The 55,990-nt window shown below is 71.7% G+C and carries 56 protein-coding genes and 1 tRNA gene (1 of these 57 running past the window's edge); 23 read left to right on the plus strand and 34 right to left on the minus strand.

What is annotated here, in order from left to right:
* Positions 1 to 99 precede the first annotated feature (99 nt).
* The 3 genes from U5640_RS29225 (at position 100) to U5640_RS29235 (ending at position 2,114) form a co-directional block, all read left to right on the plus strand.
* Positions 100 to 618 carry a hypothetical protein gene (locus U5640_RS29225; protein ID WP_340379012.1) on the plus strand — a complete coding sequence of 173 codons (519 nt, stop codon included), beginning with the start codon at positions 100 to 102 and terminating at the stop codon, positions 616 to 618.
* Positions 619 to 763: 145 nt separating this feature from the next.
* Positions 764 to 1,264: a tyrosinase cofactor gene (locus U5640_RS29230; protein WP_340379014.1), complete on the plus strand. Its 501-nt coding sequence runs from the start codon at positions 764 to 766 to the stop codon at positions 1,262 to 1,264.
* Complete coding sequence (locus tag U5640_RS29235) at positions 1,248 to 2,114, plus strand: tyrosinase family protein (protein ID WP_340379016.1); 867 nt, start codon at positions 1,248 to 1,250, stop codon at positions 2,112 to 2,114. Before U5640_RS29230 ends, U5640_RS29235 begins: the two co-directional genes overlap by 17 nt.
* Before the next feature lie 102 nt (positions 2,115 to 2,216).
* Here the strand turns inward: U5640_RS29235 and U5640_RS29240 are convergent, their stop codons facing one another.
* The 4 genes from U5640_RS29240 to U5640_RS29255 form a co-directional block, all read right to left on the minus strand.
* Positions 2,217 to 2,567 (minus strand): chaplin, encoded by a 351-nt coding sequence (locus U5640_RS29240; protein WP_340379018.1) that lies wholly within the window; start codon positions 2,565 to 2,567, stop codon positions 2,217 to 2,219.
* 141 nt (positions 2,568 to 2,708) lie between these two features.
* Positions 2,709 to 2,987, minus strand: coding sequence for a phosphopantetheine-binding protein (locus U5640_RS29245; protein WP_340379020.1), 279 nt, complete (start codon positions 2,985 to 2,987; stop codon positions 2,709 to 2,711).
* Positions 2,984 to 4,069, minus strand: a complete 1,086-nt coding sequence (locus U5640_RS29250) for an HAD-IIIC family phosphatase (protein ID WP_340379022.1) — start codon at positions 4,067 to 4,069, stop codon at positions 2,984 to 2,986. The genes U5640_RS29245 and U5640_RS29250 overlap by 4 nt, the downstream gene beginning before the upstream one ends.
* The gene (locus U5640_RS29255) at positions 4,066 to 5,931 is read right to left on the minus strand and encodes a GNAT family N-acetyltransferase (RefSeq protein ID WP_340379024.1); all 1,866 of its coding nucleotides are present in this window, start codon (positions 5,929 to 5,931) and stop codon (positions 4,066 to 4,068) included. The genes U5640_RS29250 and U5640_RS29255 overlap by 4 nt, the downstream gene beginning before the upstream one ends.
* Positions 5,932 to 6,453: 522 nt before the next feature.
* Here U5640_RS29255 and U5640_RS29260 point away from each other — a divergent pair.
* Positions 6,454 to 6,834: an S-adenosylmethionine decarboxylase gene (locus U5640_RS29260; protein WP_055639048.1), complete on the plus strand. Its 381-nt coding sequence runs from the start codon at positions 6,454 to 6,456 to the stop codon at positions 6,832 to 6,834.
* A 35-nt stretch (positions 6,835 to 6,869) separates the two neighbouring features.
* Entirely contained in the window at positions 6,870 to 7,589 is a 720-nt protein-coding gene (locus tag U5640_RS29265) for a 4'-phosphopantetheinyl transferase superfamily protein (protein ID WP_340379027.1), read from the plus strand.
* An 81-nt stretch (positions 7,590 to 7,670) separates the two neighbouring features.
* Here the strand turns inward: U5640_RS29265 and U5640_RS29270 are convergent, their stop codons facing one another.
* A complete protein-coding gene (locus tag U5640_RS29270) occupies positions 7,671 to 7,871 on the minus strand; it encodes a dehydrogenase (protein ID WP_340379029.1) in 201 nt (66 codons plus the stop codon).
* Positions 7,872 to 7,938: 67 nt separating this feature from the next.
* On the opposite strand from U5640_RS29270, the gene U5640_RS29275 reads away from it, so the two are divergent.
* Positions 7,939 to 8,253, plus strand: a complete 315-nt coding sequence (locus tag U5640_RS29275; protein WP_340379031.1) for a hypothetical protein — start codon at positions 7,939 to 7,941, stop codon at positions 8,251 to 8,253.
* Positions 8,254 to 8,499: 246 nt separating this feature from the next.
* Positions 8,500 to 9,018 (plus strand): hypothetical protein, encoded by a 519-nt coding sequence (locus U5640_RS29280; RefSeq protein WP_340379033.1) that lies wholly within the window; start codon positions 8,500 to 8,502, stop codon positions 9,016 to 9,018.
* Between the two features lie 175 nt (positions 9,019 to 9,193).
* Here the strand turns inward: U5640_RS29280 and U5640_RS29285 are convergent, their stop codons facing one another.
* Positions 9,194 to 9,391 (minus strand): hypothetical protein, encoded by a 198-nt coding sequence (locus tag U5640_RS29285; RefSeq protein WP_340379035.1) that lies wholly within the window; start codon positions 9,389 to 9,391, stop codon positions 9,194 to 9,196.
* Between U5640_RS29285 and U5640_RS29290 the strand changes: the two genes are divergently transcribed.
* Positions 9,374 to 9,694: a hypothetical protein gene (locus tag U5640_RS29290; protein WP_340379037.1), complete on the plus strand. Its 321-nt coding sequence runs from the start codon at positions 9,374 to 9,376 to the stop codon at positions 9,692 to 9,694. The genes U5640_RS29285 and U5640_RS29290 overlap by 18 nt on opposite strands.
* A 717-nt stretch (positions 9,695 to 10,411) precedes the next feature.
* On the opposite strand, the gene U5640_RS29295 is transcribed toward U5640_RS29290, so the two are convergent.
* Positions 10,412 to 10,936, minus strand: a complete 525-nt coding sequence (locus U5640_RS29295; protein ID WP_340379039.1) for a hypothetical protein — start codon at positions 10,934 to 10,936, stop codon at positions 10,412 to 10,414.
* A 371-nt stretch (positions 10,937 to 11,307) separates the two neighbouring features.
* Here U5640_RS29295 and U5640_RS29300 point away from each other — a divergent pair, with 371 nt between their 5' ends.
* Positions 11,308 to 11,622 carry a PadR family transcriptional regulator gene (locus U5640_RS29300; RefSeq protein ID WP_340379040.1) on the plus strand — a complete coding sequence of 105 codons (315 nt, stop codon included), beginning with the start codon at positions 11,308 to 11,310 and terminating at the stop codon, positions 11,620 to 11,622.
* A 23-nt stretch (positions 11,623 to 11,645) separates the two neighbouring features.
* Positions 11,646 to 12,392, plus strand: coding sequence for a hypothetical protein (locus tag U5640_RS29305; protein ID WP_340379042.1), 747 nt, complete (start codon positions 11,646 to 11,648; stop codon positions 12,390 to 12,392).
* A 255-nt stretch (positions 12,393 to 12,647) separates the two neighbouring features.
* Here U5640_RS29305 and U5640_RS29310 read toward each other — a convergent pair whose 3' ends face one another.
* Positions 12,648 to 13,061: an Imm10 family immunity protein gene (locus U5640_RS29310; RefSeq protein WP_340379044.1), complete on the minus strand. Its 414-nt coding sequence runs from the start codon at positions 13,059 to 13,061 to the stop codon at positions 12,648 to 12,650.
* Positions 13,062 to 13,450: 389 nt separating this feature from the next.
* On the opposite strand from U5640_RS29310, the gene U5640_RS29315 reads away from it, so the two are divergent.
* A complete protein-coding gene (locus U5640_RS29315) occupies positions 13,451 to 13,759 on the plus strand; it encodes a transposase (protein WP_340379046.1) in 309 nt (102 codons plus the stop codon).
* Positions 13,756 to 14,676, plus strand: coding sequence for an IS3 family transposase (locus U5640_RS29320; RefSeq protein WP_340379048.1), 921 nt, complete (start codon positions 13,756 to 13,758; stop codon positions 14,674 to 14,676). Before U5640_RS29315 ends, U5640_RS29320 begins: the two co-directional genes overlap by 4 nt.
* Before the next feature lie 84 nt (positions 14,677 to 14,760).
* On the opposite strand, the gene U5640_RS29325 is transcribed toward U5640_RS29320, so the two are convergent.
* Complete coding sequence (locus U5640_RS29325; RefSeq protein ID WP_340379050.1) at positions 14,761 to 15,363, minus strand: hypothetical protein; 603 nt, start codon at positions 15,361 to 15,363, stop codon at positions 14,761 to 14,763.
* A gap of 314 nt (positions 15,364 to 15,677) precedes the next feature.
* On the opposite strand from U5640_RS29325, the gene U5640_RS29330 reads away from it, so the two are divergent.
* Positions 15,678 to 16,193, plus strand: a complete 516-nt coding sequence (locus tag U5640_RS29330; protein WP_340379051.1) for a hypothetical protein — start codon at positions 15,678 to 15,680, stop codon at positions 16,191 to 16,193.
* A gap of 530 nt (positions 16,194 to 16,723) precedes the next feature.
* Here the strand turns inward: U5640_RS29330 and U5640_RS29335 are convergent.
* Positions 16,724 to 16,796 (minus strand) — tRNA-Arg (locus U5640_RS29335).
* Between the two features lie 321 nt (positions 16,797 to 17,117).
* Here U5640_RS29335 and U5640_RS29340 point away from each other — a divergent pair.
* The 4 genes from U5640_RS29340 to U5640_RS29355 all read left to right on the plus strand — a co-directional run bounded on the left by U5640_RS29340 (position 17,118) and on the right by U5640_RS29355 (position 23,148).
* Positions 17,118 to 18,725 carry a dynamin family protein gene (locus U5640_RS29340; protein WP_340379053.1) on the plus strand — a complete coding sequence of 536 codons (1,608 nt, stop codon included), beginning with the start codon at positions 17,118 to 17,120 and terminating at the stop codon, positions 18,723 to 18,725.
* A 3-nt stretch (positions 18,726 to 18,728) separates the two neighbouring features.
* Positions 18,729 to 20,657 (plus strand): YfjP family GTPase, encoded by a 1,929-nt coding sequence (locus tag U5640_RS29345; RefSeq protein ID WP_340379055.1) that lies wholly within the window; start codon positions 18,729 to 18,731, stop codon positions 20,655 to 20,657.
* Between the two features lie 305 nt (positions 20,658 to 20,962).
* A complete protein-coding gene (locus U5640_RS29350) occupies positions 20,963 to 21,445 on the plus strand; it encodes a single-stranded DNA-binding protein (protein ID WP_340379057.1) in 483 nt (160 codons plus the stop codon).
* 287 nt (positions 21,446 to 21,732) lie between these two features.
* Positions 21,733 to 23,148 carry a thioester domain-containing protein gene (locus U5640_RS29355; protein WP_340379059.1) on the plus strand — a complete coding sequence of 472 codons (1,416 nt, stop codon included), beginning with the start codon at positions 21,733 to 21,735 and terminating at the stop codon, positions 23,146 to 23,148.
* Between the two features lie 37 nt (positions 23,149 to 23,185).
* Here U5640_RS29355 and U5640_RS29360 read toward each other — a convergent pair whose 3' ends face one another.
* Entirely contained in the window at positions 23,186 to 23,797 is a 612-nt protein-coding gene (locus U5640_RS29360) for a DJ-1/PfpI family protein (protein ID WP_340379062.1), read from the minus strand.
* Positions 23,798 to 23,936: 139 nt separating this feature from the next.
* On the opposite strand from U5640_RS29360, the gene U5640_RS29365 reads away from it, so the two are divergent.
* Entirely contained in the window at positions 23,937 to 24,521 is a 585-nt protein-coding gene (locus U5640_RS29365) for a hypothetical protein (RefSeq protein WP_340379064.1), read from the plus strand.
* A 30-nt stretch (positions 24,522 to 24,551) separates the two neighbouring features.
* Here the strand turns inward: U5640_RS29365 and U5640_RS29370 are convergent, their stop codons facing one another.
* A complete protein-coding gene (locus tag U5640_RS29370) occupies positions 24,552 to 25,193 on the minus strand; it encodes a hypothetical protein (protein WP_340379066.1) in 642 nt (213 codons plus the stop codon).
* Between the two features lie 467 nt (positions 25,194 to 25,660).
* Here U5640_RS29370 and ettA point away from each other — a divergent pair, with 467 nt between their 5' ends.
* From ettA to U5640_RS29385, 3 genes are read left to right on the plus strand one after another with little or no spacing between them, the layout of a single operon-like run.
* Positions 25,661 to 27,325, plus strand: a complete 1,665-nt coding sequence (ettA, locus tag U5640_RS29375) for an energy-dependent translational throttle protein EttA (protein WP_067244117.1) — start codon at positions 25,661 to 25,663, stop codon at positions 27,323 to 27,325.
* Between the two features lie 6 nt (positions 27,326 to 27,331).
* Entirely contained in the window at positions 27,332 to 27,742 is a 411-nt protein-coding gene (locus U5640_RS29380) for a thioesterase family protein (RefSeq protein WP_340379069.1), read from the plus strand.
* The gene (locus U5640_RS29385; RefSeq protein ID WP_340379071.1) at positions 27,739 to 28,416 is read left to right on the plus strand and encodes a hypothetical protein; all 678 of its coding nucleotides are present in this window, start codon (positions 27,739 to 27,741) and stop codon (positions 28,414 to 28,416) included. The genes U5640_RS29380 and U5640_RS29385 overlap by 4 nt, the downstream gene beginning before the upstream one ends.
* Positions 28,417 to 28,480: 64 nt before the next feature.
* Here the strand turns inward: U5640_RS29385 and U5640_RS29390 are convergent, their stop codons facing one another.
* The gene (locus U5640_RS29390; RefSeq protein WP_340379072.1) at positions 28,481 to 28,885 is read right to left on the minus strand and encodes a globin; all 405 of its coding nucleotides are present in this window, start codon (positions 28,883 to 28,885) and stop codon (positions 28,481 to 28,483) included.
* Positions 28,886 to 29,034: 149 nt separating this feature from the next.
* On the opposite strand from U5640_RS29390, the gene U5640_RS29395 reads away from it, so the two are divergent.
* Positions 29,035 to 30,072: a methyltransferase domain-containing protein gene (locus tag U5640_RS29395; RefSeq protein WP_340379074.1), complete on the plus strand. Its 1,038-nt coding sequence runs from the start codon at positions 29,035 to 29,037 to the stop codon at positions 30,070 to 30,072.
* A 21-nt stretch (positions 30,073 to 30,093) separates the two neighbouring features.
* Here U5640_RS29395 and U5640_RS29400 read toward each other — a convergent pair whose 3' ends face one another.
* From U5640_RS29400 to U5640_RS29475, 16 genes are all read right to left on the minus strand, one after another.
* Entirely contained in the window at positions 30,094 to 31,848 is a 1,755-nt protein-coding gene (locus U5640_RS29400; RefSeq protein ID WP_340379076.1) for an FHA domain-containing protein, read from the minus strand.
* Between the two features lie 60 nt (positions 31,849 to 31,908).
* Positions 31,909 to 33,255, minus strand: a complete 1,347-nt coding sequence (locus U5640_RS29405) for a VWA domain-containing protein (RefSeq protein ID WP_340379078.1) — start codon at positions 33,253 to 33,255, stop codon at positions 31,909 to 31,911.
* An 85-nt stretch (positions 33,256 to 33,340) separates the two neighbouring features.
* Complete coding sequence (locus U5640_RS29410) at positions 33,341 to 34,576, minus strand: protein phosphatase 2C domain-containing protein (protein ID WP_340379080.1); 1,236 nt, start codon at positions 34,574 to 34,576, stop codon at positions 33,341 to 33,343.
* A gap of 3 nt (positions 34,577 to 34,579) precedes the next feature.
* Positions 34,580 to 37,078 (minus strand): tetratricopeptide repeat protein, encoded by a 2,499-nt coding sequence (locus tag U5640_RS29415; protein WP_340379082.1) that lies wholly within the window; start codon positions 37,076 to 37,078, stop codon positions 34,580 to 34,582.
* Between the two features lie 2 nt (positions 37,079 to 37,080).
* Positions 37,081 to 38,406, minus strand: coding sequence for a hypothetical protein (locus U5640_RS29420; RefSeq protein ID WP_340379083.1), 1,326 nt, complete (start codon positions 38,404 to 38,406; stop codon positions 37,081 to 37,083).
* A 62-nt stretch (positions 38,407 to 38,468) separates the two neighbouring features.
* Positions 38,469 to 39,500, minus strand: coding sequence for a glutamate ABC transporter substrate-binding protein (locus U5640_RS29425; protein WP_340379085.1), 1,032 nt, complete (start codon positions 39,498 to 39,500; stop codon positions 38,469 to 38,471).
* 14 nt (positions 39,501 to 39,514) lie between these two features.
* Positions 39,515 to 40,876 carry a hypothetical protein gene (locus U5640_RS29430; protein WP_340379087.1) on the minus strand — a complete coding sequence of 454 codons (1,362 nt, stop codon included), beginning with the start codon at positions 40,874 to 40,876 and terminating at the stop codon, positions 39,515 to 39,517.
* Positions 40,877 to 41,027: 151 nt separating this feature from the next.
* A complete protein-coding gene (locus U5640_RS29435; protein WP_340379089.1) occupies positions 41,028 to 42,071 on the minus strand; it encodes a BadF/BadG/BcrA/BcrD ATPase family protein in 1,044 nt (347 codons plus the stop codon).
* A complete protein-coding gene (locus U5640_RS29440) occupies positions 42,062 to 43,327 on the minus strand; it encodes a 6-phospho-beta-glucosidase (RefSeq protein WP_340379091.1) in 1,266 nt (421 codons plus the stop codon). Before U5640_RS29440 ends, U5640_RS29435 begins: the two co-directional genes overlap by 10 nt.
* Before the next feature lie 6 nt (positions 43,328 to 43,333).
* Positions 43,334 to 44,227 (minus strand): carbohydrate ABC transporter permease, encoded by an 894-nt coding sequence (locus tag U5640_RS29445; protein ID WP_340379093.1) that lies wholly within the window; start codon positions 44,225 to 44,227, stop codon positions 43,334 to 43,336.
* Between the two features lies 1 nt (position 44,228).
* Positions 44,229 to 45,170, minus strand: coding sequence for a sugar ABC transporter permease (locus U5640_RS29450; protein ID WP_340379095.1), 942 nt, complete (start codon positions 45,168 to 45,170; stop codon positions 44,229 to 44,231).
* 2 nt (positions 45,171 to 45,172) lie between these two features.
* A complete protein-coding gene (locus U5640_RS29455) occupies positions 45,173 to 46,525 on the minus strand; it encodes an ABC transporter substrate-binding protein (protein ID WP_340379097.1) in 1,353 nt (450 codons plus the stop codon).
* A gap of 92 nt (positions 46,526 to 46,617) precedes the next feature.
* Positions 46,618 to 47,829: an ROK family transcriptional regulator gene (locus tag U5640_RS29460; RefSeq protein WP_340379099.1), complete on the minus strand. Its 1,212-nt coding sequence runs from the start codon at positions 47,827 to 47,829 to the stop codon at positions 46,618 to 46,620.
* 228 nt (positions 47,830 to 48,057) lie between these two features.
* Positions 48,058 to 48,891: a hypothetical protein gene (locus U5640_RS29465; RefSeq protein ID WP_340379101.1), complete on the minus strand. Its 834-nt coding sequence runs from the start codon at positions 48,889 to 48,891 to the stop codon at positions 48,058 to 48,060.
* A 117-nt stretch (positions 48,892 to 49,008) separates the two neighbouring features.
* Positions 49,009 to 49,635: a Uma2 family endonuclease gene (locus tag U5640_RS29470; protein ID WP_340379102.1), complete on the minus strand. Its 627-nt coding sequence runs from the start codon at positions 49,633 to 49,635 to the stop codon at positions 49,009 to 49,011.
* 159 nt (positions 49,636 to 49,794) lie between these two features.
* Positions 49,795 to 50,904 (minus strand): mechanosensitive ion channel family protein, encoded by a 1,110-nt coding sequence (locus tag U5640_RS29475; protein ID WP_340379104.1) that lies wholly within the window; start codon positions 50,902 to 50,904, stop codon positions 49,795 to 49,797.
* A gap of 322 nt (positions 50,905 to 51,226) precedes the next feature.
* On the opposite strand from U5640_RS29475, the gene U5640_RS29480 reads away from it, so the two are divergent.
* A complete protein-coding gene (locus tag U5640_RS29480) occupies positions 51,227 to 51,763 on the plus strand; it encodes an HNH endonuclease (RefSeq protein WP_067244152.1) in 537 nt (178 codons plus the stop codon).
* Between the two features lie 44 nt (positions 51,764 to 51,807).
* Here the strand turns inward: U5640_RS29480 and U5640_RS29485 are convergent, their stop codons facing one another.
* The 5 genes in view from U5640_RS29485 to U5640_RS29505 are tightly spaced (at most 44 nt apart) and all read right to left on the minus strand, a layout consistent with a single transcriptional unit that may run on beyond the window.
* Positions 51,808 to 52,395 (minus strand): hypothetical protein, encoded by a 588-nt coding sequence (locus tag U5640_RS29485; protein ID WP_340379112.1) that lies wholly within the window; start codon positions 52,393 to 52,395, stop codon positions 51,808 to 51,810.
* Positions 52,392 to 53,732: a hypothetical protein gene (locus U5640_RS29490; protein WP_340379114.1), complete on the minus strand. Its 1,341-nt coding sequence runs from the start codon at positions 53,730 to 53,732 to the stop codon at positions 52,392 to 52,394. Before U5640_RS29490 ends, U5640_RS29485 begins: the two co-directional genes overlap by 4 nt.
* Positions 53,729 to 54,493, minus strand: a complete 765-nt coding sequence (locus tag U5640_RS29495) for an ABC transporter ATP-binding protein (protein ID WP_340379116.1) — start codon at positions 54,491 to 54,493, stop codon at positions 53,729 to 53,731. The genes U5640_RS29490 and U5640_RS29495 overlap by 4 nt, the downstream gene beginning before the upstream one ends.
* Before the next feature lie 44 nt (positions 54,494 to 54,537).
* The gene (locus U5640_RS29500) at positions 54,538 to 55,452 is read right to left on the minus strand and encodes a zf-HC2 domain-containing protein (RefSeq protein ID WP_340379118.1); all 915 of its coding nucleotides are present in this window, start codon (positions 55,450 to 55,452) and stop codon (positions 54,538 to 54,540) included.
* On the minus strand, positions 55,449 to 55,990 hold the 3' portion of the coding sequence (locus tag U5640_RS29505) for an RNA polymerase sigma factor (RefSeq protein ID WP_340379120.1). It continues 46 nt past the right edge of the window; the window shows 542 of its 588 coding nt (coding positions 47–588); its start codon lies off the right edge, out of view; it ends in the stop codon at positions 55,449 to 55,451. The genes U5640_RS29500 and U5640_RS29505 overlap by 4 nt, the downstream gene beginning before the upstream one ends.

A 55,990-nucleotide genomic window follows, 5' to 3' on the forward strand; every position in this document is an offset into this window, starting at 1 on the left:
GATTTCAGGCTCGTTACCCGGTACGGACGCAGAGCCGTGCAGCCGTACCGCCGTACCGCCGCAGAGCCCCCGACCGTGACGAAAGGGCCCGTACCCGAGATGAAGCCGACCACCCGAGGAACCCTCGCCGCCGTGCTGACGTGTGTGGCCGCCGCTGCGGGAGCCGCCGCCGCGACCCCCGCCGCGGCGATCGGCACGGTCCCCGTCCCCGTCCCGCTGAACGGCCTGGAGAACTCCCTCGGCATGGAACTGCCCGAGGCCGGCGGCGAGATCCCGCTGCCGACGCCCGGCTCGCCCGAGGGCCCGCGCTACGCCGAGGGCCGGCTGATCCCCGAGCGGGCCGTCCCGCAGCTCCCCGTGAGCGCCGGTCTGCCCGGCGCCGACGTCCGGGCACCCCTGCCGGAGATCCTCGGCAACGGCTTCCAGCACCTCGGCCTCGACGCCCCGGCCACCGACCTGCGCACCCTCGGCCCCGGGCTGGCCCTCGACGCCCCGCTCACCCCGCCGAACCCGGACAACTTCGGGCTGCCGGAGCCGAAGCTGCCCCAGGCGGGTGTGCTCACCCCGATGGCGCAGGCCGTCCCGGTCGCCCACCTCGGACTGGGCCAGGGCCTGTAGCCCCGAGCGGACGACGACGCCACGCCCACGGGCCCGGACGGCCTCCCGTCCGGGCCCGTCCGTGTGCTTCGGGTGCCCCAAGGTGACCCGGAGGGCCGTCGGGCGGTTACCGCTACGGACAACCGCACACGAGAAGGAGCACCCCATGGTCGTCGACGTCGACGGAGTACCCGGATCCACGAGGCAGCCCGGGCCGGCCAGGGCCGGTACCCGGCGGGAGACGCTGCGCGCACTGCTCGGCGTCGCCGCCGGGCTCGCCCTCGTCCCGGTCGTCGCCGCCGCCTGGCCCGGCCCGGTGGGCGACACGGGCGCCGCCTCGGGCACGGACGACGCGGCCGGCACCGGCTTCGACGAGGTCTACCGCGGCCGCCGTATCCAGGGCGTCCTCACCCCTTCCGGCCGCTCGGCCGGCGGCGGCGCCCAGTGGGAGGTCACCGTCGACGGCCGCCCGCTGCACCTGATGCGCCGGGCCGACGGCACCTGGCTGAGCATGGTCGACCACTACCGTTCGTACCGCACCCCGCTGGAGGCCGCCCGCGCCGCCGTGGACGAACTCGGCCCCGGCGAGATGCTGCGCGGGGGCGACGACCCGGCGTACGGCGGCCACCCGCACGACATGGGGGGACGCCGTGGTCTATACGCGTAAGGACGTCAGCACCCTGACCGCCGCCGAACGCCGGCGGTTCGTGAAGGCACTGCTGGAGATCAAACGGCGCGGCGAGTACGACGAGTTCGTACGGATCCACATCGACTACTACGTCTCCGACGGCGAGGGCGGCCTGCGTACGGCGCACATGGCGCCCTCCTTCCTGGCGTGGCACCGGCGGTTCCTGCTGGAGCTGGAGAAGGCGCTGCGCCGGGTCGACCCCTCGGTGACCGTGCCGTACTGGGACTGGACGCGCGACCGCAGCGCGTCCGCCGTGCCCTGGACCGCGGACCTCCTCGGCGGCAACGGACGCCGCTCCGACCGCCAGGTCACCACCGGGCCGTTCGCCTACGCCACCGGGAACTGGACCCTCAAGGAGAACATCACCGACGGCGAGTTCCTCACCCGGGACCTCGGCCGCTCCGCCGGACCCATCGAACTTCCCACCGCGGCCGAACTGGAGTGGGCCCTGAAGGACCCGGTCTACGACACCGCGCCCTGGGACTCGACGGTCACCGAGGGCTTCCGCAACAAACTGGAGGGCTGGGGCACCGGCCGGGGCAGCGTCGCCTGGCGCAACCACAACCGGGTCCACCGGTGGGTCGGCGGGGAGATGCTGGGCGGTGCCTCCGTCAACGACCCCGTGTTCTGGCTCCACCACGCCTTCATCGACCTGGTGTGGACCCGCTGGCAGGCCCGCCACCGCGTCCACCGCTATCTGCCCGCCGTGCCGCCCGGACCGGAGAGCAGGCAGTACCGCCGGGTCGTCGCCCGCCATGCGAAGCTGCCGCCGTGGAACGTGACGCCTGATCAGCTGGAAGACGTGTCCCACATCTACCGGTACGCGTAGATCCGTTCCATCGGCGGACACGGACGCGGACGTGGACGCGCGAGAGCCCCGGCGCTCGAGGTGCCGGGGCTCTGCCGATGCGTGGCGTGCGGGACGCGTGCGTCAGTCGCCGTAGCCGGCGCCGCCGCGCTTGCCGCCGCCGTTGCTGGAGCTGCTGCCGTGGCGGTCGTGACCGTAGTCGCCGCCGTGCTGCTTGCCGCCCTTGTCGTGGTGGCTGACGTTGGCGCAGGTGTTGCCGAACGCCGGGTTCAGCGCACCGGGGATGTTGACGGTGTTGCCGCAGAGGTTGATCGGGATGTGGACCGGGACCTGGACGAGGTTGCCCGACAGGAAACCCGGCGAGCCCACGGCCGCACCCTGCGCACCCGCGTCCGCCATGGCCAGGCCGGCCCCACTGACCACCACGGCGCCGGTGCCGAGGGCGACGGCGGCCGCCTTCGCGATGCGAGACATCACGTTCTCCTTTAGTGATTCGGTTCGTGCGACCGCAGGACACGCCGTCGCACTTCCCGTTCAACGCGGCGGCCTGGGCAGGGTCACGGCGCGTCGGTCCGGATCACCCTTTTTGAACAGGAGAGACGTACAGACGGGTGATTAGACGGGCCGGAGCCGTGTCGCGACGAAGCCCGCGAGCGTGGCGATGGACTCCAGACTGTCCAGGCTCAGGTCCAGCGCGGCGACGTCCACCCCGAACCGGGCGTCGACCGCGCCCAGCAGGGTCACCCCCGCCAGTGAGGTGAGGGCGATCTCCGGGCCGAACAGCGCGGTGTCCGCGGGGAGTGCCGCCACCACGTCCGGGTCCAGCCGGGCGGCCTCGGCGATCATCGCGCGCAGTTCCCGCTCCACCGCGGGCGGGTCCTGGATGTCGGTCACGCCTCGGCGTCCTCTCGGTCGGTCACGTGCAGATAGGGGGGCGGCTTCGGGAGCTCGCCGTGCAGCGCGCGCCCGAGGACGGCCGAGTCGGGCGTCGCGCCCTCGGTGCCGTCCACCCGGCGCAGCCCCGCCTGGCGGAGCAGGATCCGCATCTCCAGGTTGGCGTCGGTGGGGCGCAGGGTCACCCGGAACTCCTCGGCACCGGCCTGCCGCGCCCGTCCCATCAGCCAGAACAGGAAGGCCGCCGCCGCGCCCCGGCCGGCGACCCGGCAGGAGAGGGCGAGCAGCGGGACGGACCAGGTGCTCGTGCTCGCGCCTGCGCCGCCGCGGTCGACGAGTGCGGCGCCGATGATGCCGTACGAGCCGAAACGGTCCGTCATCCGTGCCGTGTACAGCTCGTACCCCTCCGAGGCGGCCAGCTCGCGCAGCCGGTCCGGGGTGAGGCCGGAGGAGTTCAGCCGGTGGGTGCGGGCGGCGAGTTCCAGGGCGCGCGGGGTCTCCTCGGGCGTCGCCGCGCCGACCGTGAGCCGCATGGCGCACCAGCTCAGGAACTCCTCCCGGCTGCCGTGGAAGCGTTCGCCCTCGGCCCGGCGCGTCTCCTCGGTGCGGTAGCGGTCGACCCGGGCGCGTGACTCGGGGGTGACCTCGCGGCCCTCGAACGCGGCCAGCAGCGCGGGCACGTCCTCGGGGGCGAGGGTGCCCACCGCGGGCAGCAGGGCCTCGACCTCGGCGCGTTCGTAGGGCGAGTCGTCGACCAGGACGAGGGCGTCCACGGCGATCCCGAGGCTGTCGGCGATCCTGCGCAGCGACTCGCTCTTGTCCTGCCAGGACACCTGCGGGGCGAGGAACCGCTCGCGCACCTCGGGCCGGGTGGCCGCGAGCCGGTCGAGCACGGCGGGCGCGCTGCGGCTCGCGATGCTGCTGAGCACGCCGCGCGCCGCGAGCGCGTCGATCGCGTCCAGCATCTCGGGGCGCGGGAAGGGCAGTTCGTCGGTGGGGGACTCGACGGCGATGTCGTCCCACAGGGTGCCGTCGAGGTCCCAGACGACGCACTTGACGCGGTCGGCGTCGAAGGCGGTCATCGCTCGCCCCGGGGCAGGAACAGCTTCATGGAGAGACTGGTGGGGTCGAAGCCGAACTTGCGGTAGACCGTGCGCATCGGCACGTTGCCGACGTGGACCCGGCCGGTGACCTCGGTGATGCCGCCCGCCAGACAGAACTCCAGGCCCGCGGTGAGGAGGAGTTCGGCGACGTCGCTGCGGTTGTCCACCGGGGAGACCGCCAGGGAACGGAAGTTGGCGTAGCGGTCGCCGGTCATCGCGTTCTGGTTGATGCTCACCCAGCACCAGCCGACGGGCTCCTCGCCCGGGCGCCCGGCGACGATCATGCCCTGCTTCGACTTCTCCATCGCCTTGCCGAGGCGGGCCGCCCAGCGGACCGGGTCGTCGATGGCGTCCTCGCCGAAGGAGACCCGGGCGATCTCCGCCTCGAACGCCCCGATCGCCGGAAGGTCGCCCTCGTCGGCCTGCCGGGTGACATAGGGGTGCGCGCGCCTCTCGAGGGCGGCACGCTCGGCGGGGGTCGGGAGGTGCCAGCCGATCGTGCGGGTGGTGGCCGGGACTGCGGGGGAGCTCGGCACGGCGGGGGTGGCCGGGACTGCGGGGGTGGCCGGGACGTCCGCACGGACGGCCGGGACGTCCGCACGGACGGCCGCCGTGGACTCCTGCCGCTCCTGCGCCTCGGCAGGCGCCGGAGCCTCCTTCGCCTCCGAAGGTGCCGGTGCCTCCGGCGCCTCCGAAGGTGCCGGTGCCTCCGGCGCCCCCGAAGCTGCCGGTGCCTCCGGCGGCTCCGGCGCTTCCGAGACCAGCCGTCCCGGCCGGAAGGGGCCCTTCCCGCAGTTCGGACAGCCCTCGGCGCGCAGGGCCGCGACCTGGGCCCAGCGGGCGCCGGGGCCGACCCGGACCTTGTGGCCGCAGGCCACGCACTCGTACTCGCGCTGCCGGGTCCGCTTGTCGCCCGTGTAGAGGGGACCGCCGTAGTCGCCCTGGCGGGAGGCGGTGGAGGTCGTGGTGAGGAGCTGCTGGAAGAAGCCGACACCGCCGAGGATGCCGCTCCCCTCGTACTCGTTGAAGTTGCGGATGTAGCCGTGGGTGACCAGGCCCAGGGCCATGATCTCCCGCTGGACCTCCAGCATCTCGTCCGGGCTCTTGCCGCCGAAGGAGAAGAAGACACTGTGCGCCGGACCGGGCCGCAGGCCCTCCACGGCGCGGGACAGGAAGAGCCGGGCGCCTTCGGGCGTGTACGGCGGGTCGGTCATCGCGACGTCGTGCTGTCCGTGCAGCCGCTCGGGCAGCGGGTGCCGCAGATCGTGCTGCACCGTCTCGACACGGGTGCCGAGTCCCCCCGCCACCTTCTGGATGTAGTCGAGGATCTCTGCCGAGATGTCGACCACGGTCACCCGCTCGACGATCGGCCCGCCCAGCACGTCGCCCACGACGGCCACGGCCAGCGACACCAGGTCGTCGTCGCCGATCAGCAGCAACGAGCCGCCCGGCAGCGCGCCCGCCGTCAGCAGCGCCAGTACCCGGCGCACCTTGGTCTCGGCCGTGCAGTGCGACTGGTCGATCGCCATGTCGGCGGCCGGACCGGACTCCATGAGCGCCCGCAGCCGTCGTACGGCCTCGTCGAGCACCTCGGGGATCACCAGCTCACGGCCGTCGCAGGTGCGGCAGGTGGCGTCCATGGTGAGGTCCATGCCGAGCCGGGCCACGAGGTCCGAGCCGGCCTCGGTCAGCCGGGAGGGGCGCTCCTTGGTGACGAGACCGCGGCGCCGCAGTTCGTTCCCCAGGGCGGCCACGATCGGCACCGGCAGGCCGGTGGCCCGGCTGAGGTCCTTGGTGGAGGCGGGGGCCAGACGGCGCAGCGCACGCAGTACGGACCGCACCCCGGGCGGACCCTCCTGAAGCCGGACGGCGTCCGCGACTTCCGTGAGCAGTTGATCGGCGGTGGTACTCCGGGGGTGCCGACGCGCGTTCGTCACAATGCTGCTCCAGGGAAGCTGATGGATTCCGTGGGTATCGAGTATACGGGCTGGTAGGCGCCCTGATCGGACGTGGGAGGGCGATCGTGAATGCGAAGAGGGAAGGGCAATTCCGGTGGCGGGCCCCACCCTCCGGCGGGCGGCATTCCACACCCCGGCGGGAGCGGTTTACCGGATAGCTTTACCGGAAAGGTGTACCGGAAACGATTACCGGAATTCCCCGCATCGTTTTCCGGCCGAATATGCCCCCGGTCTTCCCGCCCCCTTGACGGGCCGCGCTCGCGAGCCCCATAGCGCCTCGGATGCTAGGCTTGGCCCGACCGAGCGCCAGCAACCGGCCTCGCGACCTTCCTCTTCAGCCGCGCGGACCAGCGCTGATCTATCTGAAAGGAGACGGGGGCAGCGGTTCCTCACCCCCGGTTCCCCATGACCAACTCCACCGACCTCGCCACCGAGGGCATAAACGTCGACGATCTGTGCTCTTATGCCGTCGACGTATGGGTGAGCGACCACAGCATCCTGACCGACGAGGAGCGCCTCCTCCAGGTGCTGCGCACGGCCGCCGAAAAGGGAAACGCCACGGTACTCGGTGAGGCGTCCCACGTTTTCCCGAACGGCGCCGTGACCGCCATTCTCCTGCTTTCCGCCTCTCATCTGAGCATTCACACCTGGCCCGAATTCAGCCTGGCGAACGTCGACCTGCTCGCGTACGGCCGGCTGAACGGCGAGCGGATGATGCAGAGCGTGGAGCTGGGCCTCTCGCCGACGAAGATCAACGTCACGCGCATGCTGCGCGCCGTGCACTGACCTTCGCCCCCGGCCTCCGTCCTTCCGTCCCCGGCATGCATGCGGTGCAGGTCTCGTGGGCGCGCTCGGCCGACGCCCACGAGGAACTGCTGGACACGCTCGACCCCGTGGAGCGCGCCCGCTGGTCGGCGACGGTGGACCCCGCCACCCGTGACCGCTTCCTCGTCGGCTGTGCGCTGAGCCGCCGGCTCCTGGGCGAGCTGCTCGGCGTATCCCCCGAGGACGTACCCCTACGGCGCGTCTGCCCGACCTGCGGCGGACCGCACGGCAAGCCCCGGCTGGCCGTGCCTGACGGGTACGCCGGGTACGCGGAGTACTCGGAGTACGCGGAGTACGCGGAGTACGACTTCTCGGTCACCCACAGCGGCGATGTCGTCGGGGTGGCCGTGTGCCGGGGCGCACGCGTGGGCCTCGACGTCGAGGAGGCCGACACCGTCCTCGACGTCGACGCCGCGGCCCGTACGGCACTCTCCGCCCGCGAGTCGGCCGCCCTGTACGCCCTCCCCCCGGACGCACGGGGGCCCGCCTTCCTGCGGATCTGGACGCGGAAGGAAGCAGTGCTCAAGGCACTCGGCGTAGGCCTGCGCGCACCCCTGCGGCAGCTGGAGGTCTCCGCCCCCGACACCGCCCCGGCGGTCCTGACCTGGCCGGACCAGCTGCCCGCAGCCCACCGCACGACCTTGACGGACCTGACGGCGAACGGCATGCACCCGGCGGCGCTGGCGGTGATCCCCTCGACCGTCCGAACGGCGTGAAACTGCTGCGCCGGAGCAGGACGAGGACGAGGACACGGACATACGGACATGCTGTGGCTGACCGCAGGTGGCCGTCGCACATCAGCGGAACAGCTGCGGCACCGGGCAGACCTCCAACGGCTCCCCGGACCGGTCGGCCCAGCCCCACCAGACATGCCGACCGGCACACCTCCACAGCGACCGGCAGGCCCGTCGGCCGTCGTCGTCCCGCCCGGACAGTACGAGGCCACCGGACTCCATGGGCAGGCCGCAGTCGGGACAGGCCGGAGCGTGATCGGTCATACAGCGGACTCTACGGATCAAGGCGGAGCCGGGCCTCGACGTACCCGTGTCTGGAAGGATCCCCCGCATGCTCGCGGAGAAGCTCGACGCGCTGACGCAGATGACGGCCGAGCACATGGCCGCGCCGTTCCCACCGGGCTTCCGCAGCCTGGACATCGAGGGCCGGGACATGGTGATGCTGGACGCGGACGCCTACGCCTACGCGGCCGTCGTCCTCGAAGGCCCGCTCGACGAGCGGCGCCGCGCGGGCCTGACCAGGCTCATAGCGGCGCTCGAAAAGACTCTGCCGATGATCGGTGACGAGTACGCGGCCAAGTACTACGCGCACGTGTGCGACATGGCCACGCTGGCAGCCGAGATCGAGACCTCACGCAACGAGTAGAAGCCCACAGCCTCGCCCCCCGCGTTCGACGCACATGCAACACGCCCCGGAGCCGGTCTACGACGTTGACGGCTACCCGGCTACCCGGCTACCCGGCTACCCGGCTACCCGGCTTCCGGGGGCTTCCGGGCCCTACGGCCGCCGGTAGGCCGACGGGTCGACACCCGCTTCCGGCTTCCTGCCCTCCACCGCGCCGTCCGACAGCCGTTCGTCGAGCCTCTCGTTCGGCATGAGGCCAGGGCCCTGATGCCGAAGCTGTCGGGCTATCGGGCTGTCGGTTATGACTTCTATGCAGCCCTGGAGGCCGACGGGCGCGCCGTCCGGGCTCGCTACAACGCGGAACATTCCGACGGGCTGAAGACCGCGACGCACACCGCTCATCTCCTGCCCGCACGCGAGGACCATGTCCGGTACCGCGCTGAGGCCGGTGTCCGCTTCGTGCGCCGCCTGCGGGCGACTCTTCTGGACCTGGCACAAGCCACGCTGCGCGACGGCGGTGAGCACATATGCGAGTTCGACACCTTCACCCTTGGCCTACAGGTACGTGCGGACGACGGCCACGAGACCTACCTCGCCATCCGGATCACCGGCTCCGTACCGCCGAACCTGACTGTGCTGATCCTGCGCAACGTCCCCGGCGGCGAGGCGGAGGGTTGGTATCCGGAGTACGCCCTGCCGGAGCGGGACCTGCTCCCGGCCGAACAGGCGTGGTCCAACCTCATGGACCCACGCGCGGCTGCCCAGGCACTGGACGAGGAGCGGTAGCTGGGCATCCGTCGGCGCGAACTGCGACCCCGATGTCGGCGCATGTATCCACGATCGTGGACAGAAAAGGCGCTTTGTCTCCCCTTCCGTCGGCAGCTTGTCCCCCGCCTTCGACACGCATTCGACACGTCCCGGATCCGGTCTACGGCCCTGACGGCTTCCCGGCTTTACCGCTTTACGGCCGCGGGTAGACCGAGGGGTCCACACCCGCTTCCGGCTTCCTGCTGAAGGACACGTAGGCGGGGTGCTCGGGGTCCCCCACCTGCATGTGGGCGAACAGATCGAGGTCATGATTCGCGAACCTGTGGAGGTACTGGAGGAACAGCGCCAACTCGTCGTCCGACAGCCGTTCGTCGTGCCTCTCGTTTCGCATGAGGCCAGAGTACGAGCCGAGAGGCTTCTCCCGTGGTCGGGGCCGGAGGGCAAGCCCTGCTACCTGAGCACCGACGACAGGGATGGCTTCATGTCCCGCCTGGCCGACAACATCGAATCGGAGCAACTCGCGACTGCGGCAGAACTGCTGAAGCGGGCCGCGGAGACCCTAGGCGACGAGCACACCGGCCCGGAGGACGTACAGCTCCTGGCGAAGGAACTGACCGGAGCGCTGCGAGACATCCTCCGCGTGGCAACCAGCCGCGGCCACCTCCTGGAGGCGAGCGCACCCCACCGCTCCTGAAGACGAAGGTCGGCATCGGCGGCTGTCGGCCACTGCTGTTCAACCCCACGGGGAGAAGAGCCCGGACAGGAACCGGGCCTCTTCTCCCCGTTGCGTTGTGCTGGCGAAGTCGGCCACGCGGTCAGATAGGTGTCCGCGTACGCTGGCGGCTGATCAAGAGACTCTTCACGCGCGGCTGCTTTCACCGTGACTCCCCGCGGTTCCCCGCCCTATCTGGTGCGCCTGTGGTGCGGGCTTCCGGGCCCGGCTTTCTGGCGCCCACCCGGCCCAGCCCAATGACGATGACGGCCGGTGCGAGGCTCAACACTTCGGACAGGGCCACGATCGGGAATGGGGCGCTCAACGCTCGGGGGAGCCTGCCCAGTGCTGCGACACCCATGACGAGGGGAAGCCACACTCGGAAGAAGCGGAAGCGAAAGGCATCTGCTCCGCGGCCTACCCGCTCATGCTCCACGAGGCGCCAGTACGCAGCGGCCACGATGAAAAGGGCGCCGATGCTCACGATGCCCCAGGTCAGTGCTGCCACGATTCCCCCACCACACCACATCTGCCGCGTTGCTGAACGCACGTGCTCCACCCGATGGTGACACGCGGTGCCCGGTACGAGAGCGCTATGCAAGGGCGGCTGGTCGGTGTCCGGGCGTGGACTCGTGGTCTCGTCTGAAGGTCCGCGAACAGTGGTGAATGAGACGGAGACTGAGACGGCCGCGCTGATCGTCAGGGGCAGGACAGGTCGTGGGGCAACTCGCAGACGTCGTCGCGCAGGTGCAGCCTGCGGAGATCCTGAACCGGGCCGACGGGGAAGGGGTGCAGTACCCACTTGGAGCGGTAGCCGGTCTCGCCATGCTCCGTGACCACTTGCTGCGCGGCATCGAGAACGGTGTGGGCAAACACCGGACGCGGATGCGTCGATCTCCAGATCACCGTACCGTCGGAATCCGGTAGGTCAGGACTGACCGCAACGTCGGTGAACTTGTAGATGGTCACCTCGACCGATTCATCCGTCGCACGGAGAACCCAGCGAAGTTCCTGCGGCTCGGCGTCGAAGAAGAACCGGGTCGTGTGCTGCTGCGAGTACAGACCGCCTATGCCGGCCACGAGGTCCGCCAGCGCGTCAGTGCAGTAGCTGACGCTCAGCGACACCTTTTGGGAACCCTCGGTCAGGTGGCATCTCGCCCAACCATGGTCCCTCAGTTCCCACTTCAGCTGGAAGGCAGCCTCTGGCGCCTGTTCTACCGACACTGTCGCAGGTTACTGGCAGCAATGGGGCCTGAGCTTGGGAAGCTTGGGTTCTTTGGCGGTAGTTGCTGCTCCGACGTGCGGCGAAGCTGCTGTGAGACGTGGCGGGCAGACTCGTGCTCCCCGCCATTCCCCGTGGTTGCCCGCATGACCTGGCACGGATCTGGCACGACCTCTTCGTCCCGAACTCTCGGCTGGGAGGTTATTGGGGCCTGGTGGGCTGGCCAGTCAGCCGTTGAGGGACGTTGGCGGTCACCTGTGGTCGCGGTAGTTGCGGTACTTGGCTACTGTACTGCAACGGCTTCAAGGGCCGTCTGAGACCTGGTTTGCACGGACAGTTGAATGTCGTACTCGATGCATGCTCCACTGGTGCCATGACGAAGGTGCGGCTCACCAAGCCGACGATTGCCGTCCTAGAGGCTCTGCTGTCAGCGACGAGCGATAGCCCGGCATGGGGGCTCAGTATCTGTCGCAGTGCCGATCTTGGCCCTGGCACCGTCTATCCGATCCTTGAGCGGCTCGCTGAGCGCGGCTGGGTTTCGAGCTGGGAGGAGACAACTCCCCACCCGGGTCGGCCCGCGCGCCGCTTCTACGAGCTGACTGGGACAGGTCGACAGCAGGCGACCCAAGCACTGGAAGCACGGAGGGCACGCCGATTCGGTCTTGGCCTGGCTGGAGGCCCGTCATGACAGTCCGGGGCGGGCCTGTTCTCATGCTCGTGGACGCCCGGCAGGCGTACGACGCCCTTGATGAACAAGAGCAGCAACTCGTGGCAGTTGCTCTTGGTGAACTTACCGCTGGCGTGGTACCAGAGGGTGACATCATCCCGCACCCGTTCTACCGACGACCAAATGTCGCTCGTGCGCAGAGCATGCAAGTGTCACCAGAGCTAAGTGTCCTGTTCATTAGCCGCGTGAGCCGGGAGAGTGCTACCTCGATTGAGCACGTAATCCTTGGCTACAAACGGGTGCGGTCGTACCACGCAATGGACACGCGCAGGGATACCCGCACCGACCCAAGTGGTGCGGCACGTAGGGCAACCGGCATCGCGGTTCGCATCGCCGGTCACCGACGGAGTCACCTCCGCACGGAGTGGGGCGCCATCTTGGCCGGCTCACCCGAGGACGGCCTCTCCTTTTCTTCGCGCCGACAGTTCCTTCTTGCACTCGGCTTCCTGCTTGCCGCGGTGCGCATGCGTGTGCGTGACGTTGCCGGTCCGGCTTGGAGGCCGGTGGACTGGTTGCTGCGCACCGCCTCCCGAACCAACGGCTTCGTTGCAGCCGTTGTGGGCGCCCAGGCCATCTACATCGTCGACGACGGCGGACTCAGCGTGCTGGTGACTGAGGTCTGGGAGCCTTGCGGCATCGCTGGTGCGTCACTGTTCGCTCTAGCACGCTGGCTCCGTCGTGTACGGGGCATCGAGCTGGCCTCGCCGGAGAGTGAAAGAGCTGACGAGTAGGTGCTGGTACCAGTCGGCTGCTCCCTGACGACTCAGGTGGACCCAAGACCGGGCTGGGTCCCTCTGACGCCTCGACAGGAATCAAGCCTGTGACAACCGCTTTAGGAGTTCGATCCGAACCCGCTCCGACTGGTGTCGTCGGCTGGTGCGGGGGCCGAGCAGAGTCGCCCGTGTACGTCTCCGTCCGGCGTCGTTGATGTCAGCCGTGGATGTCAGAAGCTGGCGGACTCGGGTTGTTCTCCATCGCTCTACTTGCTACAGCTTGATCAGTCTGGGGTGGGCATCCGGGCGCCCATAGGCCAGGATGCGCGGCAGCACCTCGCGCATACGTGCCACGTCCGGCGCCGGCGCCCGAAGCAAGGCCTCGACGACGGGGTCGGACAGGCCGAGGGCGTCCAGCGAGGAGGGGGCCAATGTCACCCGCAGCACATCGCCGTCCAGTACCACTTCACGCACACAGCCGTAGGCGGTGCCCTGGTCGGGTGTGACGAGGCAGTGTGTGTCCATGCCGAGACGTACGTCCTGCGCGTCGGGCTCGTTGAAGTCACACATGAACAACAGGGAGAAAGCCTCCTCGTCGTCCAACTCGGCCACCCCCGCCATAACGCAGTCACCCTGGTCCAGCTCGTCGAGCCCGCAGGCAAGCTGCGCCGTGAATCTGTACGCCATGGGGCCGTTGTAGCACTCGTGATCGCTTCGTGGGCAAGGGTCCCCGGGTTAGTTTGCGCCTCAGCCGACGACCGTTCGCCACGACGGCGGGTGTGCCAACCGATCAGGCGCGTGTGTGCCTCGCTGTACTCCCGCTGGTCTCAACCACGTTGCCATGCGGTCGACCAGCGCAAGCCGCGCCGGCCGAGCCGTGCCGATGCTGCCTGAGCCCTCAGCTTGGGAAGCTTGGGTCTTCTACGGGCGGCTCCTGGGCTGACCTGCAACGGAGCGGCTACGGGAGCTGGCTGGTCGACGACCTGGTCTCCGCCATTCCCCGTGGTTGAGGTTCCCCCGAGATGCGGGGAGAGGTGACAGCAGGTCAGATGGGGCTCACGAGAGGAGCTCTGACGATGCCTGCCCCGAGGAAATACCCGCTGGAGTTGCGTGAGCGTGCGGTGCGGATGTACCGCGCTTCCGAGCCGAAGCCCGTGATCCGCCGCATGGCCGAGGAACTCGGCGTGCACCACGAAGCCCTGCGCAACTGGATCCGCCAGGCCGAGGCCGATGCCGGCGAGCGCGGCGACCTGCTCACCACCGCCGAGCGCGAGGAGCTTGCCGCCCTGCGCAAGGAGAATGCCCAGCTCAAGCGTGCGAATGAAGTCCTGCGGACGGCCTCCGCTTTTTTCGCGGCCCAGCTCGACCCGACCCGGCCCAGGTGACGGCGCTCGTCGACGAGCACCCGCACCTGGGGGTCGAGCCCGTACTCCGGGAACTGAACATCCCCTCCTCCACCTACTACCGGTGGCGCCGGGCCGAGACCGAGCCGTGCGAGCGGCGCCGCCGGGACGCCGAGCTGACAGGCAGGATCCGGCAGGTCCACGACGAGTCCGGCGGGATCTACGGCTCACCCCGCGTGCACGCCGTCCTCAAGCGTGAGGGCGTCCACATCGGCCGCAAACGCGTCGAGCGGCTCATGCGCCAGGCCGGCCTCGCCGGGATCAGTCCCCGCCGGAACAAGGGCTTCACCCGCCGCGACCCAGACGCCGACCCGGCCCCTGACCTGGTGCAACGCGACTTCACCGCGAACGGGCCGAACCGGCTGTGGGTCACCGACCTGACCATGATCCCCACCGGGGAGGGGCCGCTGTGGCTGTCCGCGATCCGCGACGCGTTCTCCCGCCGGGTCGTGGCCTGGGAGACCTCCGCCCGCGCGGACGCGGACCTGGTCCTCACCTCGCTGGAGTATGCCCTGGCCAGCCGCGAAGCCGCCCCCGGCGAGCTCGTTCACCACGCCGACCACGGCTGTCAGTACACGTCCGTAAAGCCCACAACACGCCTGGTCAGGGCCGGTGTCCAGGCGTCCATGGGCTCGGTCGGCGACTCGTTCGACAATGCCCTGGCGGAGAACCTGTGGATGGTCATCAAGACCGAGTGCATCCGCGGCCGCGTCTTCGCCACCAGGGCCGAAGCCAACCTCGCGCTCTTCGAGTACCTCGACGGCTTCTACAACCCCCGCCGCATCCAGAAACGGCTCGGCTACCTCAGCCCGATCGAATACGAGGAAAAGCACTACGCCGACCAGGCAGCGGCCGAACAAGTGAACCTGAAACCACGTCAACCCGCCCTGACCAGCTAGTCAACCACTCCCGTACAGCGGGGGAACCTCAGGTTCCCCGCAGGACCTGGCACAGTTCTGGCACGGGCCGATCGGCTCTGGTGGTTACGAAGTCGCACCCCCATCACTGTGGCTGAGCACCCTTGCGTGCGGTGATAGGAGATTAGCCAGGCGCCACAGTCCGTAGAGGAGGCCGCCGCCTGTCACGATCAACAATACTGACGCACCAATCCTGTCCCCCCAGGCATTCCGCTCGTCGAGGAGGAGACCCGGAGTCACGCTGAACACGATGATTACCACGAGGTAGAACAGCAGCCGCACCAACGACCCTGCGATGGAGCGCAACGGGTACAGCAGCAGGAGCCTTCTGAACTGGGCCCACAGCGGAGTGCGCTGCGGGACCCGGGCCTCGGTGAACGAAGCATGAATGTTGCGCAGTTGCTGATCTAAGACTCTTGCCGCCTGTGCTTGCACAGAGTCGATGCTGGTGCCTGGTGCGATCACAGCATGGGCGTCAAGCCACTCGGTTAGAACCCCGAGATATGCCTGGGCTTCGTCAAGGAGTCGCCGGCGTCTGGCCTCCTCATTGCGTCGCGCATGCCACTCCTGGAACCAGAGGTTCGCGACACCGAGTACTGAGACAACGACAGCCGATAGCACTGAAACGATCAGGCCCTCGGGGATACTCGCCGCGTTGTCTGCAGCCATGCCGTCACCTCGTGCAGCGCGTTAGTGAAGCAGAGTTCCACGTCGTTGAGCCGATCATCCCCCTGGGTGCGAGGCCAGTGCCTTCGGCGATCGGCCATCTGGCCTACACGAGTGCCATCTCAGTGCCACGGTAGAAGCGAGGACGTCGCCCAGGCACACGGTTCCGGAGGCCGCTTCATCGCGCACTGTTATGCCTGGTAACAGCGTTGAAGCGGATCAACTACCGCAGGCCAGTCCACGAGTAGTCCACGTAGACGTGGCCTGCATTCCCTGGTCAGGACGGCATCAAGGTCTGCTGCGCTGGAGCCGTCGTGGTGACCATCCTCAGGTGGGTGGAGCGCAACTCCCTGCCGGTCTCCGTCTGGGAGGAGCCGGAGAGGGTTGATGAGGTCCTGCGAGCCGTCGACACGCGCCTCGACGGCAAGCAGGCGGCGGCCTGGTCCAGGAAGCGTCACCGTCGGATCCTCAACGTCGTCATGAAGCACGCGATCCGGCGGCGGGTCCTGCGGGCCAACCCGCTCTCCAAGGGGAAGGAGACGACGAGCGTCACCAAGACCAGCAACGCCGTGGACAAGCGATCCCTCATGAACGCGGAGCAGGCGGCGGCGCTCCTCGACTGGATCCGGTGCCGGCCGCGTGGAGGGAAGCGGCTGCACGCGTTTTTCGCCACGCTGTACTACTGCGCTCTGCGGCCGGAGGAAGCCGTCGCCATGCGTGTGCAGTGGACCGACACAGGGGAGATCCACGAGGAACGTGACCTGAAGGGCCGTGCCGAGGGTGAGACGCGCACCGTGCCGGGGCATCCCACCCTGACGCGCATCCTGCGGTAGCACGTCGAGGACGAGCAGCTCAAGCCCGGTGATCTGCTGTTCCAGGGGGAGACGGGCGGCATTCTCGCCGGCTCGGTCATCCGCCGGGCGTGGCGCAGTGCGCGGAAAGCCGTTCTGCCTCCGCATGTGTTCGAGTCGCCCACTGGGAGGCGGGTGCACGACAACCGGCACACGCGCCTCACGAAGTGGCTCAATGACGGGATCCCGCCCGCCCAGGTGGGCTGAATGGGCCGGTAACAGCGTGCCGGTATTGCTGGCCACCTACGCCCGGTGCGTCGAGGGGCAGCTGCCTGACTTGAAACGGCGCCTGGAGGCCGCGGGGGATCTCCCCGAGCCGCCAGCTGCGGGCTGACGCACCTCGCGGAAAACTTCGACACGTATTCGACAGGGCCACCCGCGAAAACCCGGTTACAGCCGGACAGCCCCGGATCCTCCCCGCGATCATCGGGGGAGGATCCGGGGCTTCGGCGTGCGCATGAAACGTGCTCTGACCAGCAAAAATGCCCTCCCAAAGGGAGGGCGGAGACTTGCGCCCCCGGCAGGACTCGAACCTGCGGCCAAGCGCTTAGAAGGCGCCTGCTCTATCCACTGAGCTACGGGGGCCGGATGGGATGGCCTCGTACGTGCTGCCCGGGTGTGGGGCGATCCGTGACGTTGCCGGGGACAAGGATAGGGCTCCCGGTTCCTTGTCCTGGTTGCTTCGCCTCCGTGGCTCAATGTGGAGGTTCGGTGAAGCGGTCCTGATAATCGCAGGCAGGTGCGAATCGTGCATCGCTTTTGGCGTCTCGCAACCCGGGTGTTGTGCACTCGTTATGCCTGCGCTGTGCCTGTGTCCCAGTCGTCCCCTCCGCCCCTTCTGTCCTATCGGCGCGCAGACATGCCTATATGCTTCATAAATCCCCTAAAATTGGGCATTCTTCGCATGTGGTGACCTTGGACGTACGGCCTCAACTGCTCGACGCACTCTCCGCCCTGCGCGACCGTGTCGCCGCCGCACGCTACCCGCTGCCCCTGGCGGGCGCGCCACGCGCGCGTGCCAATCGCGACGAACTGCTCGCCCAGCTCGACGACTATCTGGTGCCCCGCCTGAGACAGCCCGAAGCGCCGCTCCTCGCCGTCATCGGCGGCTCCACCGGCGCGGGCAAGTCCACCCTCGTGAACTCCCTGGTCGGGCGGCGCGTCAGTGAGGCGGGCGTGCTGCGGCCGACCACCCGGACCCCGGTGCTGGTCTGCCATCCGGAGGACCATCACTGGTTCAGCGGGATGCGTGTGCTGCCCGGACTCACGCGCGCGTGGGTGCCCCATCAGGAGCCCACGGACGACCTCTTGCTCCCCGGCGAGGACGGCCGGCGCGTCCTGCGCATCGAGACCGCCGAAACCCTCCCGCCCGGCCTCGCCCTCCTCGACGCCCCCGACATCGACTCCCTCATCGCCGACAACCGCGCCCTCGCCGCCGAACTGATCTGCGCCGCCGACATCTGGGTGATGGTCACCACGGCGGCCCGTTACGCCGACGCCGTGCCCTGGCATCTGCTGCGCACCGCCAAGGAGTACGACGCCACCCTCGTCACCGTCCTGGACCGCGTCCCCCACCAGGTCGTCGCCGAGGTGTCCCGGCAGTACGGCGCCCTCCTCACCAAGGCCGGCCTCGGTGACGTGCCCCGCTTCACCGTCCCCGAACTCCCCGAGTCCGCCTGGGGCGGCGGGCTGCTCCCGGCCACCGCCGTGGCGCCGCTGCGGACCTGGCTCGTCCACCATGCCCAGGACCCCGGCGCCCGCCACCACGTCCTCGCCCGCACCGCCCACGGCGTCCTCGACTCCCTGAAGACCCGCATGCCGGAACTCGCCGGCGCCGCCGCCGCGCAGTACGCCGCCGCCCTGCGGCTCACCACGGCTGTGGAGAAGGCGTACGACAGCGAGTACGCGCGCGTGCGGGGCCGCCTGCAGAACGGCGCCGTCCTCGCCGGGGACGCCCTCAAACGCTGGCGCGCCTTCCCCCTCGACTGCACGGCCGGCGAACTCCTCGACGCCCTCGCGGAGAGCCTCGCCGCCCTCCTGCTGTGCGCCGTCACCGCCGCCGACGAACGCGTCGACGAGGCCTGGCGCCGCGAACCCGCCTCCGCCGCACCGGCCCTGACGGACGCCGAGTCCACCCCGGAACACGCCGAACACCGCATCGCGATGGCCGTACGGCGGTGGCGGCGCGAGCTGGAGGAGTACGCGGAGGACGAAGTACGCGCCCTGGAACGCGGCGCCGCACCCGAGCCCGAGGCGGTCGCCGCGCTCGTCGCCACCGCCCTGCTGGGCGGCCGCCGGGCCCGCACCGCGGGCGAGGGCCTCGCCGAACGGCTCGGCGCGCACGGCGCGCTGAGGCTCCGCGACCGCGGCGGACGGCTGCTCACCGAACATCTGGACCGCGTCCTGCACGCCGAACGCGAGCGCCGCCTCGCGCCCCTCGACGGGCTCGACGTCCACGCCGAACCCCAGGCCGAACTCATCGCCGCGCTGTCCGTACTGCAGAAGGAGAGGTGACCGGTGACCGCCGTCACTGACTCGGACCACACGGATCACACCGATCACACGGACCACACGGGGCGCTCGGATCCCTCCGGCCGCACGGCTGCGCCCACGGCCGGCCGCGACGCCGAGGTGCCCGGGAACGGCGGGCGCGGCGGGCCGCGGGACGCATCCGCGGACGCCCCCGAGCAGGCCGCTTCCCGTGCGGAGGCCGGTGGCGCCGATGCGGTCGACCCCGTCGCCGAAGCGGTCGACGCCTGGGACGACGGTCTCATCGCGCGCAGGGTGAACGAGGGCGCGGGCGGCGAGCACACCGGCCAGGTGCCGGTCCGCACCGGTGGCGCGCCCGCCGCGGGCCCGCCCGTCTACGACGGCCCCCTGCGGTCCCGGCTCGACGCGCTGCGCGAACTCGTCGGCCTGTCCCGTACCCGCCTCGACAACCGGACGCTCGCCGAGGCCGGCCGGGTGCTCGACGAGGCGGCGGCGCGGCACAAGCTCTCCGGGCAGCACACGGTCGTCGCCCTCGCCGGCGCCACCGGCAGCGGCAAGTCCCAGCTCTTCAACGCCCTCGCCGGGGTGCCCATCTCGGAGACCGGCGTCCGGCGTCCGACGACCGCCGCGCCCATCGCGTGCAGCTGGAGCGACGGCGCCGCGAGCCTCATCGACCGCCTCGGCATCCCGGGCCGGCTGCGCCGGCGCCCCGTGCAGAGCGCGGAGGCGGAGGCCCAGCTGCGCGGACTCGTCCTGATCGACCTGCCCGACCACGACTCCGCCGCCGTACAGCACCGCGAACAGGTCGACCGCATCCTGAAGCTCGTCGACGCGGTCGTCTGGGTGGTGGACCCCGAGAAGTACGCCGACGCCATGCTCCACGAGCGGTATCTGCGCCCTCTGGCGGGGCACGCGGAGGTGATGTTCGTCGTCCTCAACCAGGTCGACCGGCTGCCCGGCGAGGCCGCCGAACTGGTCCTCGACGATCTGCGCCGGCTCCTCGACGAGGACGGCATCGCCCTCGGCGAGTACGGCGAACCGGGCGCGACCGTCCTCGCCATGTCCGCGCTCACCGGGGACGGCGTCGGCGAACTGCGCGAACTGCTCGGGCAGTTCGTCACCGAGCGGGGCGCGGCGGGCCGCCGGGTCTCGGCCGACGTGGACGCCGCCGCGGCCCGGCTGCGGCCCGTGTACGTCACCGGGCAGCGCACCGGGCTGAGCGAGGAGGCGCGGGAGGAGTTCTCCGACCGGCTGGCGGACGCGGTGGGCGCCACCGCGGCGGGCGAGGCGGCCGAGCGGGCCTGGCTGCGCAACGCGGGCCGGGCCTGCGGGACGCCGTGGCTGCGGCTGTGGCGGTGGTGCCAGTCCGGCGGGGACCCGGTCACCGGGCGGCTGCCGGCCCGCGCCCAGGCCGACGAGGAGGCCACGGCCCGCCAGCGGGTCGAGCAGGCGGTGCGCACGGTGTCCGAACGGGCCTCCGCCGGGCTGCCCGCGCCCTGGGCGCAGGCGGTACGGGAGGCGGCCGTACGCGGCTCCCAGGGCCTGCCCGAGGCGCTGGACGAACTCGCCGCACGCGCCGGGCTGCCGCCCGGACGGCCGCCGCGGCCGGGGTGGTGGCCGGTGGCGGTGCTGGCGCAGGCGGCGATGACGCTGCTTCAGGTCGTCGGCGGCCTCTGGCTGGCGGGGCAGATCGCCGGGGTCATGGCCCCGAACCTGGGGGTGCCGGTGCTGCTGATGATGGCCGGGATCGTCGGCGGCCCCTTGGTGGAGTGGAGCTGTCGGCTGGCGGCCCGGGGCCCGGCCCGGCGGTACGGGCAGGACGCGGAACGCCGACTGCGGGAGGCCGCCGCCGGCTGCGGCCGGGCCCGGGTCCTGGACCCGCTGGCGGCGGAGCTGCTGCGGTACCGGGAGGTACGGGAGCAGTACGGGAGGGTGGTGGGCGCGGGGGTGCGCTGAGCCGGGACGGGGCGGCGGGGCCGGGGGGATCCGGGCGGCGTCTGCCAGGGTCTGCTCAGGGGTGCGGGGGCGGGCGGGGCCGGGACGTGATCCGGCCGGGGCCGCGTGGCTCACTCGTCCGGGTGACGGGGTTGTCCACAGGCGGGCGGTCGTGCACAGGGCGCGGCGGGCTCGGTCCGGTGGCGGCAGTCTGGCGGTGCGGCGATCGCGACGGACGCGGTCGGCGCGGCCAGGCAGCCGTACGGGACGGGCCCGTACGCGTGTCCGCCCGGCGGGACGGCCGGGCTGAGGGAGGGATTCGAGACATGAACGAGACGATCGTGTGCGCGGTGGGGAACGTGGCGACGCAGCCGGTCTACCGGGAGCTCGCGGCGGGGCCGTCGGCCCGGTTCCGGCTGGCGGTGACCGCGCGCTACTGGGACCGGGAGAAGGGCACCTGGGCCGACGGGCACACCAACTTCTTCACGGTGTGGGCCAACCGGCAACTGGCCGTGAACGCGGCGGCGTCGCTGAACGTCGGCGATCCGGTGATCGTGCAGGGCCGGCTCAAGGTGCGCACGGAGACGCGGGAGGCGCAGCAGAACCGGACCTCGGCGGACATCGACGCGGTGTCGATCGGCCATGACCTGGCCCGCGGCACCTCGGCTTTCCGGCGCTCCGTCAGGCCCGAGCCGGCCGCTGTCGGCGCCCCCGCGCAGCCCGAGCCCGACTGGGAGGCGCCCGCGCCCGCGACGGACTCCGGCGGCGCGGGAGCCCAACAGCCGCGTGAGGCCGTGGCCGTGACGTGAGATCGGGTCACCCGAGGGCGGGCGGCGCCCCGGGCCGACGGGCGGGCGGCTTGTCGGCGGATCCCTCCGCGTGGGACCGGTGGATTTGTCGATAAGTGCGGCCCGTTCCCCGCCTGTTGGCGATCTTGGGGATAACGATTCCGAGTCGGATCACCCATCCGATGACAGGACCGGGAAACCGGGTGCGCGGGCGTCTCTAGGATGCCGATCGTGGCTCACGGGGCTTCTGATGCTGCTGGCGGGACCGTACCCCCAGGTCAACGAGTCCTGCTCGAAGGGGAATTACGTTGATTTCTTCGTTCTCCGCGCCGTTCGCGCGCACGCGCGGTGCCGCCCGCCTCGCCGCGTCGGCACTGGTCGGTGGATTCGTCGCCGTCGCGGGAGTGACCGCCGCCGCGAGCCCGGCCGCCGCCGACGAGACCGCGCAGACCCCGGGCGGAGCCACCGCCACCATGGGCGGCCTCAAGACGTACGGCGCCGCGGTCCTCCATGACGACGGCGGGGACCAGGAGATCTCGGCGGGCCTGTTCGAGATGTCCGTCGACGGCGGCGGCACCCTCCAGACCTACTGCGTCGACCTGCACAACCCCACCCAGCGGGACGCGAAGTACCAGGAGACGCCCTGGAGCGGCACCTCGCTGGGCGCCGACGACGACGCGGGCAGGATCCGCTGGATCCTGCAGAACTCCTACCCCCAGGTCAACGATCTGGCCTCGCTGGCGACGAAGGCCGGCATCTCCGGCGGATTCACCGAGCAGGACGCGGCGGCGGGCACCCAGGTGGCGATCTGGCGCTACTCGGACGGCGCGGACGTGGACGCCGTCGACCCGCAGGCCGAACAGCTCGCGGACTACCTCCAGAAGGCCGCCCGCGACACCGCCGAGCCGCAGGCCTCCCTGACGCTCGACGCGCCGGCCGTCTCGGGCCGCCCCGGCGAGCCCGTCGGACCGGTGACCGTGCACACCGACGCGAGCGCGGTGACGGTCACCCCGCCGCTGGACGCCGGGATCACCGGGGTGCGGATCGTCGGCAAGGACGGCAAGCCGGTCACGACCGCGACGAACGGCAGCCAGCTGTTCTTCGACGTGCCCGCCGACGCCGACCCCGGCTCCGCCGCACTCACGGTCCAGGCCTCCACGACCATCCCCGTCGGCCGCGCCTTCACCTCCGACAGCCGCAGCCAGACACAGATACTGGCCGGCTCCAGCGAGTCGACCGTGTCGGCGACGGCGAGCGCGACCTGGGCGCAGCAGGGCGCCGTACCGGCCCTGTCGGCCGCGAAGAACTGCGCCAGGAGCGGTGTGGACATCACCGTGGCCAACCAGGGCGACGAGGCCTTCACCTTCGCGCTGATGGGTGCCGAGCACGCCATCCCGGCGGGCACCACCCGGACGGTGACGATCCCGCTCCAGGAGGACCAGCCCTACGACTTCACGATCACCGGTCTCCAGGGCGCCCAGTCCCGCTTCACCGGCCTCCTGGACTGCCTGACCCGGACCGCGGAGACGGCGAACGTGACCACGCAGACCCTCAGCGACCCCAGCCCTGCCACCGTCGGGGGCACCGCCGCCTCCGCCACCGACACCAACCTCGCCGAGACGGGCGGGTCCAGCGGCACTCCGATCATCGCGGGCACGGCCATCGGCTTGGTGGTGATCGGCGGAGCGGCCCTGGTCCTGGCGGGCCGCAAGGAGAACGCGTGAGGGAGGAGCGGCGGGCCTCGCCGCTCGTGGCCGGACGTCAGCGCAGTGCGGCGGCCTCGCCGCTACGGACCGCTCGCAGGGCGCGTTCCACGGTCTCCTCGTTCTCGCCGACGGGGGCGACGTAGTCGAGGACGCCCCGCGCGGCGTCCAGGCCGACCGTCCGGCCGATCACCCAGGTGGCGAGGTACTGGGAGGCCAGACAGCCCCCCGCCGTGGCGATGTTCCCCTCGGTGTGGAAGGGCACGTCCAGCACGGTGACCCCGCAGGCCTCGACGAACGGCCGGCTCGTGCGGTCCGTGCAGGCGGGCATCCCGTCCAGCAGCCCGAGCCGGGCGAGCACGAGCGCGCCGGAGCACTGCGCAGCGATCAGCTGCCGCGCGGGATCGAGCGGCAGCCGGGCGAGCAGCCGGTCGTCGGCGGCCACCTCCCGCGCCTTGATCCCGCTGCCGATCAGCACGACGTCGGCCTCGGAGACGAACTCCAACGGCCGCTGCCCGCTCACCTCGACGCCGTTCATCGAGGTGACCCCGGGCGTCGGCGTGGTGATGAACGCCTCCAGTCCGTCCTTACGACACCGGTTGATCAACGCGGAGGCGACGAAGCTGTCGAGCTCGTTGAACCCGTCAAAGGTGACCACGGCGACCTGCACGGTTCCTCCTCACGGCACAGCACGGCACGGCACGGCACGAGAAGCCACAGTCTGGCAGCCGTGTGCGGGGCCCGGGTGAAACTTCCGGCGCGGGAGGGCCGTCGTATCGGTTGTGACGGAAACATGCGCACGACGCCGAGTGAGGTGGTCGCCGGCCGTCGCCGCGGCGACGGGCACCGGAGCCCTGGCGCTCGCCGCCGTGGCGGGCTGGAGCAGCTTCCTGCTGGTCGTGCGGGGCCGGGTGTTACCCGGCTGGGGTGCGAGCGCGGCCTTCCTGGTCCTGGCGTTGGTCCTGCGCCTCGTCCTCGCCCGCAGGAGCCGCCGTCCGGGTGCCCCGGCGCTCCCGCCGACGTACGCGAGGGGGGTACGGCTGGGCGGCTGGCTGCTGACCGGCCTGGCCGTGCTCGGCGTCGCCTGGGGAGCGATGGACGACCTGATCTCGGACGCGAAGTACTACGTGCTGAGACCTGCGGGCCCGGAGGGCTGCACCGCCGTGGTGCGGGAGACGTCCTTCCTCGTGCTGGGCACCGCCGAGGCCTACGCGGTGGGGCCCACCGGTCTGGCCCTGGGCCCGGCGGGACACTGGACGGTCGACGACAACGGCCGGCCCGTCGGGGCGGGCGCTTACGCACTGACCTGGGGGCGGGACGGGGGCCGTCTGCAGGTGGACGGCGCGGCCGGTGATCCGGTCTTCGACGGGGGAGCGGTCGACATCGACTGCTGACGGCGGCACGGAAAAGACCGCCGCGATATCTCAGTCGAACCTGACGCAATAGACGAACGGGACGGCGGCCGTGCGGCGACCCGATGTCAGATCGATCGCGCGAACCTGGGCGTTCGGGTTTCCCGGAGCGCACGGTCCGGTGAATCCGGGGACGAATCCGAAGCTTCCGCCGGCATATCCGGAGTGCCTGGTGGCCGTGATCGTCCAGGATTTGCCGACCGCTCCGGAAAAGACGAGACGGACCTGGCCGTTCACATTGAAGTGGTCGCCGCTGACCTTGAGGGTGCCGTTCTCCGTGGTGATCCACAGCCGCACCGCCAACCGCCGGTCGTCGGCCCGGCTGTTGTCGTACCGCGCCTGCGCGCGGGTCTGCGGGGTCACACACGTCAGGTCGTCGGAGCCCCACGCCTCACGCCAGACGTAGCCCTGCTTGCAGTAGCCGTTCGGGAGGGTCCGGCCCGGGGCCAGAGCATTGTCGTTCGCGGTGTCCGTTCGGGTCTGCGGCGTGACGCACACGACGTCACCGGCCCGCGCCTCCCGCCAGACGAACCCCTGTCTGCAGGTGTTGGGCCCGTAGTCCTGGGCGCCGGCGGTCGACGGCGCGATCAGCCCGCCGGCTGCCCCGGCGGCGATCACCATCGCGGCGGCCATGAATCGCCTGAACACAGTCATACCTCCACAGTTCCGAGGTCGCTATGGTTCTATCGTCTGCCGGTGCCGCGGGATCATCAAATTATGCGAAAAGTGCCAGAATTCAACGGATTCGACTGTCAAATGTCGAACGCTAATCAATTGCGACGCGGTCGCGTCCCCAGGGAATGCTGAAATGCATTCGTGTTCACTTCAAGGTGCCGCTCGCCGCCGGGCAGGGTGACCTCGAGCGGCGGCACGGCACCGGCCGACGACGATTGATCAACCCCGGGCCGTCTCCGGGCCGTCTCCGGGCCGTCTCCGGGACGGGCGAGGGCGACCGAGGGCACGCGGCAGGGACCGGCACCGACGGACGTCCCGCACCTGTCACCTACGGAACCCCAGGTCAGCGGCCCCCGCCCGGACGGGTTTCCCCCCAGGGGTAGCCGTCCGGCAAGATGGGGGTGTATCTGCCCACTGCCAGATTTCAAGCTGCCGGACGGTTTCTCTTGGCTGAGTACATCTACACCATGCGCAAGACGCGCAAGGCACACGGCGACAAGGTCATCCTTGACGACGTAACGCTGAGCTTCCTGCCCGGCGCGAAGATCGGTGTGGTCGGCCCGAACGGCGCCGGTAAGTCCACCGTTCTGAAGATCATGGCGGGCCTCGAGCAGCCCTCCAACGGTGACGCGTTCCTGTCGCCCGGGTACAGCGTCGGCATGCTGCTCCAGGAGCCGCCGCTCGACGAGTCCAAGACCGTCCTGGAGAACGTGCAGGACGGCGCCGCCGAGGTCATGGGCAAGCTCAAGCGGTTCAACGAGGTCGCCGAGCTGATGGCGACCGACTACTCGGACGCGCTCCTCGACGAGATGGGCAAGCTCCAGGAGGACCTCGACCACGCCAACGCGTGGGACCTGGACACCCAGCTGCAGCAGGCCATGGACGCCCTGGGCTGCCCGCCCGGCGACTGGCCCGTCACCAACCTCTCCGGTGGTGAGCGCCGCCGCGTCGCGCTGTGCAAGCTGCTGCTGGAGGCCCCCGACCTGCTGCTGCTCGACGAGCCCACCAACCACCTGGACGCCGAGTCCGTGCAGTGGCTGGAGCAGCACCTCGCCAAGTACCCCGGCACCGTCGTCGCCGTCACCCACGACCGGTACTTCCTCGACAACGTCGCCGAGTGGATCCTGGAGCTCGACCGCGGTCGCGCCCACCCCTACGAGGGCAACTACTCCACCTACCTCGACACCAAGGCGACCCGTCTCAAGGTCGAGGGCCAGAAGGACGCCAAGCGCGCGAAGCGTCTCAAGGAAGAACTGGAGTGGGTGCGGTCCAACGCCAAGGGGCGTCAGGCCAAGTCCAAGGCCCGTCTCGCCCGGTACGAGGAGATGGCGGCCGAGGCCGACAAGATGCGGAAGCTGGACTTCGAGGAGATCCAGATCCCGCCGGGCCCGCGCCTGGGCTCCATCGTCGTCGAGGTCAACAACCTCTCCAAGGCCTTCGGCGAGAAGGTTCTCATCGACGACCTCAGCTTCACGCTGCCGCGCAACGGCATCGTCGGCGTCATCGGCCCGAACGGCGCCGGCAAGACCACGCTCTTCAAGATGATCCAGGGCCTCGAGACCCCGGACTCCGGCGACATCAAGGTCGGCGAGACCGTCAAGATCTCGTACGTCGACCAGAGCCGCGAGAACATCGACCCGAAGAAGACGCTGTGGGCCGTCGTCAGCGACGAGCTCGACTACATCAACGTCGGCCAGGTCGAGATGCCGTCGCGGGCGTACGTCTCCGCCTTCGGCTTCAAGGGCCCCGACCAGCAGAAGCCGGCCGGTGTGCTCTCCGGCGGTGAGCGCAACCGCCTGAACCTCGCGCTCACCCTCAAGCAGGGCGGCAACCTGCTGCTCCTCGACGAGCCGACCAACGACCTGGACGTCGAGACCCTCTCCAGCCTGGAGAACGCGCTGCTGGAGTTCCCCGGCTGCGCCGTGGTCGTCTCCCACGACCGGTGGTTCCTCGACCGGGTGGCGACCCACATCCTCGCCTACGAGGGCGACTCCAAGTGGTTCTGGTTCGAGGGCAACTTCGAGTCCTACGAGAAGAACAAGATCGAGCGGCTCGGACCGGACGCCGCGCGTCCGCACCGCGCCACCTACAAGAAACTGACCCGGGGCTGATCGATCTTGCGGCACCTCTACCGCTGTCCGCTGCGCTGGTCGGACATGGACGCGTACGGTCATGTCAACAACGCGGTCTTCATCCGCTACCTGGAGGAAGCCCGTATCGACTTCCTCTTCCGCCCGGAGAAGGACTTCCAGCAGGGGTCCGTGGTGGCGCGCCACGAGATCGACTACAAGCGCCAGCTCGTCCACCGGCACTCGCCCGTGGACATCGAGCTGTGGGTCACGGAGATCAGGGCGGCGTCCTTCACCATCACCTACGAGGTGAAGGACGGCGACCACGTCTACGTCACGGCGTCGACGGTCATCGTGCCGTTCGATTTCGCGGCACAGCGACCGCGCCGGATCACGGCGGAGGAACGCGAGTTCCTCGACGAGTACCGCGACGACGCCGAGGAGGCCGTCGCCGCATGACGGTGCTCCACCTCGCCGACGAGGGGGAGGCGGCGGACCTCGCGGCCTTCCTCTCCCGGCTGCTCCACTACGACCGTGGAGCCGCGGTGCGCCTCCAGGCGGCCGGGACGGCCCTGGCCGTGTTCGGCCGGCCGCCCTCCTTCGAGGTGCTCGCGATCCGTGCCGTACGTCTCGCCAAGCCGTACGAGGACGGCCTCGACGTCACCCTGGACGCCACCGTGTCCGCGGGGCAGCTGCTGGAGACGGTGGCGGAGAGCGCGGCCACGGCCGCGGTGCCGCCCGCCGTCACCGGGCCGCCGTGGGCCGGCGTCCTGCCGCCGCGTGGCGGCTGGCGGTCCGAGGCGGGGCTGCCCACGCCCGACGCGCTGCGGGCGCTGGTCGGCTCGGCCGTCGCCGAGTTCCGGGGCCGTACCGAGGAACTCGCCCCCGAGGGCCGTACCCGCGCCGCACTCGACCTGATCGGACGGGACATCTGGTCCCGCACGGTCGGCGACACGGGGCTTCCGGTGCGGGCCGTGCACGCGGCCCAGTCCCTGGGCTTCCTGCGTCCCTCGGCCGGGGCGCGGGACCTGGCGCTGCTCTCGCTCGGCTCCTGGCTGCGCCTGCGCACGCCGTACGGCTCGATCGCGGTGCGTCGGGCGGGGCTCGGAGCCCTGGACGTCAGCGTCCGCTGACCCCTGCCGCCCGGCCCCTGCCCCTGATCCCTGGACCAAGATCCCCGGCCCGGATCCCTGACCGTCAGTCGGCCGTGTTCACCATGGACGCGGCGGCGTACGTCAGGTACTTCCACAGCGTCTCCTCGTGCTCCTCGGAGAGCCCGAGCTCGTCGACCGCGTCCCGCATGTGCTTCAGCCAGGCGTCGTGCGCCGCCCGGTCGACGACGAACGGGGCGTGCCGCATGCGCAGCCGCGGGTGGCCGCGGTTCTCGCTGTACGTCGTGGGGCCGCCCCAGTACTGCATCAGGAACAGCGCCAGGCGCTCCTCCGCGGGGCCCAGGTCCTCCTCCGGGTACATGGGCTTGAGCAGGGGGTCCTCGGCCACGCCCTGGTAGAAACGGTGGACCAGCCGGCGGAAGGTCTCCTCCCCGCCGACCTGCTCGTAGAAGGTCTGCTCCTGAAGCGTGCCGCGCCGAATCTCTTTCACCTCCCCATGGTCTCAGACGGGGGGACCGAGGACGGAGGGCGTAGGACCGCCGCCGGCCCCGGCCACTCGCCTCCCGGCCGCTCGCGCCGTCCCGGCCACTCGCCTCCCGGCCGCTCGCCTCCGCGTGCGTTCCGCAGCACAGTGGAGGCATGGGTGGGCGCATGGGCGGGCGCACAGGTGGGCCCGCGCTCGACCGCGGTCTCGACGATCTCGCCGCCTCGGCGCGGGCCGCGATGGTGCGCGCCGTCGACGCGAGCGGGGCATTCGCCGCCGATCCGGGCTGGCGGGAGGCGTTCGGGGCGGTCCCGCGCCACCTCTTCGTGCCGTACTTCTACGTCAGTGCCGGCGCCGGAGGGTTCGAGCGGTGCTGGGGCGAGAGCCCCGACCCGCGCGTCCGTGAGCGCTGGGTGCGCGGCGTCTACGAGGACACCCCGCTGGCCACCCGGCTGCGCGACGGTGAGCTGCTCACCTCCAGCAGCCAGCCCTCGCTGATGGCGCTGATGCTGGCCGAGCTGCGGGTCGAGCCCGGCGACCGGGTGCTGGAGATCGGGGCGGGCACGGGCTACAACGCCGCGCTGCTGTCGTACCGGCTCGGTGACGACCACGTCACCACCGTCGACCTGGACCCGGAGATCACCGAGTCCGCGCGCCGCCATCTCGCCGCCGCCGGACACCACCCGACCGTCGTCACCGGGGACGGCGCGCGCGGGGTGCCGGAGCGCGCCCCCTTCGACCGGATCGTCGCGACCTGCCGGCTCGCGTCCGTGCCGCGCGCCTGGATCGCCCAGTGCCGGCCGGGTGCGCTGATCCTGGCCCCGCTGGCCACCGGCCTGGTCGCGCTGACGGTACGGGACGCCGGGCACGCGGAGGGGCGCTTCCTGCACACCCCCGCCTACTTCGTGCCCCTGCGCGGGGCGAGCCGCCCCGCGCCCGAGCCGACCGTGCCGAACGGGGTGCCGCGCCGGGCGGGGGAGAGCGACCTGTTCCGCTTCCTGCTGTCGCTCACCCGGGGCAGCCTCGAACCCCAGGAGGCGTACGCCCTCTGGGAGCGCGAGGGCATGCCGGACCGGCGGCGTTACGGCGTCACGGTCGGCGTGCGGCGCGCCTGGGCCTGGCTGGACGATCCGGAGGGGCCGTACGCCTGGCCGCTGCCGGGCTCGTCGGGGGCGCGGCTCGTCGAACCGTAGCCCCCGACGCGCGGGACGTGCTCAGCCCCGGCGGACCGTGATCGTGGTCCAGGCGCCCACGTGCACCCGGTCGCCGTCCTGGAGCGGTACCGGGACGAACGGCTGGATCGGCTCCTCGCCGCCGTTGACCGTCGTACCGTTCGTCGAGTTCTGGTCGACGACCGCCCAGGTGCCGTCCGGCTGCTGGACCAGGACCGCGTGCTGGTGCGAGACGCCCGGGTCCTCCGGCGGCACCGAGAGGTCTATGTCGGGGGTCTCGCCGGTGGAGTGCCGGCGGCGGCCGATGGTGACCTGGTTGCCGGTGAGCGTGCGCTGCTGCTCGGGCGAGTACGCGGGCAGGTTGAGCCCCGCGGCCTCCGGGCCGGAGCGGTGCATCATCGCCATGAAGTAGGCGCGGTCCGGGCCGATGGTCGCCGTCCAGGTCGCCGGCTGCTGCGGGTACGCCGGGCCGGGCGGGGGCGGTGCCTGGGTGGAACCGGGCTGCGGGTAGCCGTAGCCGCCGCCCCCCTGGCCGCCGGGGCCCTGGCCCTGGCCGGGCGGGGAGATCACCCAGTCGTCGTCGGCGCCGCCGAAGCCCTGGCCGCCGGGCTGCGGCCGGCCGGTCTCCTGGGGGAATCCGGGCGGGGCCGTCCGGCCTCCCGGGCCCGGAGGCTGGAAGGCCTGCGGTATCCCGGGACCGCCCGGACCGCCCGGCCCACCGGGACCGCCCTGACCGGGCGGCGGCGGGGCACCGAACATACCGGGACCGCCGGGGCCACCAGGTCCACCGGGGCCCGAGGGGTCACGTCGGAAGGGGTCCGCGTGCGGACCCGAAGGCTCACGCGCGAAGGGGTCGGCGGAGGGCCGGCCACCGGGACCGGAGGGCTCACGCCCGAACGCGCCGGGTCCACCGGACGTACCGCCGGGACCGGACGGGTCCCGCCCGAACGCGCCGGGGCCGGACGGACCGCCCGGCCCACCGGGCTCGTTCCCGTACGCTCCCGGCCCGGGGGACGTGACTCCGGGCTCACGCCCGAACGCCCCGGGACCGCCCGGACCACCGGGCTCACGCCCGAACGCCCCAGCACCACCGGGACCGCCCGCATTACCCGGACCACCCGCATTGCCCGGACCACCCGGACCACCCGGTCCGCCCTGACCACCCGGCTCACGCCCGAACGCCCCGCGACCGCCGGGGTCGTTCCCGAACGCGCCGGGACCACCGGAGGTGACCCCGGGTTCACGCCCGTAGCCACCCGGACCACCCGGACCGCCCGGGCCCGACGGGGCGTTCCCGAACGCGCCGGGGCCCGAGGGCCGGGACGGCTCGCCGCCGAAGGGCGGGATCGGCTCCGCGGGCCGGTTCACCTGCGAGGGCCGTGAACTCTGGTAGTCGAAGGAGTCGCTGCCGCCGAAGGACGGCGGCGGCCCCTGGAAACGCCCACCGGGACCACCCGGGCCGCCGGGACCACCCGGGCCGCCGGCCGGCGGGCGCGGGGCGGCCGGGGTGTACGAGGTCGCCGTGTTGGTGAGGAAGTTCCACCGGCACTCCTCGCAGAACGGCGCACCGCCCTCACGGGGCGTCCGGCACTGCGGGCAGAGCTCCGCCTCGTGGCCGGGCGCGCCGGACGGATGCCGTCCGCCGCCGGGCTGGGTGTTCTGCGGGGGCGGGAAGCCGTAGCCGCCCGTGGGGGGCGGGGGCGGCGGGGGCGGGGGTACGGCACCGGCCATGCGGTGACCGCAGACCTCGCACCAGTCGTCGGAACCCGACTGGTGTCCGTTCGGGCAGGTCGGCATGTCGGCGCGTCCCCCTCTCTCCTTCGGTGACCGCTTCGGTGACCTCGTGGTCGTCTGACGTCACTTCTTTACACGAACAGTCTTGGTGGACCGGGTCTCGAGAGTCATCTCGTCCGCCTCCGCGACCTTCGCCTTCAGTCGCACAGTACCTGTCGTGGCGTCGACCACGTCCACCACCTTCGCAAGCAGTTTCGCAGTATCGGCGTTCCCCGAGACGCTCGCGAGCTGGACGGCACGGCCCAGTTTGGCGGTCGCTCCATCCATATCACCTGATTTACGAAGGTCCAGGCCCTGCTGGATGACCTGTGCCAGTTCGGCCTGACCCGTGTAGTGCGCGACCTGTGGGTTGATCGACGTCGAGGCCGCCATGTCGTCGGTCCACACGGCCCGTACGAGCCCCTGCGCACCCAGGTTCTGGACCGAACCGTCCGGCTGCGGGACGACCAGCGAGACCCGTGCGGCCAGCATCTCCTGGCCCAGGTGGGCGGCCGGGACCTCGACGCACACGTGGTAGTCGCGGGACTCGTCGCCCCAGGAACCGGTGGGGTAGTCGCCGGCGCGCGGGCCCGCCTCGGTGCGGCGGTCGGTGAGCTGCTCGACGGTCGGGGCGACCTGCTTGACGAACTTGATCGTGGTGCCGACCGGGGTCCACAGGCGCAGCGCGACGTCCGCGACCTCCTTGCCCATCGCCGTCTCCATCATCTGCGTGAAGTCGGCGGCCAGCCCGGCCGGGTCGGCGACGATGTCGGCGGTGCCGAGCAGGGCGGAGGCGATCCCTGTGACTTCTTTCACTTCCCAGTCGGTGCCCACACCGCGGGCGTCACAGGTGAACCGGCCCGCGCACTCGTCGAGGGCGGCCCTGAGGTCCTGCGGCGACTCGTGCTCGTTGCGGCCGTCGGTGAGCAGGATGCCGTGCCGGATGCCGGCCTCGGTCGAGGACAGCAGCCGGTCGGCCAGCCGCAGCCAGGTGCCGATCGCGGTGCCGCCGCCCGCGCTGAGCCGGCGCAGCGCCTGCTTGGCCTGGGCCCGGGTGGTGGCGTCGGCGACCGCGAGCCGCCCGCCGCCCGGGTAGACCTCCTTGGCGACGTGCGTGCCGCCGATCACCGCGAACTGCACTCCGTCGCGCAGGGTGTCGACGGCGGCGGCGGTCGCGTCCCGCGCGTTGCGCATCTTCGCCGACGGGTAGTCCATCGAGCCGGAGCAGTCCACCATGATCGCCACGGCGGCCGAGGGGCCCTGGCCGGGCGCGTACAGGTGCGGTGCGGTGACCGCGGTGCCGACGGTGCCGCCGCCGGTGGCGGTCACCGTGACGATCGCGTTCACCTCACGCCCGCCCTCCGGCAGGTACTCGTTCTGGTAGACGTCCACCGAGAACTGCGGCACGTTCGATTTCGAGAAATTGGCCATGGCTGATCGAATCCCCCTCGCAAGGTGCGGACCGGTCCCCTCCGGCCCGTGGGCGTGTCACCCGTGGATGTCCCCGTTTGCGCCCTCAGGCGTTTCCTGCCCCCTGAGGAGGTGCGGGGAACGGTACGACGGCCACTGTTACGTTGTCGTGGCCCCCGCCGTCCAGGGCGTGGCCGACGAGGACCTGGGCGCAGTGCAGTGGTCGTACGGCGGCGTCGGGGGTGACGACCTCGGCCATCTCCTCGGCCGCCTCGGCGTAGTTCCACAGGCCGTCGGTGCAGACCACCACCACACCGGGGCGGTCCGGCTTGAACGACGCGGTGTGCGGCTCCAGTTCGTAGGCGTCGGCGCCGAGCCAGCCGGTGATCGCGTGGGCGCGTTCGTCGGCGTACGCCTCCGCCTCGCTCATCAGGCCCGCGGCGACCATCTGGGCGGCCCAGGAGTCGTCCTCGGTGAGCCGGGCCGGGGGAGTGGCGCGGTCGGCCGGCACCCAGTAGGCGCGGCTGTCGCCGACCCAGCCGACGACCAGCAGTCCCTGGGTGACGACCGTGCCGACCAGGGTGCAGGCGGGGGAGTTCTGGTGCGGGGTGTGCTCGCGGGCGGTGGCGGGCTCGGCGGCCAGCGCGTTGACCGCGTTCGCGGCGGCGACGATCGCCTCGTGCATCGCGGCCTGCGGATGGGCGCCCTGCGGCAGGGCCGCCAGCAGCGCGTCGCCGGCCGCGCGGGCCGCGGCCATCGAGGCGTCGTCGGGGCGGGTCGCCGAGGAGACGCCGTCGCAGACGATCGCGACGAGCGCCGGGGAGCCGTCGGGCAGGGTGGCGTGGCCGAGGCTGAAGGAGTCCTCGTTGCGGTGGTGGCGCAGCCCGCGGTCGCTGACGGCGGCCACCGGGCCCGACTCCAGTTCCATGTGGTCGCGTTCACGCGGCTGGGCGTGCCCGCAGTTCTCGCAGTAGCCGTCGTCGTCGACCCGCCCGGCCCGGCAGGCCACGCACACCTTGACCGCGCCGGCCTCGGCGGCGACCCGCGGGTCCGGCGCCTGCAGCGGGTACTCCTCGGGCTCGGCGGGCCGGTCGAACCGCACTCCGCCGGTGGGCGGCGCCGCGGGCGTGGCCCATGCCGCGAGTGCCTCCGGGGCGGCCGGTGCCGCCGGAGCCGCGGGGGCGGTCGTGCCGTTCATCGCGAGGGTCGGGTGGTCGTCCGGGCGGCGCGGCACGACCGACAGGTCGTACCCGCAGGCGCCGCAGTAACGGTCACCCGCGTCGAGCGGCTCCGCGCAGCTCGGACACGTCGGCAGGGCGGCCTGCCGGGGCATCTGGGACATCAACTACACCCACGTCCGGGGGCGGTAACGATTGGCACGTTCCACCAGGTCGATCCTCTCCTCACCGCGCGTCGCCAGCCGCGCCAGCGTGCGGTACGAGCGCTCCAGGCCGAAGCGCAGCCCCCGCTCGTCCAGCGGGGCGCCGAGCAGCGACCGCCGGGCGTCCGGGCCGGAGCCCCGGCCCCCGGAGAGTATCCAGTCCAGCGCACAGCCGAGGACTTCCGCGGACAACTGCTCCCGGCGCGTGGGGTCCAGGCCGTATGCGTCGAGCGCCTCGACCTGCGCCGCCGCCGCGGTGAGATCCTCCTGGAAGGGTACGTCGGCGGCGGCCGCCGTCCGCTGCCTGAGCCGGGCCCGCACCGCGGCGACCCGGGCCGCCGTGTAGTGGATGGACGACTCCGGTACCGACTCCAGCGTCCGTACGGCAGCCCGCCGGTCGCCGGAGGCGAGCTGCACGCGCGCGAGACCGAACGCCGCGCTCACATAGCTCGGGTCGGTCGACCACACCAGCCGGTAGTACTCGGCCGCGTTGTCCAGCTGGCCCAGCACCTCGGCGCACAGACCGAGCGCCAGCTTGGGCGCGGGCTCCCCGGGGAAGGCATCGTAGATCGCGTCGAAGGCGAGGGCCGCGCCCTCGTGGTCGCCGGTGGCCAGCGAGGCCACCCCCCGGTACCAGACCACCCGCCAGTCGTCGGGCCGTTCGTCCTCCAGCCGGGACAGGGACTGCAGCGCCGTCTGGTGGTCGCCGTTCTCCAGCCAGGCCCGGACCTGCCGCAGCCGGGTCTCCACGGACGGCGCGGGAGCGGCCGTGAGGGCCGTGATCAGCTCGCCCGGCGCGGAGGCCGAAAGGCCCGCCAGGAAGCCCGCGTTGGGGTCGGCCGCATCCACGTGCGGCACGGGGAGCGCGAGCCCGGCCGCGGGTGCGGGGACGGTCCGCACCAGGCCCGGGGCGAGGGCGGCGGGCACGCCGGCCGTCGCAGCGGCCGTCGGCGTGGAACGCGCGCCGGTGCGCGGCGAGATGACGACTCGTGCCCCCAGCCGGGACACCTCCCCGTCCAGCTTCGGGAACAGCTCGCTGTCCGTGACCTTCACCTCGGGCCCGAACAGCGTCGACAGGGCCGGCCGGGCCGTGCCGCTCTGCACCGAGACGACCTCCCGCAGCACCCCCGTGAGCTGCTCGGCCATCTCCTGCGCCGAGGCGAACCGGCGGGCCGGATCGGGATCGGTGGCGCGCACCAGCAGCCGGTAGAACGACTCGTACCGGCGGAACACCTCGATGGTGTCCGGGTCGGGCAGCGAGTCGGCGAAGACCGTCGTGTAGCCCTGGAAGTCGAAGGTCAGGACGGCCAGCGTGCGGCCCACGGTGTAGAGGTCGCTGGCCACCGACGGGCCGACGTCCGCCACCTCCGGCGCCTGGTAGCCGACCGTGCCGTAGATGGCCGACTCCTCGTCGTCCATCCTGCGCACCGCGCCCATGTCGATCAGCTTCAGCTGGTCCTCGGTCTGGATCGCGTTGTCGACCTTGAAGTCGCAGTACAGCAGGCTGCGGCTGTGCAGGTGCCCGAGCGCCTCCAGGGCCTCGATGCCGTACGCGCACGCCTGGTCCACCGGCAGCGGGTCCCGCCTGCCGTCGGCGGTACGGCGGGTGTTGGCGATCTCCTTGAGGGACTTGCCGCCGACGTACTCCATGACGATGTAGCCGTCGAGCGAGCCGGTGCGCTGGTCGAGGTGCTCGACGAAGTTGTAGATGCGCACGATGTTGGCGTGCTCGATCTCGGCGAGGAAGCGCCGCTCGGAGATCGCGGCGGCCATCGCGTCCTGGTCGCCGGTGTCCAGCAGGCCCTTCAGCACCACCCAGCGGTCCGCGACCGCCCGGTCCACCGCGAGGTAGATCCAGCCCAGCCCGCCGTGCGCCAGACAGCCCGCGACCTCGTACTGGCCGTGCACGACGTCCCCGCCGCGCAGCTTCGGGACGAACGAGTAGGGGTTGCCGCACTTGGTGCAGAAGCCCTCCGTGCGCCCCGGCAGGTCACCGCGCGAACGGCCCACGGGCGCCCCGCAGTCGGAGCGCGAGCAGAACCGCTTGCGCTCGGGCACCTCCGGGTCCTCCAGCACCATGGCGCGCGGGTCGGGACGCGGCACCTGCGGCACCGTCACCAGACCGGCCCCGAGCCGCGCCCGCCCGGAGGAGCCGGCCGTCGAGCCGGAGCTGCGCACCGACACCGAGCGCCCCGTCGCCTTGCCCGACAGGGAGCGTGAGAGCCGTCCCGACACCGAGCGGCGCGACTTCGACGACTCCGACGACGTACGCGCACTGCGCGCGCTGCGGGAACTGGCCGGGGTGCTGGAGCTGCCGCGGCCGCCGCCGGGCGAGCCGTCCAGGCCCCCCGCCGAGACGACCGGGGCGAGCCCGCAGGTGTCGCAGTACAGCTCGCCGCCGCCCACGTCCTCGTACGACCCCTCGCAGCCCGGCCGCTGACATGCCTGCCCCGCCTGACTCATGGCTACCGCTCCCCCCTGTGGTCCTGAGGACCGCCCTGCTCCGGTACGCGCGGGGCGGCCAGCAGTTCGGCGGCCGCCCGCTGGTAGCGCAGGACGGCCTGTTCGGCGACGCGCAGATCGCAGGGCGCGCTCCACAGCATGCGGCGCGCCGCGTCGTAGCGCTCGATGAGGAACGGGTCCTCGGCGAGGCCGTGCCGGGCCACCTTCGCCTTGTACGCGTCGAGCCGGCCGCGCAGCTCGGCGCGCACCGCCAGCGGCGCGGTGACCGCGGTGAGCGACTCGCGGGCCCGCAGCAGTTCGTCCTCCGCCTTCCGCTCCAGCGACTCCAGCAGCGGGGACAGCCGGTGCCACTGCGCGTGCCGGCGGTACTCGGCGGCCGTCGCCAGCTGCTCCTGGAGCACGGTGGGCGGGCCGCTGACCACCGGAACCTCCGTCGCCGCGATCTTGGCGAGGACCTCCCCGCGCGCGGTGCGCGCCTCGGCGAGCGTGCGGTCGGCCCGGCTGAGCACGTCCCGCAGCCTGACCAGCCGCTGCTCGGCGTCCTGGCGGACCGTCAGGACCGCGTCGATCTCGCGCCGCACCTCCTCCAGGGCGCGCGCCTCACGGTCGTACACGGTGGTGTCCGGACGGCCGCCGCCGGGCGCCGAACTGCCCTGCGTCGGCACCCAGTACGCCAGCGGGTCCGACACCACCTCCTCGCGCAGCCGCGTCAGCGTGCCCGTGATGCGCTCCAGGTCGTCGCCCGCCGGATGCTCGCCCGGCCGCACGCCCACCGAGTGCGCGAGCTGCCGGGTGCGCTGGAGCTCCGCGGCCAGTAAATCGATCCGCGCGGGCAGCGCCGACCACACCGCGTCGGCGGCGACGACCATGTCCAGCGAGGAGGCGTACAGCTCGTTCATCGTGTCGACGAGGGCGGCCAGGGAGAAGCTCTGGCTGAGCTTGCCGGCGCCGATCAGCGCCGGCGCGTTCGCCGCGGCCGTGGCCGAGCCGGCGACCGTCACGGACTCGCCGCGCAGCAGCTCCGTGAGCTCCACCAGGTCCTCGCGGCTGGACCAGCGGCGGCGCGAGCGGATCTCCCGCGCCGCGCGCAGCGCGTCGGTGTACGCGTCGAAGTACGCCCACAGCAGGGTGATCTGGGCCTCCGCGGCGCCCCAGCGCCGCTCGGTGACCCCGGTCAGCCGGGCGCCCTCCAGGAGCCGTCGGCCCGCGTGGTCCTGCAGGGCGAGGAGCGAGGTCTCGATCGCCTCGTGCTCCGCGCCGAGCCGCGCCAGCGCACGGTCGACCTCGTCCCGGTCCATCACCGGCCCGGGGGCTCCCGTGACGCCCATCGATCACCTCTTTCGCCGCCGTGCGGGTCGTTGCCCCGCTGTGTCGCCTGCCTGTCGGTCCGTCAGCTCTTGCGCAGATACACGGGAGGCGGCGGCTCCGACAGCTTGGCGTCACGGTCCAGTGTCGCCGACAACCACTTCTCGTACGACGCCTGCCAGCCGTTCGCCCGGTACTCCACGAGGATCTGGTTGACGCGGCTGACCAGGTCGTTCGCCTTCAGGTTCATCGCCACGCCGTAGTACTCGGTCGTGAACGGGGCCCCCTTGAGCTGCACCGTCGGGTCCTGGGCGGCCTGGCTCGCCGCGAGCGCGCCGTCGGTGACGACCGCGTCGACCTCGCCGAGCTGCAGCCGCACCAGGCAGTCCAGCTGACTGGGGACGACCGTGTCGAGATTCACGCTCCTGGGTATCCGGCCCGCCGCCTTGTCCGCCCCGAGACGGAGGAAGGCGGTCGAACCGGACGCCGTGCAGATCCTCTTCCCGGCCAGGGTGGCGTCGTACCCCTTGATCGAGGAGGACTTGGGGGCGAGGACCTGCTGGCCGGTCTTGAAGTAGGGCGCGGAGAACGCGACCTGTTTGATGCGATCGCAGTTGATGGTCATGGTGCGGACGACCATGTCAACCTGCTTGTCCTGGAGCGCAGGGATGCGCTGGTTGGTCGGGATGGCCTTGAACTGGACCGCGTTCCGGTCGCCGAGGATGTCCTGGGCGATCCGGTGCACCAGGTCGATGTCGAAGCCCTCCAGCTCCGTGCCCGCGTTGTTCGGGTCGCGGTAGCCCCAGCGGTAGCTGTTCTGGTCGACGCCGACGATCAGCTTGCGCTTCTCGCCCTTACGGGCCTTGATCGCGTCGATCGTCGGGCCGTCCGCGCCCGACGGCGGCAGTGTCTGCTTCTCCGGGTCCGGGCACTTGGTGTCCGCCGCGGGGGAACCCGCGGCGATCCGCGGGCCCGCCAGACCGGTCGAGCCGTCGCCCCGGTGGCCGGTGGTCAGCGGCAGCAGCAGAACACCGGTCAGCGCGAGGGCGCAGACGGACGCCAGGGCCCCCACACCGCCCCAGCCCTTCAGGCCGTCCCGCACACGTCGTGCACGCATCGTCGCGCCCCCTCTCACCGGTACTCCGACAGCCTGCGGCCGATGCCGAGGACCGCGCCCGCCGCACCCAGCAGCGCGAGGACGGCCGCGCCGGCCGTCAGACCGGTCATCGCGTCCAGACCGTCCCCGGCCGCCAGCTGGAACTCCTTCTGCTCGTGCGTGAGCGCCTTCTCCAGGTTCTCGTCGACGCTGTCGAAGCACTCGGCGGTCGCGCCCTTGTCACCGATCACCAGGGCCAGCGCCTGCTCGTAGTTGCCGTAGTCGTCCTGCTCGCGGGCCGCGGAGTGGCGTGTCTTCCACACCTTCATGTTGCCCTGCGCCGAGGCGACCGGGTTGCGGCCCGCCCGGTCGTCGGCGAGCTTCGCCGCCTGCGCGAGGCGGGTGGCGAGGTCGTCGATGTCGGTGGTGAAGTCGTTGTCGTACTTGTCGACGGTCTTCTCCTTGCCGTCGACCGTGATCTTCTCGGTCTCGGCACCGCGCGCCACCAGCGTGAGGTTCTCGTTGCCGCGCGCCTTCAGGGACGCGATCCGCGCGTCGTGCAGCACCTTCAGCGAGCGGACGCCGTGGTCGTAGGAGTCGTTCAGGCCCGCGCGGGCCACGGTGTGGCCGACGACGAGCCACAGCAGGACGACGGCGGCGGCCGCGGTCGCCGAGACCAGGCCGTGGTTCAGGACCCGGTTCGTACGGCGGTAGTTGCGGTGCTGCGCCCACGCCAGGGCGGCCAGCGTCAGGACGCCCAGCGCGATCGCCGCCCACGGGTAGGGGGTCGCGTCGGCGTAGTCGACCTCGAGGCGCCGGTTCTCCATGGTGTAGAGCTTCCGCGCCTCCGGGAGCATCTCGTCCTGCATCTTCTGGTTGGCGTAGCGCAGATAGGCGCCGCCGACCGGGAAGCCCTGCCGGTTGTACGTCCGGGCGCGCTCGACCAGGCCCTTGTACTGCGGGAGCAGGGTGTTGAGCCTGGTGACGGAGTCGGCGGAGGGGGAGTCGGGGTCGGAGCTGCCCGCCGCCCTCACCAACTCGGCCGCCGCCTTGTCGATGTCGTGCTCGTACTGCTTGCGGGAGGTGGCCGTCTCCTGGCCGCCCGCGAGGAAGCCGCTGGATGCCGCGGTGTTGGCGTCGGCCAGGGAGCGGTAGATCTCGGCCGCGGACGCGCTCAGCGGCTGGCTCTTGTGCAGCACGTCGTCGGCCGCGGCGGCGCGGTCGGCGGTCTGCCAGGCCGTGACGGCGCCGAAGGCGATCACGAGGAGGGCGAGGACCGCGCCGATGATCCGGAGCCGGCCGGGCTCCGTCGTCGCCGCGGCGCGGGCCTTGTCCACGCCCTCCGCGAACGCCGTGCGGCGTGTCGGTGGAGTGGCTGCTGCCGGTTCTGCCACCACGTTCTGACCTCCCCCATGGTCATGCTTCGCCGCAAGTATCGCTGGCGGGGGTGACCTTGCACACCGGCCTTCACTCGATCTTGATCAGATCGCAGTCACCCCTGTCCATGAATACGCGTTCGGCGGGTGTTCGGTTCCTTCGCGGGGGGTGTCATGTCTTCGGGGTGCGGATGCGTTCGGGCTGGTCGCGCAGTTCGCCGTGCTCCTGGGCGGGACGGGCCCGCCCGGTGTCGAAATGCGAGCGCACCCTCTCCTGCGCCCGCGCCCCCGCGCTCAGCCCGTCCAGGCCCAGCAGCGCGGCCCCCAGCACCGGGCGGGCGCGGACCACCGTGGCCACCGCCTTCGGGGCTCGCGCCGTCAGGCGCTCGCGGATGCCGTCGTCCAGTTGGCCGTGGCCCGCCGTCAGGACGCCTCCGCCGAGCAGGACCGGCGTCTCCTCCTCCAGGAGGTCCAGGCGGGTCAGGGCGACCGTCGCCATCGTGACGACCTCCTCCGCCAGGCGGTCGACGATCCCGCGGGCCACGGTGTCGCCGTCGGCCGCCGTCCCGAAGAGGACCGGGGTCAGTTCGTGGCGGCGCAGGTCCGGGATGCGCTCCAGGTGGAAGGCCTCGATGAGGGCGTACATGCCGGGGTGGCCGAAGTGGGCGGGCAGGGTGTGGGCCAGGGCGGTGGCGGGGCCCCTGCCGTCCTCCGCGCGGGCCGCGTGCCAGATCGCCTCCTCGGCCAGGCCCCAGCCGCCGCCCCAGTCCCCCGAGAGACGGCCCAGGGCCGGGAAGCGGGCGGTCCGCCCGTCGGGGCGCATGCCGACGCAGTTGATGCCGGCGCCGCAGACCACGGCCACGCCCCGGGGCTCGGGCACGCCGGCCCGCAGGATGGCGAAGGTGTCGTTGCGGACGTCCACGGTGGCGCCCCACGCGCGTGCGTGCAGGGCCGCCGCCAACTGCTCCTCCTCCACGGGCAGGTCGGCGTTGGCCAGGCAGGCGGAGACATGGGCCACCGAGGTGACGCCGGCCGAGGCGTACGCGCGCGTGACGGTCTCGGCGAGGGCGTCCACGGCCGCGGTGACCCCGACGGCGGGCGGCCGGAAGCCGGCCCCGCGGGCGGTGGCGAGGACCTCCCCGTCGGCGGCCACCACCGCCACGTCGGTCTTGCTGTTGCCCGCGTCGATGGCGAGGACGCTTGCGGTCAGGCCCACGCGAGGTGCTCCCGGTTGTGTGCGATCAGACGGTCGGTCAGCTCGTCGGCGTACGCGTGCTGGGCGATCAGGGGGTGCGCGAGGAGCGCCTTGGACACCCGGTCCCGGCCGCCGCGCAGGGCCGCGTCCAGGGCCAGGTCCTCGTAGGCCGTCACGCCGGCCATCAGCCCCGCGTACAGGGGGTCCACGGGGGCCACGGGCAGCGGGGAGGGCCCCTTCTGGCCCACCGCCGCCTGCACCTCGATCACCGCGTCGTCGGGGAGGAAGGGCAGCGTGCCGTCGTTGCGCGTGTTGACCACCTGGTACGGGTTTCCGGCGCCGGTGAGCAGCGCGGCCGCCAGGTCCACCGCCGCCTCCGAGTAGTAGGCGCCGCCGCGCCGGGCGAGCAGCTCCGGCTTCTCGTCGAGCGCCGGGTCGCCGTACATCTCCAGCAGCTGCCGTTCCATGGCCGCCACTTCGGCCGCCCTGGACGGCTTCGTGCGCAGCTCCCGTACGACCTCGTCGTGGGCGTAGTAGTAGCGCAGGTAGTAGGACGGCACCACGCCCAGGAGGCGCAGCAGGGGCAGGGGCAGGCGCAGGTCGCCGGCGATCGTGTCGCCGTGGGCGGCCAGGAGTCCCGGCAGGACGTCCTCGCCCTCCGGGCCGCCGAGGCGTACGCCGGTCTCCCAGGTGAGGTGGTTGAGGCCGACGTGGTCCAGGTGGACGTCCGCCGGTGTCACGCCGAGCAGGGCGGCGAACCTGCGTTGCAGTCCGATCGCCACGTTGCACAGGCCGACCGCCTTGTGGCCCTCCTGCAGCAGGGCGCGGGTGACGATGCCCACCGGGTTGGTGAAGTCGACGATCCAGGCGCCGGGGTTGGTCCGGCGGATCCGTTCGGCGATGTCCAGCACCACGGGGACCGTGCGCAGCGCCTTGGCCAGCCCGCCGGCGCCGGTGGTCTCCTGGCCGACGCAGCCGCACTCCAGGGGCCAGGTCTCGTCCTGTTCGCGGGCCGCCTGGCCGCCGACGCGCAGCTGGAGCAGGACGGCGTCGGCGCCGTCGACGGCCGCGTCCAGGTCGGAGGTGGTGACGATGTGGCCGGGGTGGCCCTGCTTGGCGAAGATCCGCCGGGCCAGTCCGCCGACCAGGTCCAGGCGGTCGGCGGCCGGGTCGACCAGGACCAGTTCCTGCAGCGGCAGGGTGTCGCGCAGCCGGGCGAACCCGTCGATCAGTTCGGGTGTGTAGGTCGAACCGCCGCCTACCACGGTGAGTTTCATGCCTTGTTAACCCTTCACTCCGGTGAGGGTGACACCTTCGACGAACGCCTTCTGGGCGAAGAAGAACACGAGGATCACGGGGGCCATGACCAGCACGGTGGCCGCCATGGTGAGGTTCCAGTCGGTGTGGTGCGCGCCCTTGAAGGACTCCAGGCCGTAGGAGAGGGTCCAGGCGCCCGGGTTCTCCGAGGCGTAGATCTGCGGGCCGAAGTAGTCGTTCCAGGCGTTGAAGAACTGGAAGAGGGCGACGGCGGCGATCCCGGGCTTCGCCATCGGCAGGACGACCCGCAGCAGGGTCCGCAGTTCGCCGCAGCCGTCGACCTTCGCCGAGTCCAGGTATTCGTTCGGGATCGTCATCAGGAACTGGCGCAGCAGGAAGATGGAGAACGCGTCGCCGAACGCCAGCGGGATGATCAACGGCCACAGGGTGCCCGAGAGGTCGAGCTGCTTGGCCCAGAACAGGTACATGGGGATGACGACGACCTGCGGCGGCAGCATCATCATCGAGATCACCAGCATCAGCGCCAGATTGCGGCCCGGGAAGCGGAACTTGGCCAGCGCGTACGCCACCGGGATCGAGGAGACGACGGTGAGGACCGTTCCCAGTCCCGCGTAGATCAGGGTGTTCTTCCACCAGGTGAGGAAGCCGGGGGTGTCGAGGACCTTCCGGTAGTTGGCCCATTCCCAGGTGTGCGGGATGAGGTCCCGGCTGAGCGCCTGCGAGTCGCTCATCAGCGACGTCAGGAGGACGAACACGAAGGGGAGGGTGAAGAAGAGGGCCGCGGCCACGCCGAGGGAGTGGATCGCGATCCACTCCAGGAACGCCTTGCGGCGCGCGGTGCGCTCGGCGGGCGTTGCGGGGGCCTTCAGCTCCACCGGCCGCTCCAGTACCTGGGTCATGTCAGTCACCTGCCTGGATGAGACCGCCCCGGCGCCGCATCAACAGCGCGGTGAACGCCATCGACAGGGCGAACAGGACCAGGGCCACGACACAGGCGGAGCCGTAGTCGAAGCGCTGGAAGCCGAGGTTGTAGACGAGCTGGGGGAGGGTCAGCGTGGAGTGCTCGGGGTAGCCGGGCTCGAACATGGTGCCCGCGCCCTGGATCACCCCCGAGGCGACCTTTCCGGCGACCAGGGGCTGGGTGTAGCACTGCATCGCCGCGATCACGCCGGTCACGACGGCGAACATGATGATCGGCGAGATGGTGGGCAGGGTGACGAAACGGAACCTCTGCCAGGCCGACGCGCCGTCCAGTTCGGCCGCCTCGTACTGCTCCTTCGGTACGTCGAGCAGCGCGGCCATGAAGATGACCATCAGGTCGCCGACGCCCCACAGGAACATCAGGGTGAGGGCCGGCTTGGACCAGTTCGGGTCGTTGAACCAGCCGGGGGCCGGGATGCCGATCTTCTCCAGGATCGAGTTGACCGGTCCCGTACCGGGGTTGAGGAGGAAGGCGAAGGCCATGGTGGCCGCCACGGGCGGGGCCAGGTAGGGCAGGTAGAAGAGGGTGCGGAAGACGCCCGTCCCCGTCTTGATCTTCGTGATCAGCACCCCGATGCCGAGTCCGAACAGGACCCGCAGGGTCACCATGATCACGACCAGCCAGAGGGTGTTGCGCAGGGCGGGCCAGAAGAACGGGTAGGACTCGAAGACGTAGGTCCAGTTCTTCGTGCCGCTCCAGGTCGGCGGCTTGAAGCCGTCGTAGTGCATGAACGAGAAGTAGACGGTCGAGATCATCGGGTACGCGAAGAAGACCGCGAAGCCGATCAGCCAGGGCGAGAGGAAGGCCAGGGTGCGCAGCGCCGACCTGCGACGCTTCACCCGCAAGGTGAGGGCGCTCATCTCTACTTCGCCTGCGCGATGTCCGTGTCGATCTGCGCGGCGGCCTTCTTCAGGCCCGCCGACAGGTCGGTGAGCTTGCCGCTCTCGTAGTCGTAGCCGAGCTGCTGGATGGTGGTCAGGTAGACGCCGCCGTTGACCGAGGCCGGGGATGTGGTCGAGTTCGGGTTCGCGGCGATGTCCAGGAACGTCTTGAAGCGCGGGTCGTACTTCAGCTTGGGCGACTTCAGCGCGTCCAGCGTCGAGGGCACGTTGTGGATGGCGTTGGAGAAGCCCACCACCGCGTCGGTGTCGGTGGCGATGTACTTGACGAACTCCCAGGCCGCGTTCTGCTTCTTGCTGGTGGCGGCGATACCGGCGATGGTGCCGGTGATGTAGCCCTTGCCGTACTGGTCGGCCCGGTCGTCCGGGACGGGCAGCGGGGCCACGCCGATCTCGAAGTCCGGCTTGGTGGCGAGCGCCATGCCGAGGCGCCACTCGCCGTCCAGCTGCATGGCCACCTGGCCGGTCTGGAAGGGGTGCTTGGGGCCCCACTCGTCACCGAGGCCGGAGCGGAACTTCTCCAGCTTCGTGAAGCCGCCGAGGTCGTCGACGAGCTTCTTCTGGAGCTGGAGGGCGTCGGCGACGGCCGGGTCGGTCGCGATCGTCGACTTGCCGGACTTGTCGAAGTAGGTCGGCGAGAACTGGCCCATGTAGTGCTCGGTCGTGGTCTCCCAGCCGTGGTAGTCCGGCATGAAGCCGAGCTGCTTGTACGTGTCGCCCTGGGGGATCGTCAGCTTCTTGGCGTCGGCCGCGAACTCGGACCAGGTCTTCGGCGGGCTGCTGATGCCGGCCTTCTCGAACGCGGTCTTGTTGTAGTAGAGGCCGTAGGCGTCACCCAGCAACGGCACCGCACAGCGGTCGAGCTGGTACTGGGTGTACTCGTTCATCGCCTTCGGGAAGGTGGTGTTCGGGTCGATGCCCGACTTCTTGAACAGGGGGTTGAGATCGATCAGCGCGCCGGAGGAGCAGAACTTCCCGACGTTGTTGGTGGTGAACGACGAGATCACGTCGGGCGCCTTGCCGCCGCCCGCGCGCAGGGCCTGGTTGATCTTGTCGTCGGTCATGTTGCCGACGACGTTCACATGGATGTTGGGGTGCGCCTTCTCGAAGCCGGCGACCAGTGCCTTGACGGCCTCGACCTCGTTCGGCGCGCTCCAGGCGTGCCAGAAGGTGATGGTCTGTTCCTTGGACGCGTCGTCGCTCGCGCCGGAGGACGAGGCCTGGCCGGTACAGGCGGTGGTGCCGAGCAGCAGAGCCGTCGAAGCGGTCAGGGCGAAAGCCGCCTTTCGGGCGGCTGAGGGGATGCGTGCAGACATGACGGGACCTCCCGGGGGCAGGGCAGGGCAGGGCAGGGTGAGGTGAGGTGAGGTGAGGGATCTGCGGGGAAAGGGGCGCGTGCGGGGTGTTGCTAGCGCGAGGTGTCGAAGACCTCGTCGCGGGTGGCCGCCAGCGCGCTCTCCAGCGCGCCGCGCAGCACGGGCCGTTCGGTGACGTCGCCCAGGACCAGCTGCGGCCGGGACGCGGCCAGCTCCTCCAGTTCGGCCTGGACGAGGGCGCGCAGCACCTCGCCGCCGGCGGTCAGGGAGGCGCCGCTGAGGACGACGAGTTCGGGGTCGAGGACGGAGACGAGCGAGGCGAGACCGGTCGCGAGCTGGGTGGCGTACGTCTGGAGCAGCAGTCGGTTCAGGACGGTGTCCTCGGCCGCGGCGCGGTGCAGGACTGCGGCGGCGACCTCGGCGTACGGGCCGTCGGGGATGCCGGTCATGCCGAGTTCGCGGGCGAGCCGGGGGATGGCCTGGGAGCCGGCCAGTTCCTGGTAGCCGCCGCTGTTGGCCTTGGTGACGTGCCGGACCAGGGGTGCTCCCGGAACCGGCAGGAAACCCACCTCTCCGGCGCCGCCGGTCCAGCCGCGGTGCAGCCGGCCGCCGAGGACGAGAGCGGCGCCGAGTCCGCCCTCGTTCCAGACGAGGACGAAGTCGTCGTGTCCGCGGGCCGCGCCGAGGCGTTGTTCGGCGACGGCGACGAGGTTGACGTCGTTCTCGTACTCGACCGGCATCGGCAGCGCTGCGGCGAGTTCGTCGAGCAGCGTCGGCGCGTGCCAGCCGGGCAGGTGGGAGGCGTAGCGCAGCCGGCCCGTGGTGGGGTCGAAGGCGCCGGGGGTGGCGACGACGAGCCGCCGTACGTCGTCCCGGGTCAGCGCCGCGGCCTTCACGGCGCCGTCGAGGGCTTCGGTGACCTGCCGTACGACGGTCCCGGCGGTCCTTCTGCCGGGCGTGGGCACCTCGTAGGTGCCCACGGTCCGGCCGGTGACGTCGGCGACGGCGGCGAGGACGCGCTCGGGGGTGACGTCCAGGCCGGCGGCGTAGGCGGCGGCCGGGTTGACCTCGTAGAGCTGGGCGTTGGGGCCGGGTCGTCCCTCGGTGGTGCCGGTGGCGAGGACCAGGCCCGCCGCCTCCAGGCGGGCGAGCAGCTGGGAGGCGGTCGGCTTGGACAGGCCGGTGAGCTTGCCGATGCGGGTGCGGGACAGGGGGCCGTGCGCGAGGAGGAGATCGAGGGCGGCGCGGTCGTTCATGGCGCGCAGGACGCGCGGGGTGCCCGGCGTACCGGCGGTTCCTGCCATGGGGATCGACACCTGCCTTTCTGGACTGCCCAGCTTTTCAGTGACGCGGGAGACACGTCCACTTCCCGCCACTGTTAGGAAAGTTTCCTATCGATGGAAGGGAAGGTAAGCCCGGCACGAAGGGGGCGTCAAGGCAGGAAAACGGAAACCGCCCCCGAGGCAACGCAGTCGTTACCTGGGGGCGGTGCGGTGGTGCGGGTGGTGCCGGTGGTGGTGCCGGTGCCGTGCCTACTTCACGTCGACGTAGTCCCCGGCGGCCGCCTTGGCCGCGGTGGTGGCCGTGCCGGCGAAGGCGAAGCGGTAGTAACCGTCCTTGCTCGCCTTCACGGTGGTGGACAGGGCGCCACCGGTGCCGGAGGTGATCGTCCTGACGGTGCTGTAGGAGCTCGCGCCCTTGGCCTTGAACTGGAGGGTCACCTTCTGGCCCCGGTAGCCGCTGTAGACGCCCGCCTTCCAGTCGGCGCGGGTCAGCTTGCCCTTGACGGTGAGGGTCCGGCCCTTCCTGACGGGCTCGGGGGACGCGTCGACCGTGAGCTTCGCGGCGCGCTGGATCGTGGCGGTCGCGGCGTCGGCCCACATGTCGTAGCCGAACTCGAAGCTGATGTGCCCGTCGGAGTCGTCGAGGTCGGAGGCGCCGTGGCCGTAGAAGCCGGCGGTCTTCCAGGTACCGGCGTCGGCGGCCTCGTAGAGGCTGTCCCACGGGTCGATGACCAGGGTCTCGGTGCAGGAAGCGGTCACCGTGGCGGCGGTGGTGGCGGTCGTGGTGCAGGTCGGCGCGGTGTCCGGCTCGATCGTGTTGTCCTGCTCGGCCAGGGTGCCGCGGTACAGCATGACGCCCGCGAAGTTGTTCTTGTAGTCGATGGTCAGGTCGGCCGGACGGGTCAGCGTGTACGCGACCGGCACTTTCACCTTCGCCGTGGTGCCCACGACGATCTTCTTGCCGTGGTTGACCTTCACGCCGGCGAACGTCAGTGCCGGAGAGTCCGCCTGTGCGGCGGGCACGGCCAGGACCCCCAGGGCCAGGGCACCGGTCAGGGCGGTGCCTATGGCGAGCTTCCTCATGTATCCCCACATTCGAGCGGACCCCTGGGCGTTGCGCTCCAGAACAAGGGCCCGGTATCGGAGTGACGATATGGGGTGGTGTGACGCGGGGGACAGGTGGGGCGCCTGTGAAGATCCTCAGACGTCGGCGTCGAGGAAGGGGGCCGTCTCCAGGGTCGGGTAGGGCGCGGGCAGGGGGAGCGGATCGCCGAGGTCGACCTTGGTGTCGGTGGCGTAGTAGGCCTCGGTGGGGTCGTCGGAGGGGAGGACCGGGTCGGTGTGGCAGTGGGCGGTCTTGGTGTGGCGGTCGATGAGGACGTAGACCGGGATGCCGGCGGCGGCGTAGGTGCGGAGCTTGGGACCGGTGTCGGTCTCGTGGTTGGTGGAGGTGACTTCGCCGACGAGCGCGATCATGTCGATGGGGTACCAGCCCTTGTGGGCCTTGCGGTAGGACTCGTCGAGTTCGGTCGGCCTGCGGCGACGGATGTAGAAGTCCGGGATGAGCAGAGCCATCGTTCTGCCGTCCTTGTGGGTGGCGCGGTAGCCGTTGCCCATGCCTACCAGACGGAATCCGGCTGAGCGGAACTGGAAGCTCAGTTCGAACGCGCCGTCGTTGTGGTTGTCGTTCGGCGTCGGCGGCACGATGGCCATCCCCTCGACGTACTCGGGTCGAATCGGCATGGGGGCTGCCTCTTCGATCGCGCTCAACAGGTCGATGGGGTCCACGTGCGTCATGACCGTCTCCCTGATGGGTTCGGCGCTCATCCCTGGTTCTCCTCGTCGCGCTGTTGCCAGGCTAAGCCCGCGCTGGGTGCCCCGGCACAACGATGGGGCACCCGGCGACCGGTCGGCGCCGCATGCCCCTGCCGTTCACTCGAACGAGAGTGCTGAAACCGTTCCCCCGCTTCCGCGCCCCACTTCGCCCTACTTCGGAGAGGGCGTCACCGCCCGCTGCGGAGCGATCGGCGACGCGGCCGCGACCTGCGGTGAGTCCGCGTTGGAGAAGACCGACGGGGCCGCGACGGCCGCCGTCGTGTCGACCGGGTCCTCCGCGGCGGGAGCCGTCGCGCCGCCCACGATCCGGATGTCCGCCGCGTCGAACGCGCGCTTCACGCGCCAGCGCAGCTCGCGCTCGACCGTGAGCGCCTTGCCCGGCATGGTTTTGGCCGAGACCCGGACGACCATCGAGTCCAGCAGCACGCTGTCCAGTCCCAGCACCTCGATCGGGCTCCACAGCAGCTCGTTCCAGGGCTCTTCCTTGCTCATCTTCTCGGCGACCTCGTCCAGCGTGGCCTTCACCCGGTCGAGGTCCTCCGACGCCTTGACGGTGACGTCGACGCCGGCCGTCGCCCAGCCCTGGGAGAGGTTGCCGATCCGCTTGACCTCGCCGTTGCGGACGTACCAGATCTCGCCGTTGTCGCCGCGCAGCTTCGTCACCCGCAGACCGACCTCGATGACCTCGCCGGTGGCGACGCCCGCGTCGATCTGGTCGCCGACGCCGTACTGGTCCTCCAGGATCATGAAGACGCCGGACAGGAAGTCCGTGACCAGGTTGCGCGCGCCGAAACCGATCGCCACACCCGCGACACCGGCCGAGGCCAGCAGCGGGGCGAGGTTGATCTCGAAGGCGGACAGGGCCATCAGCGCCGCCGTGCCGAGGATCAGGAAACTCGCCACCGAGCGCAGCACGGACCCGATCGCCTGCGACCGCTGGCGCCGCCGCTCGGCGTTGACCAGCAGACCGCCCAGCGTGGTGGAGCCCTCGGCCGCCGATTCGACCGTACGGTTCATCCGGTCGATGAGCTTGGTGATCGCCCGCAGCACGAACTTTCTCAGCACCGCCGCGATCACCACGATCAGCAGCACGCGCAGACCGATGGCGAGCCAGGTCGACCAGTTCTGCTCGACCCAGCTGGCCGCGTTCGTCGCGCTCTCCTGTGCGTCCTGGAGCGACGGCACCGTCACTGTCGGCGACTCCGAGGGGGTCGGCGAGGGCGAGGAGCCGGCGGCCAGTGGGACGGCGGGCAAGGACACGGCAGGTACCTCCAGGTGCAGCGGTCCGCCTCCGGTGCGATGGTCAGGTCGTCAAGGTCGTACAGGTCACGAAAGGATCACCGGACGGGCAGAACCACCACACTAACGGGGCATTGTGTGTGGGTCCGTCCGATGCGGCAAGGAGAGACCGTGCTCACCTGCGCTTGAACAGGCCATGATCCGGGGGATGTATCCGGGTGTGGTCGAAAACACTCCCAGCCCGTTACCGGGACATGGTGGCGCGTCCGCCAGGCCAGAGGAGAGACTGACTGCAGATCGTCCCGGCGCGAGCCACGCGCCGCCGACGCCCAAGGAGGCATCCGTGCCGCATGTCCTGGTCCTCAACGCGTCGTACGAGCCGCTCGGCGTCGTACCGCTCCGCCGCGCGCTCGTCCTCGTCCTGGAGAACAAGGCCGTCTCCCTGGAGGAGTCGGGCGCCTTTTTGCACAGCGCGACCGTCACAGTCCCCGCACCCAGCGTGGTCCGGCTCAAGCGATTCGTCCGGGTTCCCTATCGGGGGCCCGTTCCTCTGACCCGTCGGGCGCTCTTCGCGCGGGACGGGGGCCGGTGCATGTACTGCGGTGGCGTCGCAACCAGCGTCGACCACGTCATCCCGCGCAGCCGCGGGGGCAAGCACGTGTGGGACAACGTCGTGGCGTCCTGCCGTCGCTGCAACCACGTCAAGGCCGACCGGCACCTCGTCGAGATCGGCTGGCGGCTGCGCCACAAACCTGCCCCGCCCACCGGTCTCGCCTGGCGCATCATCGGCACGGGCCACAGGGACCCGCGCTGGTTGCCGTACTTGCAGCCGTACGGCGCGGACGACGCCCTGGCCCGGATCGACGGCATCTCCGCCTGACGGTCCGGGCTTCTTCATGCCCCGTGGCACCGGCGCCCGCCGGTTCAGCCACGGGGCCCTTCGGGACGCGCCCCTCGTGCGGCGTACAGGGCCGTGCCCAGCGCGAACACGCCCCCGGCCGCGACCCACGCCGCCGTCACGTCCCCCGCCTGCGTCGGCCAGGCCCACAGGGTGACCCCGCGGCCGCGCACCCCGTCCGACGCCAGGGACACCACGCCGACGTAACCGCAGGCCGGCAGCCAGCTCAGCCGGGCACCCAGCAGGACGGCCGAGGCCGCGACGAGCCCGGTGCAGCCCAGCAGGTTGCGCAGGACGGCCGGCGCGTCACCGGGCACCGCGACCGGCAGCAGGGCCGCCGCCACCGCCGTCAGGCCGAGCAGCTGGGCCAGCCGGAGCGGCCACCACGGGCGTACCGCCGTGCGGTCCAGCTCGTCGGTGGCGGAGTGCAGACCCGCCCCGGTCACCGCCGCGGCCAGCAGCGGGGTCGGCGTCACCAGGGGCAGCAGCCGGTCCGGAGCCCCGTCGGAGCCCGCGGCTGCCGCCGCCCCCAGGGCGAGGACGGCGGCCGCGGCCAGGACGGCGAGGGTGCGGGGGACGGCGCGCGACCGGGCGTACAGCAGGACCCCGCTCACAGCGCCGGCACCTTCCGCGCGTCGCAGTCGCCGGCCGTCGCGAAGTACGCCGACAGCCACGCCCGGCGTGCGTCGGCCCCCATCGAGGCCAGCCGCTCCCGGGCCGCCCTGCGGTCCGCCAGCCCGGCACGCTGCTCCGCGTCGCCGCGCCCGTCCAGCCGGTCGAAGTACTCCTCCGCGGGACTCGGCGCGAGGTAGTGCTCCACGGCGTCGTCCGCCAGGCGCACGCGCGGGTCGAGCGTCCCGCAGTCCCCCCGGCCCCGCAGCATCGCCACCGCCTCCCACGCGTACTGCGCGGGATCGGTCAGCCGCCCCCGTACCAGCGACGAGCCGAGCGGGGTGAGCATCGGCAGCTGCACCTCGTCCGCGCGCGGCCCGCCGGGCCGGTCCTCGAACCGGACCGGCAGGTTCCGTACCCCGTCCAGGCGGCCGGTGATCCCCGACAGGGCGGCTGTGACCTGCGGCAACAGTGCGCCGTAACGGGCGTTGACGCACACCTGGGGCGTCGTCGAGGTGTCGCACACCTGCCGGTTCCCGACCGGGTTCGTCCGCCACAGCCCGTCCCCCGTCTGCATCAGCAGCCCACCCGCCGCGACGGCCGCCGCGAGCGGCAGCAGGGCGGTCCACCGGTGCCGCGCCGCGTACGCCAGCACGGCCGCCGTCGCGAGACCGGCCACCCACACCGCCATCGCGGCCTGCTGCCGGCCCACCGGGACCTCCCCGTCACCCACCGGGAGGGCAGGGTTCACCCAGCGGCCCGCGCCGTCGTCCGACGCCACCGACAGAACCAGCACCGCGTACCCCGCGAGCGCCAGCAGCGGCGCCGCCGGCCGCCACGCGACCACCCGCCCCACCACCTGACCGCTCACCGAGGCCGCCGCGACCGCCACCAGGTCCACCGGCAGCAGATCGAGATACGGCCGGTCGCCCCGCGCGTACGGCCAGGTCGCCAGCGACGCCCCCGCCGCCGTGAGCGTGTACCCGGCGACCAGCCACAGCGCGAGCGGCACCGCCGACGCCAGGAACCGGGCCAGCGGCCCCCGCACGACCGACTCCCACAGCTCCTCGGTACGGCGCCGGCGCTCCCGCCCGCCCAGCCAACAGCCCGCGGCCGCCGCGAGGGGGAGCAGGAGCAGCAGCACGTCGTGCAGCTCGGAGCGGGTCTCCGCCCAGCCGCCCTGCCAGCGGTCCGCCGACGCGGCCAGCACGGCACCCAGCGTCAGCACCACCGCGCCTCCGACGACGGGCGCGAACCCGCGCACGGCCTCGGCGCGCAACGGATGCCGCGGCACCGGCCGTCCCCCCGCCGCCTTCACCCTCTCCGGTACGAGGCTCATCGCGCCGCCTCCCGCCCGGTCCGGTGGGCCCGCAGGGCGGCCGTGTAGCCGCGCTCGATGACGCTGTCCCCCACACCCGGCGCCTCGCCCAGCGCGCTGAGCGACTCCGGGGTCCCCCGGTAGGCGACCCGCCCCGCGTCCAGCAGGGTGACCTCGGTGCAGGCGGCCGCCACGTCCTCCACCAGATGGGTGGAGACGATCACGGTCGAGGTGGAGCCCAGCTCCCGCAGCAGCGCGCGGAACTCCACCCGCTGCTCCGGGTCGAGGCCCGCCGTCGGCTCGTCGAGCAGCAGCACGTCCGGGTCGTTGACCACGGCCTGCGCGATGCCGACCCGGCGGACCATGCCGCCGGACAGCGTCCGCACCTTGGCGTCGATGCGGTCCTCCAGACCGACCCGGCGCACCGCCCGCTCGACGGCGGCCGGGGTGCCGGCGGCGGGCATCTCCTTCAGCCAGGCCACGTACGCGACGAACTCGCGCACCGTGAAGCCCGGGTAGTGGCCGAACTCCTGCGGCAGATAGCCGAGCCGGGCGCGGACCGTGCCGCGCCGCGCGGGCTCGCCGACGTCCTCGCCGAGGATCTCCACCCGCCCGGCGTCCGGCCGCGCGACGGTGGCCAGCACCCGGATCAGGGAGGTCTTCCCGGCGCCGTTGGGGCCGAGCAGACCGTGCACCCCGACGCCGAGACCGAGGTCCACACCGTCCAGGGCGACGGTCCTGCGGTGCCGGACACACACGCCGGACACACGTATGGTGCTCACTTCATCTCCCAAGAGATTCCCCGAGAAGGGGTTCGTAGGACGGCTCACCGTCGGTCCAAGCCGTCGTAGGCGCCGCGGCGGGCGGCCAGCACGGCGGCGCACAGCACGGCCGCGGCCGCCCACGCGCCCTGGGCCGGGGCGCCGTCCAGACAGCGCGAGAGCTGCTCGGCGAGCCGGCCGACCGGAGTGCCGCCGGGCGAGGCCAGGACCGGGGCGAGCACGGCGGCGAGCCAGCCGCCGCCGGTCACGCCCGTCGCCGTACGGCAGCCGACGTACCCGGACAGCGCGAGCGAGGCCAGGGTCAGCGCCAGGCCCGGCAGCAGCCAGGCCGCCGCGCCCGGAGCCCCGGAGGCGGGCAGCAGCAGCCCCGTCACGGTGAGCAGCGGCACACTGACCCCGAGGACGGCGGCCGTCCGGGTCAGTGCCAGCCGCAGTCCGCCGGAGGGGGTGGCCGCCGCGATCTCGTGCAGCGGATCGGCGTGCCGCCCGTAGGACACGGCGACCCCGGCCACGGGCACCACCGGTGCGAGGGCGAGCAGCAGCGGTCGTACACCGTCGACGTCCGCGCCGTACGCCAGGCCGAGTGCCCCCAGCGCGACCAGCAGCACCGCGGGCAGCCAGCCCCCGCGCACGGCGGGGCCGGCGGCCCACACGGCCCGCGCGAGGAACGACGACCACTGGCGGGCCCGCGGGGCGGGCGGCGTGGGAAGCGGCGCGCGGACGTCTCCCGGTACGGGTTCCTTCAGTACGGCGTCCCGGACCTCCGCCAGGACCAGCGCGGGCGCCGGCAGCCGGCGTACCGCCGTCGAGACGCGCGCCGCGCACCCCCCGCACCGCTCCACATGGCTCTCCAGGGACCATGCGTCGGCCTCCGCGAGGGTGCCGTCGGCGTACCGGGCGGCCAGGCCGTCGGACACGTGCCACGAGTCGGTGCGCCTGCCTGGGCGATCGGTGTTCATACCAGGCCTCCCGAGGCCGGTGCGGGGTTCAACTGGGCGAGCGCCGCGCGTAGTTCGGCACGGGCGCGTTGGGCGCGGGTCTTGACCGTGCCCTCGGGGATGCCGAGCAGCCGGGCCGCCTCCCGGGTGGTGAGCCCGTCGACGACCGTCGCGCGCAGTACCTCCCGCAGTTCGGGCGAGATCCGGTCCAGGGCGGTGCCGACGTCGCCGAACTCCAGCCCGGCCAGCACCCGTTCCTCGGCCGAGGGCGTCTCGGCGGAGGGGGCCGCGGTGTCCAGGGGAGCCGTCTCGATCCGGCCGGCCCGCTCCTGCGCCCGCCGGGTGTCGACGAGCCGCCGGGCGGCGATGGTCCACAGCCAGCCGCCCGCCTCCCCGCCCCGGTGCCCGGCCGCCGACCGCCACACGGTCAGGAAGGTGTCCTGCAGCACTTCCCGCGCCACCTCGGCATCCGCGCACCGGCGCACGAGCCGCGCGTACACCCACCCCGCGTGCCGGTCGTACAGCGTGGCCAGCGCCCCCGCGTCCCCGTCCGCCACGG

It is taken from the genome of Streptomyces sp. SS7 (assembly GCF_037993025.1).
GTDB lineage: Bacteria > Actinomycetota > Actinomycetes > Streptomycetales > Streptomycetaceae > Streptomyces.

Bases quoted from the DNA above. Each gene is read 5' to 3' on its own strand.
- U5640_RS29315 (WP_340379046.1), top strand. From the start codon at position 13,451: ATGCCTGCCCCGAGGAAATACCCGCTGGAGTTGCGTGAGCGTGCGGTG.
- U5640_RS29285 (WP_340379035.1), bottom strand. From the start codon at position 9,391: ATGCGAAACGAGAGGCACGACGAACGGCTGTCGGACGACGAGTTGGCG.
- U5640_RS29260 (WP_055639048.1), top strand. From the start codon at position 6,454: ATGACCAACTCCACCGACCTCGCCACCGAGGGCATAAACGTCGACGAT.
- U5640_RS29395 (WP_340379074.1), top strand. From the start codon at position 29,035: ATGGGTGGGCGCATGGGCGGGCGCACAGGTGGGCCCGCGCTCGACCGC.
- U5640_RS29465 (WP_340379101.1), bottom strand. From the start codon at position 48,891: ATGAGGAAGCTCGCCATAGGCACCGCCCTGACCGGTGCCCTGGCCCTG.
- U5640_RS29490 (WP_340379114.1), bottom strand. From the start codon at position 53,732: ATGAGCCTCGTACCGGAGAGGGTGAAGGCGGCGGGGGGACGGCCGGTG.
- U5640_RS29400 (WP_340379076.1), bottom strand. From the start codon at position 31,848: ATGCCGACCTGCCCGAACGGACACCAGTCGGGTTCCGACGACTGGTGC.
- U5640_RS29385 (WP_340379071.1), top strand. From the start codon at position 27,739: ATGACGGTGCTCCACCTCGCCGACGAGGGGGAGGCGGCGGACCTCGCG.
- U5640_RS29420 (WP_340379083.1), bottom strand. From the start codon at position 38,406: ATGGGCGTCACGGGAGCCCCCGGGCCGGTGATGGACCGGGACGAGGTC.
- U5640_RS29300 (WP_340379040.1), top strand. From the start codon at position 11,308: ATGACGAAGGTGCGGCTCACCAAGCCGACGATTGCCGTCCTAGAGGCT.
- U5640_RS29275 (WP_340379031.1), top strand. From the start codon at position 7,939: ATGCTCGCGGAGAAGCTCGACGCGCTGACGCAGATGACGGCCGAGCAC.
- U5640_RS29440 (WP_340379091.1), bottom strand. From the start codon at position 43,327: ATGAAACTCACCGTGGTAGGCGGCGGTTCGACCTACACACCCGAACTG.
- U5640_RS29325 (WP_340379050.1), bottom strand. From the start codon at position 15,363: ATGGCTGCAGACAACGCGGCGAGTATCCCCGAGGGCCTGATCGTTTCA.
- U5640_RS29240 (WP_340379018.1), bottom strand. From the start codon at position 2,567: ATGTCTCGCATCGCGAAGGCGGCCGCCGTCGCCCTCGGCACCGGCGCC.
- U5640_RS29455 (WP_340379097.1), bottom strand. From the start codon at position 46,525: ATGTCTGCACGCATCCCCTCAGCCGCCCGAAAGGCGGCTTTCGCCCTG.
- U5640_RS29305 (WP_340379042.1), top strand. From the start codon at position 11,646: ATGCTCGTGGACGCCCGGCAGGCGTACGACGCCCTTGATGAACAAGAG.
- U5640_RS29310 (WP_340379044.1), bottom strand. From the start codon at position 13,061: ATGGCGTACAGATTCACGGCGCAGCTTGCCTGCGGGCTCGACGAGCTG.
- U5640_RS29280 (WP_340379033.1), top strand. From the start codon at position 8,500: ATGCCGAAGCTGTCGGGCTATCGGGCTGTCGGTTATGACTTCTATGCA.
- U5640_RS29500 (WP_340379118.1), bottom strand. From the start codon at position 55,452: ATGAACACCGATCGCCCAGGCAGGCGCACCGACTCGTGGCACGTGTCC.
- U5640_RS29415 (WP_340379082.1), bottom strand. From the start codon at position 37,078: ATGAGTCAGGCGGGGCAGGCATGTCAGCGGCCGGGCTGCGAGGGGTCG.
- U5640_RS29225 (WP_340379012.1), top strand. From the start codon at position 100: ATGAAGCCGACCACCCGAGGAACCCTCGCCGCCGTGCTGACGTGTGTG.
- U5640_RS29270 (WP_340379029.1), bottom strand. From the start codon at position 7,871: ATGACCGATCACGCTCCGGCCTGTCCCGACTGCGGCCTGCCCATGGAG.
- U5640_RS29265 (WP_340379027.1), top strand. From the start codon at position 6,870: ATGCATGCGGTGCAGGTCTCGTGGGCGCGCTCGGCCGACGCCCACGAG.
- U5640_RS29250 (WP_340379022.1), bottom strand. From the start codon at position 4,069: ATGACCGCCTTCGACGCCGACCGCGTCAAGTGCGTCGTCTGGGACCTC.
- U5640_RS29470 (WP_340379102.1), bottom strand. From the start codon at position 49,635: ATGAGCGCCGAACCCATCAGGGAGACGGTCATGACGCACGTGGACCCC.
- U5640_RS29445 (WP_340379093.1), bottom strand. From the start codon at position 44,227: ATGACCCAGGTACTGGAGCGGCCGGTGGAGCTGAAGGCCCCCGCAACG.
- U5640_RS29460 (WP_340379099.1), bottom strand. From the start codon at position 47,829: ATGGCAGGAACCGCCGGTACGCCGGGCACCCCGCGCGTCCTGCGCGCC.
- U5640_RS29450 (WP_340379095.1), bottom strand. From the start codon at position 45,170: ATGAGCGCCCTCACCTTGCGGGTGAAGCGTCGCAGGTCGGCGCTGCGC.
- U5640_RS29405 (WP_340379078.1), bottom strand. From the start codon at position 33,255: ATGGCCAATTTCTCGAAATCGAACGTGCCGCAGTTCTCGGTGGACGTC.
- U5640_RS29410 (WP_340379080.1), bottom strand. From the start codon at position 34,576: ATGTCCCAGATGCCCCGGCAGGCCGCCCTGCCGACGTGTCCGAGCTGC.
- U5640_RS29350 (WP_340379057.1), top strand. From the start codon at position 20,963: ATGAACGAGACGATCGTGTGCGCGGTGGGGAACGTGGCGACGCAGCCG.
- U5640_RS29425 (WP_340379085.1), bottom strand. From the start codon at position 39,500: ATGCGTGCACGACGTGTGCGGGACGGCCTGAAGGGCTGGGGCGGTGTG.
- U5640_RS29370 (WP_340379066.1), bottom strand. From the start codon at position 25,193: ATGACTGTGTTCAGGCGATTCATGGCCGCCGCGATGGTGATCGCCGCC.
- U5640_RS29230 (WP_340379014.1), top strand. From the start codon at position 764: ATGGTCGTCGACGTCGACGGAGTACCCGGATCCACGAGGCAGCCCGGG.